The organism is Streptomyces sp. SP18BB07 (assembly GCF_036322545.1).
Taxonomy (GTDB): Bacteria; Actinomycetota; Actinomycetes; order Streptomycetales; family Streptomycetaceae; genus Streptomyces; species Streptomyces deccanensis.
In genome coordinates, this window is the sequence record NZ_JAQYWT010000262.1 from 1 (window position 1) to 56,678 (window position 56,678).

52 protein-coding genes, 1 tRNA gene and 1 pseudogene (1 of these 54 running past the window's edge) are annotated in these 56,678 nt (G+C 71.4%); 32 read left to right on the forward strand and 22 right to left on the reverse strand.

Translation table 11 applies throughout. From position 1 onward, the window contains the following. Positions 1-215: 215 nt before the first annotated feature. On the reverse strand, positions 216-1,562 hold the full coding sequence (locus PUR53_RS10930) for a M6 family metalloprotease domain-containing protein (RefSeq protein ID WP_329900513.1): 1,347 nt from the start codon (positions 1,560-1,562) through the stop codon (positions 216-218). Between the two features lie 305 nt (positions 1,563-1,867). Between PUR53_RS10930 and PUR53_RS10935 the strand changes: the two genes are divergently transcribed. After that, complete coding sequence (locus PUR53_RS10935; protein ID WP_329908163.1) at positions 1,868-2,527, forward strand: TetR/AcrR family transcriptional regulator; 660 nt, start codon at positions 1,868-1,870, stop codon at positions 2,525-2,527. Between the two features lie 166 nt (positions 2,528-2,693). Next, positions 2,694-4,235: an MFS transporter gene (locus PUR53_RS10940; protein ID WP_329900515.1), complete on the forward strand. Its 1,542-nt coding sequence runs from the start codon at positions 2,694-2,696 to the stop codon at positions 4,233-4,235. Between the two features lie 178 nt (positions 4,236-4,413). Here the strand turns inward: PUR53_RS10940 and PUR53_RS10945 are convergent, their stop codons facing one another. Continuing rightward, positions 4,414-4,920, reverse strand: a complete 507-nt coding sequence (locus PUR53_RS10945; protein ID WP_329900516.1) for a MarR family winged helix-turn-helix transcriptional regulator — start codon at positions 4,918-4,920, stop codon at positions 4,414-4,416. Positions 4,921-5,129: 209 nt separating this feature from the next. On the opposite strand from PUR53_RS10945, the gene PUR53_RS10950 reads away from it, so the two are divergent. Together PUR53_RS10950 and PUR53_RS10955 are read left to right on the forward strand one after the other, a co-directional pair. Continuing rightward, positions 5,130-5,915 (forward strand): dioxygenase family protein, encoded by a 786-nt coding sequence (locus tag PUR53_RS10950; RefSeq protein WP_329900517.1) that lies wholly within the window; start codon positions 5,130-5,132, stop codon positions 5,913-5,915. 112 nt (positions 5,916-6,027) lie between these two features. Further along, entirely contained in the window at positions 6,028-6,378 is a 351-nt protein-coding gene (locus PUR53_RS10955; protein ID WP_329900518.1) for a DUF1330 domain-containing protein, read from the forward strand. A 31-nt stretch (positions 6,379-6,409) separates the two neighbouring features. Here the strand turns inward: PUR53_RS10955 and PUR53_RS10960 are convergent, their stop codons facing one another. Next, positions 6,410-6,928, reverse strand: coding sequence for a GNAT family N-acetyltransferase (locus PUR53_RS10960; protein ID WP_329908164.1), 519 nt, complete (start codon positions 6,926-6,928; stop codon positions 6,410-6,412). A gap of 193 nt (positions 6,929-7,121) precedes the next feature. Here PUR53_RS10960 and PUR53_RS10965 point away from each other — a divergent pair, with 193 nt between their 5' ends. Further along, positions 7,122-8,120 (forward strand): sigma-70 family RNA polymerase sigma factor, encoded by a 999-nt coding sequence (locus tag PUR53_RS10965; RefSeq protein WP_329900520.1) that lies wholly within the window; start codon positions 7,122-7,124, stop codon positions 8,118-8,120. A gap of 678 nt (positions 8,121-8,798) precedes the next feature. On the opposite strand, the gene PUR53_RS10970 is transcribed toward PUR53_RS10965, so the two are convergent. Further along, a complete protein-coding gene (locus tag PUR53_RS10970) occupies positions 8,799-9,773 on the reverse strand; it encodes a helix-turn-helix transcriptional regulator (RefSeq protein WP_329900521.1) in 975 nt (324 codons plus the stop codon). Positions 9,774-9,835: 62 nt separating this feature from the next. Between PUR53_RS10970 and PUR53_RS10975 the strand changes: the two genes are divergently transcribed. The 5 genes from PUR53_RS10975 (at position 9,836) to PUR53_RS10995 (ending at position 16,107) form a co-directional block, all read left to right on the forward strand. Further along, a complete protein-coding gene (locus PUR53_RS10975) occupies positions 9,836-11,440 on the forward strand; it encodes an MFS transporter (RefSeq protein ID WP_329908165.1) in 1,605 nt (534 codons plus the stop codon). Between the two features lie 187 nt (positions 11,441-11,627). After that, positions 11,628-12,440 carry a DeoR/GlpR family DNA-binding transcription regulator gene (locus PUR53_RS10980; RefSeq protein WP_329900523.1) on the forward strand — a complete coding sequence of 271 codons (813 nt, stop codon included), beginning with the start codon at positions 11,628-11,630 and terminating at the stop codon, positions 12,438-12,440. Then, a complete protein-coding gene (gene pfkB / locus PUR53_RS10985) occupies positions 12,437-13,384 on the forward strand; it encodes a 1-phosphofructokinase (RefSeq protein ID WP_329900524.1) in 948 nt (315 codons plus the stop codon). The genes PUR53_RS10980 and pfkB overlap by 4 nt, the downstream gene beginning before the upstream one ends. A gap of 175 nt (positions 13,385-13,559) precedes the next feature. Next, complete coding sequence (locus PUR53_RS10990) at positions 13,560-15,650, forward strand: PTS fructose transporter subunit IIABC (protein WP_329908166.1); 2,091 nt, start codon at positions 13,560-13,562, stop codon at positions 15,648-15,650. A 178-nt stretch (positions 15,651-15,828) separates the two neighbouring features. After that, positions 15,829-16,107 carry a hypothetical protein gene (locus PUR53_RS10995; RefSeq protein ID WP_329900526.1) on the forward strand — a complete coding sequence of 93 codons (279 nt, stop codon included), beginning with the start codon at positions 15,829-15,831 and terminating at the stop codon, positions 16,105-16,107. 32 nt (positions 16,108-16,139) lie between these two features. Here PUR53_RS10995 and PUR53_RS11000 read toward each other — a convergent pair whose 3' ends face one another. Both PUR53_RS11000 and PUR53_RS11005 read right to left on the reverse strand, forming a co-directional pair. Next, the gene (locus PUR53_RS11000; RefSeq protein ID WP_045556191.1) at positions 16,140-16,898 is read right to left on the reverse strand and encodes a DUF6227 family protein; all 759 of its coding nucleotides are present in this window, start codon (positions 16,896-16,898) and stop codon (positions 16,140-16,142) included. Positions 16,899-17,055: 157 nt separating this feature from the next. Continuing rightward, positions 17,056-18,273: a L,D-transpeptidase gene (locus tag PUR53_RS11005; RefSeq protein WP_329900582.1), complete on the reverse strand. Its 1,218-nt coding sequence runs from the start codon at positions 18,271-18,273 to the stop codon at positions 17,056-17,058. 288 nt (positions 18,274-18,561) lie between these two features. Between PUR53_RS11005 and PUR53_RS48130 the strand changes: the two are divergent. Beyond that, positions 18,562-18,706 (forward strand): annotated as a pseudogene (locus PUR53_RS48130) (IS110 family transposase); the annotation flags it as partial. A gap of 33 nt (positions 18,707-18,739) precedes the next feature. Here PUR53_RS48130 and PUR53_RS11010 read toward each other — a convergent pair. Continuing rightward, positions 18,740-19,771 carry a P1 family peptidase gene (locus PUR53_RS11010; protein WP_329908202.1) on the reverse strand — a complete coding sequence of 344 codons (1,032 nt, stop codon included), beginning with the start codon at positions 19,769-19,771 and terminating at the stop codon, positions 18,740-18,742. Beyond that, entirely contained in the window at positions 19,761-21,038 is a 1,278-nt protein-coding gene (locus tag PUR53_RS11015) for a low temperature requirement protein A (protein WP_329908168.1), read from the reverse strand. The genes PUR53_RS11010 and PUR53_RS11015 overlap by 11 nt, the downstream gene beginning before the upstream one ends. 163 nt (positions 21,039-21,201) lie before the next feature. Here PUR53_RS11015 and PUR53_RS11020 point away from each other — a divergent pair, with 163 nt between their 5' ends. After that, the gene (locus tag PUR53_RS11020; RefSeq protein WP_329900529.1) at positions 21,202-21,396 is read left to right on the forward strand and encodes a hypothetical protein; all 195 of its coding nucleotides are present in this window, start codon (positions 21,202-21,204) and stop codon (positions 21,394-21,396) included. Between the two features lie 58 nt (positions 21,397-21,454). Here PUR53_RS11020 and mscL read toward each other — a convergent pair whose 3' ends face one another. From mscL to PUR53_RS11050, 6 genes are all read right to left on the reverse strand, one after another. Beyond that, positions 21,455-21,931, reverse strand: a complete 477-nt coding sequence (mscL, locus tag PUR53_RS11025) for a large conductance mechanosensitive channel protein MscL (RefSeq protein WP_329908170.1) — start codon at positions 21,929-21,931, stop codon at positions 21,455-21,457. 129 nt (positions 21,932-22,060) lie between these two features. Continuing rightward, positions 22,061-22,633 carry a hypothetical protein gene (locus PUR53_RS11030; protein ID WP_329908172.1) on the reverse strand — a complete coding sequence of 191 codons (573 nt, stop codon included), beginning with the start codon at positions 22,631-22,633 and terminating at the stop codon, positions 22,061-22,063. 166 nt (positions 22,634-22,799) lie between these two features. Further along, positions 22,800-23,642 (reverse strand): S-methyl-5'-thioadenosine phosphorylase, encoded by an 843-nt coding sequence (locus tag PUR53_RS11035; protein ID WP_329900532.1) that lies wholly within the window; start codon positions 23,640-23,642, stop codon positions 22,800-22,802. Between the two features lie 233 nt (positions 23,643-23,875). After that, entirely contained in the window at positions 23,876-24,208 is a 333-nt protein-coding gene (locus PUR53_RS11040) for an FmdB family zinc ribbon protein (RefSeq protein WP_329908174.1), read from the reverse strand. 69 nt (positions 24,209-24,277) lie between these two features. Further along, complete coding sequence (locus tag PUR53_RS11045; protein ID WP_329900534.1) at positions 24,278-25,567, reverse strand: MFS transporter; 1,290 nt, start codon at positions 25,565-25,567, stop codon at positions 24,278-24,280. Between the two features lie 290 nt (positions 25,568-25,857). Continuing rightward, positions 25,858-27,435 (reverse strand): potassium/proton antiporter, encoded by a 1,578-nt coding sequence (locus PUR53_RS11050; protein WP_329900535.1) that lies wholly within the window; start codon positions 27,433-27,435, stop codon positions 25,858-25,860. A 262-nt stretch (positions 27,436-27,697) separates the two neighbouring features. Between PUR53_RS11050 and PUR53_RS11055 the strand changes: the two genes are divergently transcribed. After that, on the forward strand, positions 27,698-30,469 hold the full coding sequence (locus tag PUR53_RS11055; RefSeq protein WP_329908175.1) for a penicillin acylase family protein: 2,772 nt from the start codon (positions 27,698-27,700) through the stop codon (positions 30,467-30,469). A 61-nt stretch (positions 30,470-30,530) separates the two neighbouring features. Here PUR53_RS11055 and PUR53_RS11060 read toward each other — a convergent pair whose 3' ends face one another. Next, entirely contained in the window at positions 30,531-31,106 is a 576-nt protein-coding gene (locus PUR53_RS11060; RefSeq protein WP_329908177.1) for a 5-formyltetrahydrofolate cyclo-ligase, read from the reverse strand. Between the two features lie 133 nt (positions 31,107-31,239). Between PUR53_RS11060 and galU the strand changes: the two genes are divergently transcribed. The 7 genes from galU to PUR53_RS11095 all read left to right on the forward strand — a co-directional run bounded on the left by galU (position 31,240) and on the right by PUR53_RS11095 (position 36,979). Next, positions 31,240-32,142: a UTP--glucose-1-phosphate uridylyltransferase GalU gene (galU, locus tag PUR53_RS11065; RefSeq protein WP_329900538.1), complete on the forward strand. Its 903-nt coding sequence runs from the start codon at positions 31,240-31,242 to the stop codon at positions 32,140-32,142. A 5-nt stretch (positions 32,143-32,147) separates the two neighbouring features. Then, complete coding sequence (glp, locus tag PUR53_RS11070) at positions 32,148-33,470, forward strand: molybdotransferase-like divisome protein Glp (RefSeq protein ID WP_329900539.1); 1,323 nt, start codon at positions 32,148-32,150, stop codon at positions 33,468-33,470. An 84-nt stretch (positions 33,471-33,554) separates the two neighbouring features. After that, positions 33,555-34,037 carry a cyclic pyranopterin monophosphate synthase MoaC gene (moaC, locus tag PUR53_RS11075; RefSeq protein WP_329900540.1) on the forward strand — a complete coding sequence of 161 codons (483 nt, stop codon included), beginning with the start codon at positions 33,555-33,557 and terminating at the stop codon, positions 34,035-34,037. Then, the gene (locus PUR53_RS11080) at positions 34,034-34,564 is read left to right on the forward strand and encodes a MogA/MoaB family molybdenum cofactor biosynthesis protein (RefSeq protein ID WP_329908179.1); all 531 of its coding nucleotides are present in this window, start codon (positions 34,034-34,036) and stop codon (positions 34,562-34,564) included. The genes moaC and PUR53_RS11080 overlap by 4 nt, the downstream gene beginning before the upstream one ends. A 20-nt stretch (positions 34,565-34,584) precedes the next feature. Continuing rightward, entirely contained in the window at positions 34,585-35,220 is a 636-nt protein-coding gene (locus tag PUR53_RS11085; RefSeq protein ID WP_239755140.1) for a GNAT family N-acetyltransferase, read from the forward strand. 224 nt (positions 35,221-35,444) lie between these two features. After that, positions 35,445-36,779, forward strand: coding sequence for a divisome protein SepX/GlpR (gene sepX / locus PUR53_RS11090; protein ID WP_329900542.1), 1,335 nt, complete (start codon positions 35,445-35,447; stop codon positions 36,777-36,779). A 126-nt stretch (positions 36,780-36,905) separates the two neighbouring features. Continuing rightward, positions 36,906-36,979, forward strand: a tRNA-Ala gene (locus PUR53_RS11095). 53 nt (positions 36,980-37,032) lie between these two features. Here the strand turns inward: PUR53_RS11095 and PUR53_RS11100 are convergent. Then, positions 37,033-37,422, reverse strand: coding sequence for a hypothetical protein (locus PUR53_RS11100; RefSeq protein ID WP_329900543.1), 390 nt, complete (start codon positions 37,420-37,422; stop codon positions 37,033-37,035). Positions 37,423-37,478: 56 nt separating this feature from the next. Then, positions 37,479-37,961, reverse strand: a complete 483-nt coding sequence (locus PUR53_RS11105) for a GNAT family N-acetyltransferase (protein ID WP_329900583.1) — start codon at positions 37,959-37,961, stop codon at positions 37,479-37,481. 123 nt (positions 37,962-38,084) lie between these two features. Here PUR53_RS11105 and PUR53_RS11110 point away from each other — a divergent pair, with 123 nt between their 5' ends. After that, positions 38,085-38,879 carry an exodeoxyribonuclease III gene (locus tag PUR53_RS11110; protein WP_329908180.1) on the forward strand — a complete coding sequence of 265 codons (795 nt, stop codon included), beginning with the start codon at positions 38,085-38,087 and terminating at the stop codon, positions 38,877-38,879. Between the two features lie 100 nt (positions 38,880-38,979). Here PUR53_RS11110 and PUR53_RS11115 read toward each other — a convergent pair whose 3' ends face one another. Further along, the gene (locus PUR53_RS11115; protein WP_443078273.1) at positions 38,980-39,693 is read right to left on the reverse strand and encodes a MerR family transcriptional regulator; all 714 of its coding nucleotides are present in this window, start codon (positions 39,691-39,693) and stop codon (positions 38,980-38,982) included. Positions 39,694-39,850: 157 nt separating this feature from the next. Between PUR53_RS11115 and PUR53_RS11120 the strand changes: the two genes are divergently transcribed. The 4 genes from PUR53_RS11120 (at position 39,851) to PUR53_RS11135 (ending at position 43,653) form a co-directional block, all read left to right on the forward strand. Further along, positions 39,851-41,422: a flavin-containing monooxygenase gene (locus tag PUR53_RS11120; protein WP_329900545.1), complete on the forward strand. Its 1,572-nt coding sequence runs from the start codon at positions 39,851-39,853 to the stop codon at positions 41,420-41,422. After that, positions 41,419-42,354, forward strand: a complete 936-nt coding sequence (locus tag PUR53_RS11125) for an alpha/beta fold hydrolase (RefSeq protein ID WP_329900546.1) — start codon at positions 41,419-41,421, stop codon at positions 42,352-42,354. The genes PUR53_RS11120 and PUR53_RS11125 overlap by 4 nt, the downstream gene beginning before the upstream one ends. Beyond that, entirely contained in the window at positions 42,351-43,247 is an 897-nt protein-coding gene (locus tag PUR53_RS11130) for an SDR family oxidoreductase (protein WP_329900547.1), read from the forward strand. The genes PUR53_RS11125 and PUR53_RS11130 overlap by 4 nt, the downstream gene beginning before the upstream one ends. Before the next feature lie 121 nt (positions 43,248-43,368). Beyond that, positions 43,369-43,653, forward strand: a complete 285-nt coding sequence (locus PUR53_RS11135; protein WP_329900548.1) for a hypothetical protein — start codon at positions 43,369-43,371, stop codon at positions 43,651-43,653. 116 nt (positions 43,654-43,769) lie between these two features. Here the strand turns inward: PUR53_RS11135 and PUR53_RS11140 are convergent, their stop codons facing one another. Next, complete coding sequence (locus PUR53_RS11140; RefSeq protein WP_329908181.1) at positions 43,770-47,132, reverse strand: S41 family peptidase; 3,363 nt, start codon at positions 47,130-47,132, stop codon at positions 43,770-43,772. A 636-nt stretch (positions 47,133-47,768) separates the two neighbouring features. Here PUR53_RS11140 and PUR53_RS11145 point away from each other — a divergent pair. From PUR53_RS11145 to PUR53_RS11155, 3 genes are all read left to right on the forward strand, one after another. After that, positions 47,769-48,374 (forward strand): TetR/AcrR family transcriptional regulator, encoded by a 606-nt coding sequence (locus PUR53_RS11145; RefSeq protein ID WP_329900550.1) that lies wholly within the window; start codon positions 47,769-47,771, stop codon positions 48,372-48,374. Positions 48,375-48,542: 168 nt separating this feature from the next. Then, the gene (locus PUR53_RS11150; RefSeq protein WP_329908182.1) at positions 48,543-50,852 is read left to right on the forward strand and encodes an MMPL family transporter; all 2,310 of its coding nucleotides are present in this window, start codon (positions 48,543-48,545) and stop codon (positions 50,850-50,852) included. Positions 50,853-50,981: 129 nt separating this feature from the next. Beyond that, positions 50,982-51,509: a DinB family protein gene (locus PUR53_RS11155; protein ID WP_329900585.1), complete on the forward strand. Its 528-nt coding sequence runs from the start codon at positions 50,982-50,984 to the stop codon at positions 51,507-51,509. A 28-nt stretch (positions 51,510-51,537) separates the two neighbouring features. Here the strand turns inward: PUR53_RS11155 and PUR53_RS11160 are convergent, their stop codons facing one another. Continuing rightward, positions 51,538-52,002, reverse strand: a complete 465-nt coding sequence (locus PUR53_RS11160) for a hypothetical protein (RefSeq protein ID WP_329900552.1) — start codon at positions 52,000-52,002, stop codon at positions 51,538-51,540. Between the two features lie 71 nt (positions 52,003-52,073). Between PUR53_RS11160 and PUR53_RS11165 the strand changes: the two genes are divergently transcribed. The 3 genes from PUR53_RS11165 to PUR53_RS11175 all read left to right on the forward strand — a co-directional run bounded on the left by PUR53_RS11165 (position 52,074) and on the right by PUR53_RS11175 (position 54,016). Further along, a complete protein-coding gene (locus tag PUR53_RS11165) occupies positions 52,074-52,601 on the forward strand; it encodes a hypothetical protein (protein ID WP_329900553.1) in 528 nt (175 codons plus the stop codon). A 58-nt stretch (positions 52,602-52,659) separates the two neighbouring features. Further along, positions 52,660-52,977, forward strand: coding sequence for a hypothetical protein (locus tag PUR53_RS11170; protein ID WP_329900554.1), 318 nt, complete (start codon positions 52,660-52,662; stop codon positions 52,975-52,977). Between the two features lie 148 nt (positions 52,978-53,125). Continuing rightward, the gene (locus PUR53_RS11175; RefSeq protein ID WP_329908184.1) at positions 53,126-54,016 is read left to right on the forward strand and encodes an intradiol ring-cleavage dioxygenase; all 891 of its coding nucleotides are present in this window, start codon (positions 53,126-53,128) and stop codon (positions 54,014-54,016) included. Here the strand turns inward: PUR53_RS11175 and PUR53_RS11180 are convergent. Further along, the gene (locus PUR53_RS11180; protein ID WP_329908203.1) at positions 54,000-54,788 is read right to left on the reverse strand and encodes a histidine phosphatase family protein; all 789 of its coding nucleotides are present in this window, start codon (positions 54,786-54,788) and stop codon (positions 54,000-54,002) included. The genes PUR53_RS11175 and PUR53_RS11180 overlap by 17 nt on opposite strands. A 175-nt stretch (positions 54,789-54,963) precedes the next feature. Continuing rightward, a complete protein-coding gene (locus PUR53_RS11185) occupies positions 54,964-55,308 on the reverse strand; it encodes an SsgA family sporulation/cell division regulator (RefSeq protein ID WP_329900556.1) in 345 nt (114 codons plus the stop codon). A 305-nt stretch (positions 55,309-55,613) separates the two neighbouring features. On the opposite strand from PUR53_RS11185, the gene PUR53_RS11190 reads away from it, so the two are divergent. Continuing rightward, positions 55,614-56,678: the 5' portion of an energy-coupling factor ABC transporter permease gene (locus PUR53_RS11190; RefSeq protein ID WP_329908185.1), read on the forward strand. Its footprint extends 18 nt past the window's final position; the window shows 1,065 of its 1,083 coding nt (coding positions 1-1,065); the start codon lies at positions 55,614-55,616; its stop codon lies beyond the right edge, outside the window.

The window sequence follows — 56,678 nt, forward strand, 5'->3', positions numbered from 1 at the left end:
CGGGTGGGTGGGGCTTCTCGCGCAGTTCCCCGCGCCCCTGAAAAGCGGGGGCTGCGCCCCGTGCTTTTCAGGCCCGCAGGGCCGTGGTCTTTCAGGCCCGCTGGGCCGTGGTCTTTCAGGCCCGCAGGGCCTGGGCTTTTAGGGGCGCGGGGAACTGCGCGAGCAACCCCCACTCACCCGCACCCGCCCACGCACCGCACCGCCCCCAACCCCCCTCACCGCCGACTCACCACCACCCGATGGTTCCCCCCGACATCCACCCCCGCCACAGCGATCTCCACCCCCACCCGCGCGTCCTTGAACGTCTCGCCGACGGCGAGCGGCGCGTCGGACAGCTCCGCGTGGACGTTGGGGCTGCGCGTACACCCCCCGCTGTCCCGCCGCGCATCGTGGACCTTGATCGGCCCGTTCCCGGTGTCGACGGCCGCGTCGACCCGGTAGACGAGCACCCCCGGCCGGCACACCACCGCGTCGTTACCCGCCCGCGTCCGCAACTCCGCGACGTACGCCGTACGGGAACTGAGCGGCACGACGATCAGCTTCGCCCCGCCCTCGGAGGCGAGCGGCGTCAGCAGATACTCCGCCGAACCGACGTGCGCCACACACGCCACCTGCGTCTCGTCGAGCCACCCGAGCTTCCACTTGTGCCAGCCCAGCAGATCGTTGCCGACGCCCCAGTCCTCGCTCATGATGTCCCAGTGCCCCACCGCGCCCCCGCCCTCGTGGGTGTAGAGGTCGGGAAGGCCGAAGACATGGCCGTTCTCGTGGGGGAGGACCCGGTACCCGGTCTCCCCGTACGAGCCCGAGCCGTCGTCCTGGCGGCTGTAGACGAAGGACGCGTTGGAGACCGGCACACCGTCCGCGACCGGCGCCTCCCGGTTGCCCGCGAACGTCACCGACAGGACGGTGTCGAGGGCGGAGGGCCCCGCGTTCGGCGTGACGAGGACGTTGACGAGGTCGTACGACCGGAAGTCCACGAGCGGATCGGCGGCCCGCACCATGTCCTGGACCAGCCGGCGGTAGCCGGGGTCGAAGGGGGCGCCGCGCTCTATGTCGTAGGAGCGGAAGGACCTCGGCATCCGCAGCCACTCGGTGAGCGGGGCCTCGGGGCGGTAGTCGATACGGCCGTACGAGCTCGTCCTGAACCATTTCTGGGTCTGCGGCGCGAACTCCGCGAAGCGGTCCATCGCGCTGCCCTCACCGGGGGCGTCGGAGAAGTCGATCATCAGGTTGAGGGCGCGGACCGTGCCGGTGGAGCGGGAGTAGCCGGGCGGGGTCGGGATGCCCTCGGACATCTGGGTGCCGAGCGGGCCGCGGATCATGCAGGGGCCGAGCGCCGAACCGCCGGCCACGGCGGTGGCCCCCGCGGCCGTCGCCTTGTCCTTCGCCATCAGGCGCCCCGCGCCGGCGGAGGTGCTGACCGCGAGCGTGAGGGCGGTGACGGACGCGAGCGCGACGAGCCGGCGCGGACGCATCCGGCGTGGACGGGGCCGGCCCGGACGTATCCGCCGCGGGCGTATCCGGCGCGGAGGTATCCCGCTTCTGCGGAACGGCTGCTGCATGCCCGCGCCCTTCGCTCCACGGCAGCCGTCCGGTGACAAGGCTGCGCCCTCTCGATCACCCTGGGTCGACCGGTGCGCGGGCGCGCGCTGGAAGGGCCGAACGTGGGGTGCGCCTCGGCGGCCGTCACCCTCACCCCTCACCCTCAGCCGCTATGTGACCCAGGTCACGCGAAAAGTCTTCGGTGCGGGGAAATAACCGGGGATCGTTTCCCCGTTTAACCCTTCGTCCGAGCGAAACGGGGACTCCATCCCCGGATCGTCACCGGGCGCCCCCCACACCACTGGATCAGGCAGAGGAGTACGCCGTGGAGAGCAGCACCGCCACCGCCGTGCGTCGCAAGGTGCCTCGCCCTCGGGCGGACGCCCTGCGCAACCGGGAGCGGATCGTCACCGCCGCCCGGGAGATGTTCGTGGAGTTCGGCCCCGAGGTGCCGCTCGACGAGATCGCCCGCCGGGCCGGTGTCGGCAACGCCACGCTGTACCGCAACTTCCCGGACCGTGAGGCACTGGTCCGTGAGGTCGTCTGCTCGGTCATGGACCGCACGGCCCTCGCGGCCGAGACCGCGCTCACCGAGACCGGTGACGCGTTCGAGGCGCTCTCGCGCTTCGTGCACACCTCGGCCGACGAACGGGTCAGCGCGCTCTGCCCGATGATCCAGAGCTCGTTCGACAAGCACCACCCCGACCTCGAGGCGGCGCGCGAGCGCCTGGAGGAGCAGGTCGAAGGGATCATGCGGCGCGCCCGGGACGCCGGGCAGCTCCGCGCCGACGTGGGTGTCGGCGACCTGATGATCGCCGTCAGCCAGCTCAGCAGGCCGCCGGCCGGCACCCAGTGCGCGGGCGTCGACAGCTTCGTCCACCGCCACCTGCAACTGTTCCTGGACGGGCTGCGCGCCCCGGCCCCCTCCGAACTGCCCGGCGCACCCGTGACCGTGGAGGACCTGCGGAGGCCCTGCCCGTCCTGACCACCAGGCAAGACCTGAACTGACCCATCGATCTTCCGGCTGTCGACGACGACAGACCGCTACTTCTCGACGTCCTTCCCGACGTCCTTCCCGACGTCCTTCCCGACACCCTTTTCATCGCCCGATACCGATCTTTCCGTCACGAAGTCCCGAAGTGGGTACCCCCATGTCCAAAACAGTCGGCACAGCCAAGACAACCGAGACCGACGACGCGCACGCCAACCGCTGGAAAGCGCTCGTCTTCATCGCCCTCGCCCAGCTGATGGTCGTGCTCGACGCGACCATCGTGAACATCGCCCTCCCCTCCGCCCAGCAGGACCTGGGGATATCCGACGGCAACCGTCAGTGGGTCATCACCGCGTACGCCCTGGCCTTCGGCGGTCTGCTCCTCTTCGGCGGCCGGATCTCCGACATCTGGGGCCGCAAGCGCACCTTCGTCACCGGTCTGATCGGCTTCGCCGGCGCCTCCGCACTGGGCGGCGCGGCCACCGGTGAGGCGATGATGCTGGGCGCCCGCGCACTCCAGGGCGTCTTCGGCGCGCTGCTCGCGCCGGCCGCGCTCTCCCTCCTCGCGGTGATGTTCACCGACGCCAAGGAGCGCGCCAAGGCGTTCGGCATCTACGGTGCGATCGCCGGTGGCGGCGGCGCCGTGGGCCTGATCCTCGGCGGCTTCCTCACCGAGTACCTGGACTGGCGCTGGACGTTCTTCGTCAACATCCCGTTCGCGGTGATCGCCGCGGTCGGCGCGTACCTGGTCATCCGTGAACCGGAGGGCGGCCGCAACCGCTCCCCGCTCGACATCCCCGGCGTGGTCCTGTCCACCCTGGGTCTGGTCTCCCTGGTCTACGGCTTCACGCGGGCCGAGTCCGACGGGTGGGGCGACTCGATGACGATCACCCTGTTCGTCGCCTCGGCGGTGCTGCTCGCGGCCTTCGTGTTCGTCGAGTCCAAGGTGAAGGCCCCGCTGCTGCCCCTGCGCGTGCTCCTGGAGCGCAACCGCGGCGGTGTCTACCTCTCCCTCGGCCTCGCGATCATCGCGATGTTCGGCCTCTTCCTCTTCCTGACCTACTACCTGCAGATCGTGAAGGGGTACTCCCCGGTCAAGACGGGCTTCGCCTTCCTGCCCATGATCGCGGGCATGATCATCGGCTCGACCCAGATCGGCACCCGCCTGATGACCCGGGTCGCGCCGCGCCTGCTGATGGCCCCGGGCTTCCTGGTCGCCGGCCTCGGCATGCTCCTGCTGACCCAGATGGAGGTCGGCTCCTCGTACACCACCCTGCTCCTGCCGGCCCAGCTGCTGCTCGGCCTCGGTATGGGTACGGCGTTCATGCCGGCGATGTCCCTGGCGACCTACGGGGTCGAACCGCGTGACGCGGGCGTGGCCTCCGCCATGGTCAACACCTCCCAGCAGGTCGGCGGCGCCATCGGCACGGCCCTGCTGAACACGATCGCCGCCTCGGCCACCACGTCCTACATCGCGGACCACATCGGCTCGGCCACCTCGAAGCCGGCCGCCCAGCTGGTCCAGCTGGAAGGCATGGTCAACGGCTACACCAACGCCATCTGGTTCGCCGTGGCCATCCTCGTGGCCTCCGCCGCCATCGCCTTCACCCTCATCACGACGGGCAAGCCCGACATGACGGCGGCCTCGGCCGAGGGCGAGGACGCGACGAACGAGGTCAAGGTCCCGGTGATCGCCCACTGACCACGGCACCGGAACGCGACGGGCACCCATGACGGAGCGGGGTGGAGCAGGGGCCGGAGCCCCCGCTCCACCCCGCGCCCCGTCAGGGGCGCGGGGAACGGTGCGACCAGCCCCCGCTCACCGGCACGCCACTCACGCGCACGCCCTCACCCGCCCATGTCCACGCCCGGGAAGCCCCCTACCGCAGCCAAGGCAAGTCCGCACCCGCCTCCGTCGGCTGAAGTCCCTGCGCGACGATCTCCATGATCTCGCCGAGGGCTTTCTGCTGTTCCGGCGACAGCCGGTCGAACAGCGCCTGCCGCACCGCCGCCACATGCCCGGGCGCGCTCTTCGAGAGCATCTCGAACCCGCCGTCCGTGAGGACCGCGAGCTGCCCCCGCTTGTCCACGGGGCAGTTCTCGCGCCGTACCCACCCGTTCTTCTCCAGCCGGGCCACGGCGTGCGACAGGCGCGATCGCGTGATCTTCGTCTGCATCGCCAGCTCCGTCATCCGCAGCCGCCGCTGCGGCGCGTCGGACAGCACCACGAGCAGGTGGTAGTAGAGGTGCGGCATGCCCGCGTCGCGCTGCAACTGACGGTCGAGATGGTCTTCGAGCAGTGTCTTGGCGTGCACGTAGGCGAGCCAGGTGCGCTGCTCCTCGTCGGTGAGCCAGCGGGGTTCTTCGTCGGCGGATGCGGTCTTCATGCCCCCACTGTACGAGGCTCCTCCTTGAAATTTGAACTATAGAGATGTAAGGTGAAACAACAAATATTGAGACTTCAACTACTGGGGAGTTGGGAGAGGTCTCAAGCGCCCGCAGCGCCGGGCGCGACCAAGGAGACAAGAAGCGACCGCCGGGCCCACCGAGGCGTGTGTGTCGTGTGCGTCGCGCATGTGTTGAGGGAGTCACCCCTATGTCCGCCGCCACCGCCGAGCGCATGCCCGCCCTGTACCTGAGCCACGGGGCCCCGCCGCTCGCCGACGACCCGATCTGGCCCGGCGAACTCGCCGCCTGGGCCGCGACCCTGCCCCGTCCCAAGGCGGTCCTCATGGTCTCCGCCCACTGGGAGGAGGCCCCCCTCGCCCTCGGCGCGGTCGACACCGTCCCCCTGGTCTACGACTTCTGGGGCTTCCCCGAGCACTACTACAAGGTCCAGTACGGCGCCCCGGGCGCCCCCGAGCTGGCGGCCTCGGTCCGCAAGCTGCTCCAGGCCCCCGGCACCCCCGTCCAGGACATCCCGGACCGGGGCCTCGACCACGGCGCGTACGTCCCCCTCGTCGAGATGTACCCCGACGCCGACATACCGGTCCTGCAGATCTCCATGCCGACCCTGGACCCGTTGAAGCTGATGGACGTCGGCCGCAAGCTCGCCCCCCTCCGCGACGAGGGCGTGCTGATCATCGGCTCCGGCTTCTTCACCCACAACCTCGCCGCCCTGAGGCAGCCCGGTGTGCCCACCTGGTCCACCGAGTTCGACGACTGGGGCCACCGCGCCCTGGAGTCCCGCGACTGGGACGCCCTCCTCGACTTCCTCCACAAGTCCCCGGCCGGACAGCTGGCCCACCCCCGCACCGAGCACTTCGCCCCCCTCTTCGTCACGATGGGCGCCGCCGAGGCCGCCGGTGAACTCGACGCCCAGAAGTCGGTGATCGACGGCTTCTGGCTGGGCCTGGCGAAGCGCTCGGTGCAGTTCGGCTGACCCCACAGGCGTAAGCACGGGCCGGGTCGCTTACCTGACAGGTCATCGACCCGGGCCCGTACCCCTGCCAGGCTCGAAGGCGTCGATCGTCGGAACCGACCGGAGGACGCCCGTGCCCGCCTACGCCATCGCCCATCTGAAGGACGCCGCCCCGCACCCGGAGATCGCCGAGTACATCGAACGCATCCCCGCCACCTTCGAGCCGTACGGCGGCCGCTTCCTCGTGCACGTCACCCCGCACGAGGTGAAGGAGGGGAACTGGCCCGGAGCCGTCGTGGTGATCGGCTTCCCCGGTATCGCGGAGGCGCGCGCCTGGTGGGACTCACCCGCCTACCAGGAGATCGCCCCGCTGCGCGCACGCCACATCGAGGGCGACATCATCCTGGTCGACGGGGTACCCGAGGGCTATGACCCACGCACCACCGCGAAGACCATGAGGGAGGCCCTGGCCGCCGAGCAGTGACGCCCGAGCGAGCCCGGGGATCCCGGCGGCCTCACAGTCCCCTCTCGTACCAGGCCACGTCCCAGTACCGCCCGAACTTCCGCCCGACCTCGCGATAGGTGCCGACATGCTGGAACCCGAAGCGTTCGTGCAGCCGGGTCGACGGCAGGTTCGGCTGGGTGATGCCGGCGTAGGCGCGGTGGACGTCCTCGTCGGCGAGCGCCTCGAACAGCGCCTTGTACAGCAGCGTGCCCACGCCCCGGCCGCCCGCGTCCGGGGCGAGGTACACCGACACCTCCACCGAGGTGTCGTACGCCGCTTTCGGGCGAAACGCGCTGCTCGTGGCGTATCCCAGAATCCGCTGTGAACCCGTCTCGACGGCAACCATCAGGCGATGCCGTCCGTCTTCAAGGTGGGAGAGCAGCCAAGGGCGGCGCTCTTCCGGAGTGAAGACAGCGGTATCGAATGTGATGGACGTCTCACGGACGTAGTGGTTGTAGAGGTCGGTGAGGGCTGCGAGGTCGGTCTCGACTCCTGGTCTGACCTGCACCTCTATGGGCTCCGCTGACATCACGCCTCCTCCTGCGGCGGCACAGGGTACTGCAAGATCAGAAAAATAGTGGGACGGGTTGGGAATTCTGTCCTGATTCCAGTCGTTGTTTCCTTCGGAAGCAGGGCACTCGGGAGAGTGTCCGAGCGGCCGCATCACGACCCACGTAGGACCAGATACGACCCTGCCAGCCCACCATCGCAAGGGAGCACGCATGGCAACCCGTGCCGTCGCCGCTCGTCGTTCGTCCGCCTCCGGCCGAACCGACGCGGCTCGCAGCGTTCGCGCCTCTGGCGGCGAGATCGCCGACCGCGACCTGGTCGGCATGTACCTCGACGAGATCGCGCGCACACCGCTGCTCGACGCCGCCAAGGAAGTCGAGCTGTCCCAGATCATCGAGGCGGGTGTGTTCGCGCAGCAGATCCTCGACGGCGAGGAGGAGGCCAGGGCGGACGCCACCCGCGAGGAGCTCGAAGCCCTCGTCGCCGACAGCGAGCGGGCCAAGGACATCTTCATCCGATCGAACCTGCGCCTCGTCGTGGCCGTCGCCCGGCGTTACCCGCGCAGTGGCCTGCCCCTGCTCGACCTGATCCAGGAGGGGAACGCCGGCCTGGTCCGAGCGGTGGAGAAGTTCGACTACCGCAAGGGCTTCAAGTTCTCGACGTACGCCACCTGGTGGATCCGTCAGGCCATCACCCGTTCGATAGCGGACCAGTCGCGCACCATCCGCCTCCCCGTCCACCTCGTCGAGGAGCTGGGCCGGATCCGCCGTGTGCAGCGCGAGTTCAACCGCGAGCACGGGCGCGACCCGGAGCCCGCCGAGATCGCCGCCGAGCTCGGCTCCAACGCGGACCGCGTCAGCGACGTCCTCGACTGGGCCCGCGACCCGGTCTCGCTGAACATGTCGGTGGACGACGACGGCGACACCCAGTTCGGCGACCTGCTGGAGGACACCTCCGCGGTCTCGCCCGAGCAGTCCGTGATGACGCTGCTGCGCAGCGAGGAGCTGGACGGTCTCATCGGGCGCCTCGACCAGCGCACCGCATCCATCATCAAGATGCGGTACGGCATCGAGGACGGCCGCGAGCGCACGCTCACCGAGGTCGGCAAGGAGCACGGTCTCACCCGCGAGCGGATCCGCCAGATCGAGAAGCACGCCCTGCTCGAACTGAAGAAGCTCGCCCGCGACACCGGCTTCGACGCCGCCGCCTGATCCTGGCGGCCGGAGCACCGCCCGGGCCCGACCACCGACCGGGGCCCCGTAACGGCCCGCCCCCCTGGGGCCGCACGGGGCCCGGCCCGGTCCAGTTCACCGTCGTCGCGGCGGTTCACTCCACCGCCGTACGCGGCCCACGCCTTGGCCGTACGTCGCGCCTCACGGGCTGGACGCCGGCCATCCCTCGCCGTCCGCCGGCCATCCCTGGCCCTCCGCCGGTCAAACCTTGACCGTGCGTCAGCCACCCCCTCGGTCGGACTTTGTCGCCGATTGGCCGTAGGACGCCGCTACTTGGCCGTACTACGCCGCTTCAACTCCCCGTTCCCGGGGCACAAGACTTCCGGGCCCACGACTTCACCGGCCCGGAGCCTCAGGCCCGGGACCCGGAGTTCGACCGCCACGACCGCAGTCTTCCGAAGCCGAGTCCCGACGCTCTCCCCCCAGCGCCGGGACTCTCCCAGAGCCGGGCTTCGGCGCCTCACCCCCCCCTGGCGCCGAAGCCCGGCTCGATGTCCGCCCCCGGCCGCCACCCCGGCTGCCGCCACGAACGCCGACGGGCCACCCCGGACCTGAACCCCGGGGTGACCCGAACGGCAGATTGTGCCACAGAGTCCCCCTTGGCCGGGGGCGCGGCGATGGCCGTCCCCGCACGTCAGAGGCGTCGTCACCGGTGGCTCACCCGTCGGCGGCCCCCGCCGCCCGCGTCAGTCGCGCCCCCAACTCCCTTATGTAGCCCACCAGTTCCGGCGGCTGATGCACCGTGAAATCGCAGTCGACCACCGCGAGCCGGACCGCCAGCCACTCCACGGAGTCACCGACGGAGGCCCGCAACCGGCAGCTGTGCTCGTCGACGGGCTCGGGCGTACCGACCCAGCGGGGCAGCCGGGCCGCGATGAACTCGGCCGGCGCGGCGAAGGTGACGTCGAACTCGTACGTCTCCTGCCGCCGGTACATCGACTGCTTCAGATACTCCTCCGCACTCCCCGTCGGCAGCTCGCGCGGCGCGAACCGGGCGCCCGTGGCGAAGGGTTCCTCGACCCGGTCCACCCGGAAGGTCCGCCAGTCGGCGCGGTCGAGGTCGTACGCGACGAGATACCAGCGGCGCCCGGTCGAGACGAGCCGGTACGGCTCGCAGTGGCGGCGCGAGTCCGTGCCGTCGCCGGAGCGATAGGCGAACCGCAACCGCTCGGTCCCCGCCACCGCCGAAGCCATCACGGTCAGCGTCTCGGGTGTGACCGTCGCCCCGTCACCGCTGGTCAGGGGAGTGGTGGCGGCCTGCAGGGTGGAGACCCGGTGACGCAGCCGCGACGGCAGCACCTGCTCCAGCTTGGCCAGCGCCCGTACGGACGCCTCGTCCACCCCCTCCACCGCGTGCCCGGCCCCGGCCCGCAGCCCCACGGCGATCGCCACGGCCTCCTCGTCGTCCAGTACGAGCGGGGGCATGGCCTTCCCCGCGACCAGGCGATAGCCGCCGTCGGCCCCCATCGTCGCCTGCACCGGGTAGCCGAGCTCCCGCAGTCGGTCGATGTCCCGCCGCACGGTCCGCCGCGAGACGCCGAGCCGTTCGGAGAGTTCACCCCCGGGCCACTCGCGGGGTGTCTGGAGGAGGGAGAGGAGCTGGAGGAGCCGCGCCGGAGTGTCCGTAGTCATGTTTCCGAGCATGCCGGAGAACTAGGACGCGATCCGACCTACTCGCCCCCTACTTTCCATGCATGACCTCGACAACGAGCGCCCTGAAGGGGCGCGGGGAACTGCGCGACCAGCCCGAAACAACCGTCAGTGACCCGACCCCAGCCACCGCAGCCACCGAAACGGCGCTCCCGGCACCCCCCGGCCCCGACGGAGCCGATCGCCGACGCTGGACAGCCCTCGCCATCGTCATGACGGCCGCCTTCATGGACCTCGTCGACGTCACCATCGTCAACATCGCGATCCCCTCCATCCAGCGGGGCGAAGGGGCCACGTTCAGCCAGATCCAGTGGATCACCGCCGGTTACGCCCTCGCCTTCGCCGCCGGCCTCGTCACCGGCGGCCGGCTCGGCGACATCCACGGCCGGCGCCGGATCTTCCTCCTCGGCATCGGCGGCTTCACCCTCGCCTCCGCGCTGTGCGGTCTCGCCGCGAACCCGGAGATGCTGGTGGCGGCCAGGATCGCGCAGGGCGCGACCGCCGCGCTGATGGTGCCGCAGGTGCTGTCGATCGTGCACGCCACCTTCCCGGCCCACGAACGCGGCAAGGTCTTCGGGCTGTTCGGCGCGATCGTGGGCCTCGGCGCGGTCTCCGGCCCCCTGCTGGGCGCCCTGCTCATCGAGTGGAACCCGCTCGGCCTCGAATGGCGCGCGATCTTCCTGATCAACCTCCCGGTCGGCGTCGCGGGACTGATCCTGGGCCGCCGATTCATCACCGAGTCCAAGGCCCCGCACGCCCTGAGGCTGGACCTCGTCGGCGTAGCGCTCGTCACCGGCGGACTGCTGATGCTGCTGTACCCCCTCACCCGGGGCCATGAGACGGGCTGGCCGCTGTGGGGTCACGTCTCGATGGCGGGCTCGCTCGTCGTGTTCGCGGCGCTGGTGGCGTACGAGCGGCGCAAGGCGGCGCGCGACGGATCCCCGCTGATCGAACTGTCCCTGTTCCGGGTCAAGAGCTTCGCCGCCGGTATCGCCGTCCAGACCGTCTTCGGCATCGCCCTCGGCGTCTTCTTCCTCGTCTGGACCCTCTACCTCCAGACCGGCCTCGGCTGGAGCGTCCTGAAGGCCGGCCTCACCGGCATCCCGTTCTCCCTCGCCGTCTCGGTCGCCGCCGGGGTGTCGGTCCAGAAGCTCGTCCCGCGCTTCGGCCGCAAGGTCCTCCAGGCCGGCGCGCTGCTGATGGCGGCCGGTGTGCTCCTCTACCTGGCGGAGTCCGAACGGTACGGCCTCGCCATCACCCCCTGGCAGATGGCGCTCCCGCTGGTAGTGATGGGCGCGGGCATGGGGCTCATCGTCGCCCCGCTGACCGACGCGATCCTCTCCGGGGTGCCGCGTGAGCACGCCGGTTCCGCGTCCGGGCTGATCAGCACGGTCCAGCAGATGGGCAACGCCCTCGGGCTCGGTCTGGTCGCCGTGGTCTTCTTCGGCGTCATGGACGACCGGCTCGCCCCGGCCGACATCGGTCCCGCCTTCGTCGACGCCTTCGAGTACGCGCTCGGCTGGGTGGCCGCGGTCCTGCTCGCGATCTTCCTGCTGATGTTCGCCCTGCCGGCACGCCCCACGGCGGGCACGGACACCGCGGGCACGGACACCGCGGGCACGGAGACGGCAGCCGTGGCCGCCGACTGACGTCGCCGCCGACCGGTGAGAGTGGGCCCCGCGCCTTCCGTGGTGCGGGGCCCAGTCGTGTCCCGTCCCACGCCCGATCATGTCCGAGTCGGCCCGAGTGTTGCCCGAACCTGTTTACTTTTCGGACATCCGGGCGTAGCCTCCGAGCGAAACCACAGAATCGGGCATCGGTCGGAGGCGAACGGACATGTACGCACCGGAGCGGCAGCAGGAGATCCTCCGGCTCGCCCGTGACGGCGGCCGGGTGGACGTGGTGTCGCTGGCGGAGGAGTTCCAGGTCACGGCCGAGACGATCCGCCGCGACCTGAAGGCCCTCGATCGCGCCGGTCTCGTCCAGCGGGTGCACGGCGGCGCGATCCCCGCCGGCCGTCTGGACTTCGAGCCCGACCTCGCCGAACGCGAGAGCACCGCGGCCGACCAGAAGGACCGCATCGCCCAGGCGGCCCTCGCCGAACTCCCGAACGACGGCACGGTCGTCCTCGACGCCGGTACGACGATCGCGCGCCTCGCCGCCGCCATCCCGCTGGAGGCCACGCTCACCGCGGTCACGCACAGCCTGCCGATCGCCGCCCGCCTCGCCGACCACCCCGGCATCCAGCTCCACCTCGTCGGCGGCCGGGTCCGCCACCGCACCCGCGCCGCCGTCGACGCCTGGGCGCTGCGGGCCTACGGCGAGATCCGCGCCGACGTCCTCTTCATCGCCGCCAACGGCTTCTCCACCGACCACGGCCTGACCACCCCCGACCTCGCCGAGGCCGCCGTGAAGCGAGCGGCCGTGACCGCTGCCCGGCGCGTGGTGCTGCTCGCCGACTCCTCCAAGCACGGCCAGGAACACTTCGCCCGCTTCGGCGACCTGAGCGACGTTGACCTGCTGATCACCGACACCGGCCTGAGCCCCGAGGACGCGCTCGCCATCGAACGCAAGGGCACCGAAGTGCTACGCGTCCCCGGCACCGAGCCCCACGCCGGAACCAACGGCCGGAACGGCCACCGCTCATGATCCTCACCGTCACCCCCAACCCCTCCCTCGACCGCACCTACGAGGTCCCCTCCCTCGACCGCGGCGAGGTCATCCGGGCCACCGGCGAACGCATGGACCCCGGCGGCAAAGGCGTCAACGTCTCCCGGGCGGTCGCCGCCGCAGGGCGCCGGACCGTGGCCGTGCTGCCGCTCGGCGGCGCGCCGGGCGCCCTGGTCGCGGACCTGCTCGACGCCCAGGGCATCGAGGTCGCACGTGTGGCGGTGGCCGGGGCGACCCGCTCCAACATCGCCCTCGCCGAGGCCGACGGAGTCCTGACGAAGATCAACGCACCCGGCCCCGAACTCTCGGCCGCCGAGCGGGAACTCCTCCTCGAGACCGTCCGCGCCCAGTCCGCCGACGCCTCCTGGATCGCCTGCTGCGGCAGCCTCCCGCGCGGCCTCGCCCCCGCCTGGTACGCCGAACTCGTCGCCCGCGCCCACGCCGCCGGCGCCCGCATCGCCCTGGACACATCCGGCCCGGCGCTCCTCGCCGCGCTCCGCGAACGCCCCGACGTCGTCAAGCCCAACGCCGAGGAACTCGCCGAAGCCGTGGGCCGCCCCCTGACCACCGTCGGCGACGCCGTCAAGGCCGCCGAGGAACTCCGCGAGATGGGCGCCGCCGCGGTCCTGGCCAGCCTCGGCGCCGACGGGCAACTCCTCGTCAACGCCTCCGGCGCCTGGTTCGGCACCGCCCGCGTCGACACCGTCCGCAGCAACGTCGGCGCCGGCGACTCCTCCCTCGCCGGCTTCCTTATCGCCGGCGGCCACGGCCCCGAAGCCCTCGCCTCAGCCGTCGCCCACGGCGCGGCCGCCGTCCAACTCCCGGGCAGCGTCATGCCCACCCCCGCGGACCTGGACCCGGCAGCGGTGACGGTGACGCCGGAAGTCCCGACGGACCGGGCACTGAGGGAGCCGGTGTCATGAGGACCGGCAGCGAGCGACCGCGAACGAACCTTCGTTTTGCGTTATCCGTCGTCTCACCTCTTCCCCTTGCCGTTCCCCTTCCTCAGTCGGCCCCCGTGGCCCACGCCCCCCACACATCCGTCCCCACCCCCGCCCACCACAGCCCCCGGGCGATACGCGTGCGAAGGAGCCCGCGATGAGCGAGATGATCACCGCGGACCTGGTCGACCTCGACCTGTCCGCCGATACGAAGGAAGCGGCGGCGCGTGCCCTCGCCGAGCGCATGGTGGCGAAGGGCCGGGTCACCGACCTGGACGGCTTCCTGGCCGACGTGGCCGCACGTGAGGCGCAGATGCCCACCGGCCTCGACGGCGGCATCGGCATCCCGCACTGCCGCAGCGAGCATGTCACCGAGCCGACCCTCGCCTTCGGCCGCAGCGCGGCCGGCGTCGACTTCGGCGCACACGACGGCCCCGCCGACCTGATCTTCCTGATCGCCGCCCCGGCGGGCGCGGACGACGCGCACCTGACGATCCTCTCCTCCCTCGCCCGCCAGCTGATGAACACCGAGTTCACGGACGCGCTGCGCGCCGTGGACGACGCGGCCCGCGCCGCCGCCCTCATCCGGGGCGACGACGCGACCGAGGGCACCCAAGACTCCGCGGCGGCGTCGGGCGGAACGGCCTCCCCCGACGCCGCCGCGGTCAGCACGACCCCGACCTCGACCCCGGCGACCTCGCCCACGCCCGCCCCGACCTCGGCGGCGCCCGAAGCGGCGGCCCCCGCAGAGGCCCGCCCCTTCCGTATCGTCGCCGTCACCTCCTGCCCCACCGGCATCGCGCACACCTACATGGCCGCCGAATCGCTGGAGAACGCGGGCCGGGACGCCGGTGACGTCGAGATCGTCGTCGAGACCCAGGGTTCGGCCGGCTTCACCCGCCTCGACCCGGCCGTCATCGCCGCCGCCGACGGCGTGATCTTCGCCCACGACGTCCCCGTACGGGAGAAGGACCGGTTCGCCGGGAAGCCCACCGTCGACGTCGGGGTGAAGGCGGGCATCAACCGCCCCGCCGCACTGATCTCCGAGGTCCGCGGCAAGGCGGAACGCGGCGAGACCACGGCCGCCGCCCGCCCCGGCACCCCCGTCGACCGCGCGGGCGACTCCGGCGACGGCTACGGCACCAAGCTGCGCAAGTGGCTGATGTCCGGCGTGAGCTACATGGTCCCGTTCGTCGCCGCGGGCGGCCTGCTCATCGCCCTCGGCTTCGCGATCGGCGGCTGGGAGATCAACAGCGCCAAGCCGGTCACCGAGCACTTCGACTGGCTGCAGGTCGACAGCTGGGCGGCCCTGCTGTCCCAGATCGGCGCCGTCGCCTTCGGCTTCCTGATCCCCGTCCTCGCCGGTTACATCGCGTACGGCATGGCGGACCGGCCCGGCCTCGTCCCCGGCTTCGTCGGCGGCATGATCGCCGCCAACATCAACGCCGGTTTCCTCGGCGGTCTGGTCGCCGGTCTGATCGCCGGCGGAGTCGTCATGGGCATCCAGCGGATCAAGATCCCGCCGGTGCTGCGCGGCATCATGCCGGTCGTCGTGATCCCGCTGATCTCGTCGATGATCGTCGGCTTCCTGATGCTGGTGGTGATCGGCAAGCCCATCGCCGAGGCCCAGAAGGGCATGACGGACTGGCTGAGCGGCCTCTCCGGCAGCAACGCGATCCTCCTCGGCGTCCTCCTCGGCCTGATGATGTGCTTCGACCTCGGCGGCCCCGTCAACAAGGTCGCCTACGCCTTCGCCACCGCCGGTATCGCCGTGCAGGACCCCAGCGACTCCGCGATGAAGATCATGGCGGCGGTCATGGCGGCCGGTATGGTCCCGCCGCTGGGCATGGCCCTCGCCACCACGATCCGCAAGAAGCTGTTCACCACCGCCGAGCGCGAGAACGGCAAGGCGGCCTGGGTGCTCGGCGCCTCGTTCATCTCCGAGGGCGCGATCCCGTTCGCCGCCGCCGACCCGCTGCGCGTGATCCCCGCCTCCATGGCGGGCGGCGCGGTCACCGGCGCGCTGGCCATGGCCTTCGGCTCGACCCTGCGCGCCCCGCACGGCGGCATCTGGGTCACCCCGCTGATCGGCAAGCCGTTCCTCTACCTGCTCGCCATCGCGATCGGTACGGCGGTCACGGCCGGCCTGGTCATCGTCCTGAAGGGCATGCGCAAGACCCAGCCGGGCGCGGCCCCGCAGTCCGCCCCCGCCGCCACGGCGGAGACGAAGGAGCCGGTCGCGGCCTGAACCCGGGACCGTACGACGGCCGTGGCCCCCTCCCGCGTGAGGGGGCCACGGCCGTCCGCGTTTCCGCCCCGTGCGCCCCTTTGGGCGCCTTTACAACCCGTGTGACGTGTAAGCCGTACCTGCGAGATACGTCACGGTCCGGGCTCAAAGTCCCATCCCGTGGTGTCTACTGGACGGCATGCCTGAGCACGTGTCGATACTCCAGCTGTTGGGCGGGGCCGCCCTCGCCCTCGCGGCGGTCATCTGGGTCGCCGTGCTCGTACGGGTGCTGCGCCGCGACCAAGAGGCCCATCGCGGCCGCTTCGCCGAGCTGGCCCCCCGACGCGGCCGGCGGCTGCGCGGCCTGCCCCATCAGCGCCGCAAGGGCCCCCATGTGGAACACGTGGAGCTGACCCCGGCGGAGCAGGACGCCTTCGCGTTCCTGGCCCGCCAGTTCAGCGACGACCGCCTGGCCTGAGCGCACCGCTCCCAGGAGGCCCGCCCGGTCGGCTAACCGAGGGTCCCCGCGCGTCGTTCCATCGCGTCCCGTGCCGCGTCCTCCGACACGTACACCTCGCACATGTGTCGACCGTCCGGGGTGGCCGTGTGCTCGACCTCCCAGAGGGAGATCTCCTGCCCGTCGGTGAGCAGGAAAGCGTGCTCGTAGAGCGAGAAGCTGAGGCCCGGCCGACCCCGGCGCGCGGGACGGTGCGGGCGGCCGAAGGCCTGGGTGATCTCGTGCGCGAACGCCGTCCGCAGCAGCAGCGTGGCCAACTCGTCCCCCGGAGGGTCCGGGTTCTCCGCACGCCGCAGCAGCCGACGGGCGTGATCCGCCGAGTCGTCCGGCACGTACTCGTGGCGCGGCTCGGGGAACGCCGCCAGCTCCACCGTGACGGGCAGCTCGAAGTCGGGGGCGTCCGGCGGCAGCGGCAGCCGCGCGGTGGCGGCCCGCAGCTCCTCGTCGTCCGTGTAGACCTCGTGCTGGGTGTCGCTGCCGGGGACCGTGTTGTGCACCAGCTCCCACAGGGTGACCGCCGAGCCGTCGGCCAGCAGCCAGGTGTGCCGGTACGTCGCCCGGTGCAGCCCCGAACTGTAGTGCGCGGAGTGCAGCGAGCTGTCGTGCGCGAGGGCGCAGTCGAGCTGCCGTATCGTCTCGTCGGGCAGCTCGAAGGAGTTCAGGGCGCGGCCGAGGAGTCGCGCGAGGTGCTCCTCAGGAGACTCGGGCGACTCGGGTGGCTCGTACGCTGCCGTCTCGTACGGAACGCTCAAGGTTTCTCCCGGCGTTGCTGCATGTCACCTTGTGGGTGCATACCGTAGCCCCTCGGTCGGACATCATGTCCGGGAACCGAGAAAACGTACGCTCCTAAAACGCCGGAGCCGCGCGGTCGGTTCCCGCGCGGCTCGACGAACTACCGGAACGGCGTGGTCAGATGGCGTCGCCCGCCGTCCACTCGCTCCACGACATGTTCCAGCCGTTGAGGCCGTTGTCCGGCGCGACCGTCTTGTCGGGGGAGTTCTTCACGGTCACCACGTCACCGATCAGCGAGTTGTCGAAGAACCACTTGCCGTTCGTGTCGCTGTTCGCGCCCTGGGCGTCCGCGAGACCGACGCAGCCGTGGCTGGTGCCCTGCCGGCCGAAGGGCGGGTTGCCCCTGCTGTACCAGTAGTTGCCGTGGACGAAGGTGCCCGACGTCGTCAGCCGCATCGCGTTCGGCACGTCCGCGATGTCGTACTCACCGCCGAAGCCCACCGTCGACCCGTTCATCCGCGTCTGCCGGAACTTCTCCGAGATCACCATCTGACCGTTGTACGTCGGGGTCGAGGCGCTGCCTGCCGAGATCGGCACGGTCTTGATCGTCTTTCCGTCCCGCACGACCGTCATGGTCTGCGTGTTCACGTCGACCGTGGACACCTGCGACCGGCCGACGGTGAAGGTGACGGTCTTGTCCTGCACCCCGTAGAGGCCGTTCGCGCCCTCCACGCCGTCCAGGTCGATCTTCATCGTGACCTTGGACCCGGCCTTCCAGTACTCCTCGGGCCGGAAGTCGAGCCGCTGCTCCCCGAACCAGTGCCCCACCACCTCCTGCCCACTGCTCGACGTCACCGTGATGTGCGACTGCACGGCCTTGCGGTCCGTGATCGCCTTGTCGAAGGTGAACGACACCGGCATCCCCACCCCGACCGTGGTGCCGTTGTCCGGTGTGTAGGTGCCGATGAAGCTGTTGGCCGTCGACACGGTCGTGAAGATGGAGTTGGCGGCCGACGTCTTGCCCTCGGCGTTCTTCGCCGTCGCCGAGATCCGGTACTTCGTGCCCCGCTCCAACTGCTCCTTCGGCTTCCAGGACCGCCCGTCCGCGGCTATCTCGCCAGCCACGGCCTTGCCGCCCTCCGCGACGGTCATCTCCACCTCGGTCAGCTTGCCGCCGCTGACCTTCACCCCGGTCGAGTTGATGGACGCACCCGTCGAACCGTCCTTCGCCGAGATCGCGATCCGCGCCGCCGTGTCCTCGGCCGAAGTCCCCTTGCCACCGCTCTTGTTGTCGGCCTGGGCGTCCCCGCCGCAGCCGGTGAGGGTCAGCGCACCGACCACCAGCACGGCACAGGTCCCCAGTGCCCGCCGTACAGCAATCTTCGGCCTTGTCACGATCTGCTCCAGCTTCTTCGCTTCTAGGCGATCCACGTCATCCGCTCCGGTACGTGGACATAGAGCGAACGGCGGCCGAGCGGGTTCCTCCACCCCTCGCCTCAGCACAATCACGTGACAGAACCGGGACAATCGCTCCCTGAGCCTCGCCCGCAGCCAACGGACGACGCAGGGCACCGCATGTGAGCGATACCGGCGACATCGACGCCTACCTCGGCCTGGACATCGCGAGGGCAAGGGCGAACACCACGACCGCGCTCACGCGGGCGGCGTGATCGTCGGAGCACAGCCGGACGCCGACTGCTCATCACCCTGATCCGCCCGAAGGCACCCCGCACGGCCGGACGACTGATCGACGACATCTTTCGCCGCGCTGGACGAGCAGACCGCCGTCGTCCCCGGCACGGACGCCGCCGCACTGGCCGGCCCTCACCCCCTGACCCAAGTCATAAAGCACCCCCGCCCCTCAACCCCTCCCGTACAACTCCCCGTACGAAGGCCACGCTCCGCCCGGGCCGGCCACCGGCTCGGCCGCTCGTACCGCCCGTACGATCGCGCGGGTCACCAAGTCCGCTCCCGCCGCGAGGAGTTCGTTCAGGGCGAGGGGGCCGGACTCGGGTGGTAGCGGTCGTGCGCCCGTCGCCAGGGTGAACACGGTGTCCCCGTCGTTGAGCAGATGCACGGGGCGTACGGCGCGGGCGATGCCGTCGTGGGCCGTGCCGGCCAGCTTCTGGGCCTGGGCGCGGGTCAGATCGGCGTCGGTGGCGACCACCGCCAGCGTGGTGTTCATCGGGGGAGGGACGCTCTGCGCGGCGACCTCGGCGATCCGCCGACGCGCTCTCTCGTGCACCTCCGGCGCCGGATACGTCACCCGACCCTGGAACAACTCGCCGTACAGCACCCCCGTCTCCGGGTCCGTCACCGATCCCGCCGCGTTGGCCACCACCAGCGCGGACACCGTGATCCCCGAGTCCAGCACGGTGCTCGCGGTACCGACGCCGCCCTTGAGCAGCCCGACCGTCGCCCCCGTCCCGGCACCCACGCACCCCTCCGCCACCGGGGAGCCGAGCCCGCTCGCGGCCGCCGCCTCCACCGCGGCCCGGCCGACGGCGGCATCCGGTCTGGCCCTGAAGTCGCCGCCCCGGCCCAGGTCGAAGACACAGGCCGCCGGAACGACCGGCACCACGTGCGCCGGGTCCAGGCCGACCCGCACCCCCCGCCCGCGCTCCTCCAGCCAGGCCATCACACCCGACGCGGAGTCCAACCCGTAGGCACTGCCCCCGGTCAGCACGACCGCCTCGACCTTCTGCACCAGGTTGCGTGGATCGAGCGCGTCCGTCTCCTTGGTGCCGGGCCCGCCGCCGCGCACGTCCACGGCCGCGACCGCACCGCCCTCCGGAGCCAGCACGACCGTCGTACCGGTCAGCCAGCCCCCGCCGATCCGCGTGGCATGCCCGACCCGCAGCCCGGGCACATCGGTCAACGCGTCAACTGCCATGGGCACCCCGGGAGTTGTCCGACTGCGTCTGTTGCCCCGCTGCTTGGGCGTGCGGGGTGCCGGGGCCACGAGCCGTGAGCGTCACGCCGATCGCGACCGTCACGGCGGCCACGGCACCCGCCGCCGGCACCGCCCAGTGCCCGAGGAACGTGCACGACACCACGGCCAGCGCGGCGAGCGGCAGTACGGTCTGCTGTGCCGTGCCCACCTTGTAGTGCCGGGCGTGCAGCGCCCACACCGAGATCAGGTACAGCGCCGTCGGCAGCGTCACCGCCGAGGACGCGGCCAGAGTGGAGATGTGCGCCTTGTGCACGGTCTCCTCCACCGCGACCTCCAGGCCGGCGCCGATCGCGGCGGCCGACGCGAAGATCAGGTAGTGGCCGTACCCCCACAGGAAGCTCTCCCTGCTGGAGCGCAGATGACCGTGGATCGGAACGCTGAAGTAGATCCACCACGCCGAGAAGACGATCAGCAGTCCGCCCACCGCGATGGGCAGCAGTTCCCCCAACGCGTCGTGCTCGTCCGCCGCCGACTTCACCGCGACCGTGGCCGCGAGGATCGTCTCACCGAGCACGATGATGGTGAACAGGCCGTACCGCTCGGCGATGTGGTGCGGATGCCAGGACGTCTGGAAGCCCTTCTCCGCGTACAGCGGGACGGACAGCTCGGCGATCGCCATCACCAGGAACAGCCACGGTCTGGCAGGCTCCGGCAGGACCAGCAGCCCCAGCCAGCCGATCTGGCACAGCGCCACACCCTTCGCGTACCGCAGGGCCGTGACCCGTTCCGCGTCCGTTGCGGTCCGCGCGGCCCGTAGCCACTGCGCGGTCATCGCCAGCCGCATGATCACATAGCCGAGCACGACCAGCAGCCAGTCGTGGTCCTCGAAGGCCCGGCCGACCCCGGCGGCGAGCACCAGCACACCCGCTATCTGGACAAGGGTCACCAGCCGGTAGGGCACGTCGTCGTTGTCGTACGCCGAGGCGAACCAGGTGAAGTTCATCCAGGCCCACCAGATCGCGAAGAAGACCATCGCGTAGTTCAGGATGCCCTCGGCGGCGTGCGCCTCCGCGACCGAGTGGACCAGCTGGACGCCCGCCTGGGCGACGGCCACGACGAAGCACAGGTCGAAGAAGAGCTCCAGCGGCGAGGCGACCCGGTGCTCCTCCCCGCGGCCCCGGGCGACCAGCCTGCGCACCGGCGCCCTTCCGGCACCGGCGGAGGGGACGGGAGCCGAGGGAGGCTGGGGCGTGGAACTGGGCGTCATGGGGCCAAGCACACCAGAAAACCCGGTGGAATTCTCGCTCAGGTGTTCACCAGTGCGGGGGCGGACCGAGGGTGTGCGCGGACGGGCCCGGGGCGGGTGCGAAGAGGCCGGGGGAGGGGCCGGCGTCGGAGGCCGTCCGGGTGCGGGGCCGTACTCTAAAGGCATGAGTACCGCTCCCGCCCCCGGTTCCGAACCGCGTGACCCCAAGGCCGCGCTGGTCTTCGACGACCCGCTCAGCCGGCCCTCGTCCGACGACACGGACCACGGATGGGGCGAGCGGTCCGGCGACGGCGACGGCGGCGACAGCGCGGCCGACCTGAGGCGCTTCCTCGACGAGAAGCCGCCCCACCACATCTGACACCGCCGGCCGAAGGCCGTGGGACGTCGGCCTCGCCCGCCGCGGTTCCCGTGCTTCGCTACGTGCGGTCGTGGCCCGAGCCGCGCTGGGCCACCAGGGCGTCGCGGATCTCCTTCAGGACCTCCAGCTCGCTCACCTCGATGACCTCGTGCGTGCCCTCCTTCGCCTTGCGGCGGGCCTCCACGCGGGCCAGGTACTTGGCCATGGGGAGCACCATCAGGAAGTAGACGACGGCCGCGGTGATGAGGAACGTGAGCGTCGCGTTCAGCACCGTGCCCCAGAGGATCGCGACGCCGTCGGTGACCGTCCCGTCCGCCGCCACTGTGCAGGGGTCCTTCAGGCACCACCGGTACTGGTCGAGGTTCTTCGTGCCGAACGCCCCCACCAGCGGGCTGATGACCCCCTTCACCACCGAGTTGACGATGTTGGTGAAGGCCGCGCCGATGACCACGGCGACGGCCAGGTCGACGACGTTCCCCCGCGTCAGGAAGGCCTTGAAGCCCTCCCAGACGCTCGTCTCCTTGTTCTCGCTCACCACGAGACCTCTCTGCGCTGGTTGTGGAACAAACGACTCCGCAACCTACGTCAGGCCCGGGCCCGGGTGTCCAACTGGGTCCCTCCCTCGTGGGACTTGACCGGTCGGGCCAGGCGGTGGAACGCGCGGTCACCACAGTGTCACCGCCAGCCGGGACGTGGCGCCCGCCCCGGCCAGCCGGGCCGCCGTGCGGCGGGGCACGGTCAGGACGACCAGGGCTCCGCTCTCGGCCGTGTCGGCGGTGGGCACCTCGGAGACACGGGCACCCCGGGCGACGACCCTCGCGGCACCGCCCGTCGCGGACTCCTCGGCCGCGATCACGTCGACCCGGTCGCCCGGGCGCAGCAGCCGTACCGTCGCGCCGTCGGCGATGCGCACCGGGGCGGTCACCGTCCCCACGGTGGTGGGGCGTTCGGGGACCGGGTCGGCCACGGGGTGGCCCCTGACCCGTTCCGCCTCCCTCGGTCCCGCCCCCGTCACCAGCAGGGCGGCGGCGGTCACCGCCAGACCCGCGGCCATGGCCCGCCGCCGGCAGCGGGCGAGACGGCGGAGCCGATGCGCTCCGCCGCGCACCCGTAGCGGGGCGAAGTGCGGGACCTCACAGGTGGGAGGGGCGTCGGAACCGGGTGGGCCGGCGGCCCAGGAGGGGCGACGGGCGGAGGAGGAGGACGAGGACGCGGACGTGGGCGAGGGAAGGGACATGGGGTCACCACCTGCTGTGTGAGATCGGCTTGCGGTCCCACGATGAGGCTTCGCGGCGACACCCGCTGAGGCCTGTGGACCACCCACCGGTTGTGGAAAACCTCGCCACCCGAACGAGGAGTTCCGCCCCTGCCGGCCGCGGCCCCCGACCCCGGCCCTCACCCCGTCACGGCAGCGTGAACCCGGGATCCATCCCGCCCAGCGCCTTCGTGCACAGGCAGTCGCGGTCGTCGTTCGACGGCAGGGCGGCGACCGCCTCGAAGAGGACGCCCCGGAGACGGTCGATGTTGGCGGCGAAGACCTGGAGGACTTCCTCGTGCGAGACCCCCTCGCCGGTCTCGGCGCCGGCGTCGAGGTCGGTCACGAGGGTCAGGGATGTGTAGCAGAGCTCCAGTTCGCGGGCGAGGGCGGCCTCGGGGTGGCCGGTCATGCCGACCACGGACCAGCCCTGGGCCTGGTGCCACAGGGACTCGGCGCGGGTGGAGAAGCGGGGGCCCTCGACCACGACGAGGGTGCCGCCGTCCACCGGCTCCCAGTCACGCCGGCGCGCCGCTCCGAGGGCGGCCTCGCGGCCGACGGGGCAGTAGGGGTCGGCGAGCGAGACGTGGACGACGTTCGGGACGGCGCCGCCGGGCAGGGGGAGGCCGTCGAAGTAGGTCTGGGCGCGGGACTTCGTACGGTCCACGAGCTGGTCCGGGACGAGCAGCGTCCCCGGTCCGTACTCGGGCCGCAGACCGCCCACCGCGCACGGGCCGAGCACCTGGCGCGCCCCGACGGAGCGCAGTGCCCACAGGTTGGCGCGGTAGTTGATGCGGTGCGGCGGCAGATGGTGGGCGCGGCCGTGGCGCGGGAGGAAGGCGACACGGCGCCCGGCGATCTCGCCGAGGAAGAGGGAGTCGCTGGGCGGCCCGTAGGGGGTGTCGACCTGTATCTCGGTCACGTCGTCGAGGAAGGAGTAGAACCCCGATCCGCCGATGACGCCGATCTCCGCGTGCTCCGTGTTCGCCATGCCCGCACCCTAACCGGGCCCCGAGACACCGAGGACCCCGCCGGTCGTCGTACGACGACCGGCGGGGTCCTGGACGAGAAACACGCACGCGACGGCAGTACCCACGGCGAAAAGCCGGTGCCACTCGCCGAGGCCGCCCAGCGGCGTAAGCGCTACGCAGCGACCGTGGCACGCGGCGACTGTGCCACACGCGGCATCCGTGCCACGCGGCGACCGGCCACGCAGCGCTCCCGCTACGCCGCCGACGTGCTGCTGGCGGAGGAAGAGCCCGAGGACGCCGACTTCGACCCGGAGGACGACGAGGACGACTTCGTGTCCGACGAGGACGACGAGGACTTCGCATCCGAGGAGGAGGACTTCGACGTGGCCGGGCTGCTGCTCGACGAAGAGCCACGGCTGTCGTTCCGGTAGAAACCGGAGCCCTTGAAGACGATGCCGACCGCGGAGAACACCTTCTTGAGGCGGCCATTGCAGCTGGGGCACTCGGTCAGGGCGTCGTCGGTGAACTTCTGCACCGCTTCGAGGCCCTCACCGCATTCGGTGCACTGGTACTGGTACGTCGGCACTGGTCTTCCTCCTGGCACTCTCACTCGATGAGTGCTAACGACGGTCCATAGTGACCTATTCCCCGGGGATCAGTCCACTGTCACCGGCACTCGGTGACCGACGACACGCGCGACGGTACGGCTGCGGGGGCTGCCCACCAGGCGCGTACGCAGCGCGAACAGGGTCGCCAGGGCCAGTGCCGTACCGGCCGCCGGCACCAGGAAACCGGCGCCTGTCCACAGCCGGTCCTCCAGCTGCCCGGCGGCCGTGACGGCGGCCGCCTGGCCCAGCGCGACCGCGCCGGTCAGCCAGGTGAAGGCCTCCGTACGGGCGCCGGACGGGACCAGGGAGTCGACCAGCGTGTAGCCGGTGATCAGGGCGGGGGCGATGCACATGCCGACCAGGAGGCCGAGCGCGGCGAGGACGAGCACGGAGTCGGCGGTCCACAGGGCGGAGGCGACCAGCGCGAGAGCCGTGTAGCCGATCACCAGGCGCCGCTGCGGGGCCGCCTTCCAGGCGATCGCGCCGCAGACGATGCCGGAGAGCATGTTGCCGGCGGCGAACACGCCGTACAGGACGCCGTTCAGGCCGGGCTCGCCGATCGACTCGGAGAAGGCGGCGAGGGAGACCTGCATGCCGCCGAAGACGGAGCCGATGCCCAGGAAGGTGACGATCAGGACGCGCACCCCGGGGACGGACAGGGCGGAAACCCGCTCCACGCGCGCGTGGGCGACGGGGAGGACCCGCGGCTGGGTGGCGCGTTGCGCGGCGAACAGCAGGCCGCCGATCAGGGTGAGCGCGGCCTCGGTGAGGAGGCCGGCGGCCGGGTGCACGGCGGTGCACAGCGCGGTCGCGAGCAGCGGGCCGAGGACGAAGGTCAGCTCGTCGGTGACGGATTCGAAGGCGGCGGCGGTGCTCATCAGGGGCGAGTCCTGGAGCTTGACGCCCCAGCGGGCCCGCACCATGGGGCCGATCTGCGGGACGGAGGCGCCCGTGGGCACGGCGGCGACGAAGAGCGCCCACAGGGGGGCGTCCATCAGGGCCAGCGCGGTGAGGGAGAGGCCGGCCGCGCCGTGGACGAGGACGCCGGGGATCAGGACGGCCCGCTGGCCGTGCCGGTCGGCGAGCCGGCCGCTCCACGGGGCGAACACGGCCATGGAGACGCCGGTCGCGGCGGCCACGGCGCCGGCCGCGCCGTACGAGCCGGTCGTGTGCTGGACGAGCAGCACGATGGAGAGCGTCAGCATCGCGAACGGCTGGCGGGCCGCGAAGCCGGGCAGGAGGAACGTCCACGCGCCACGGGTGCGCAGCAGCTGCCCGTAGCCCGGACGGGACGCCTTGGAGGTGTTCGAGGTGTTCGAGGAGACCGTGGATGCCACGGCCGTGCCTTTCCGCCGCCTGGTAGCGCGCCCGTGCGGGGGGCGCCGAGAGCTGTCCTCTTGCGCTACTGCGGTAGATGCCGTGCCCACGAGAGGGGGCGTGACGGCCGCCATACGGTCGCGCCAGCTCTGCGTCAGACAGAGTTGGTCCGATCAAGTGCGCCTTCATCGTACAGGGGGAATGGCCAGGTCACCTGTGAAAGTGAGCACCATGACCGGCCGTACCCTGCTTCCGGAGGGTGTGAACGGTCCGAAACCTGCCCTTAACGCGGGGCCCGCCCCCTCCGACCTCAGCGCCGCGAACCCCCGTCGCCGCCCCCGTTGCCCGTCCCCAGCCAGTCGGCCAGCTTGCCGCCCTGGCCGACGGCCCTGAGTCGGCGCTCCGCCTGGTCCCGGACGGGGTCGGTGGCGACGACGAGGAGTTCGTCGCCGCGTCGCAGGACCGTGGTGGGCAGGGGCACGAAGGACTTGCCGTCGCGGACGACGAGGGTGACGGCGGCGCCGGCGGGCAGCCGCAGTTCGTTGACCTCGACGCCGTGCATACGGGACTTCTCGGGGATGGCGACGGACAGCAGGTGGCCGCGCAGCCGCTCCAGGGGCGCCGATTCGATGCCGAGGTCGGCCGCCTCGTCGCCGGAGCCGCCCAGCCGCAGCTTGCGGGCCAGCCAGGGCAGCGTCGGTCCCTGGACGAGGGTGTAGACGACGACGAGCACGAAGACGATGTTGAAGATCGTGCGGCTGCCCTCGACGCCGCTCACCATGGGGATCGTCGCCAGGATGATGGGCACCGCGCCGCGCAGCCCGGCCCAGGAGAGCAGGGCCTGCTCGCGCCACGGCACGCGGAACGGCACCAGCGCGACGACGACGCTCAAGGGGCGCGCCACCATGGTCAGCACCAGGCCGATGACGAGCGCGGGCCAGATGTCGTCGCCCATCTCGTGCGGTGTGACCAGCAGGCCGAGCAGGACGAACATGCCGATCTGGGCGATCCAGCCGACGCCCTCGGCGAAGCCCCGGGTGGCCGGCCAGTGGGGCAGCTTGGCGTTGCCGAGAACCATGGAGGCCAGGTAGACGGCGAGGAAGCCGCTGCCGTGGGCCAGGGCGCCGGCGGCGTACGCGGCGACGGCGATGGCCATGACGGCGATCGGGTAGAGGCCGGAGGCCGGCAGGGCCACATGGCGCAGACCCCAGGAGCCCAGCCAGCCGACGGCGAGGCCGATGGCGGCGCCGATCGCCAGTTCCAGCGTTATCTTGCCGATCAGGACGTACCAGTGTTCGACCGGTCCGGCCATGGAGAGCGAGGCGACGAGGATGACCACCGGGGCGTCGTTGAAGCCGGACTCGGCCTCCAGGGTGCCCGTCACGCGCGCGGGGAGCGGGATCTTGCGCAGCACGGAGAAGACGGCCGCCGCGTCCGTGGAGGACACGACCGCGCCGATGATGAGCGACTGCCGCCAGTCCAGCCCGATCAGATAGTGCGCGCCCGCGGCGGTGACGCCGACGCTCACCGCGACTCCGACCAGTGCCAGTGAGCTGGCGGCCGGCAGGGCCGGCTCGATCTCCTTCCACTTCGTGCCGAGGCCGCCCTCCGCCAGGATCACGACGAGGGCCGCGTAGCCGATGACCTGGGTCAGTTCGGCGTTGTCGAAGTGGATGTCGCCGATGCCGTCCTGGCCCATGGCGATGCCGATGCCCAGGTACACGAGCAGGCTGGGGAGCCCGCTGCGCGACGAGATCCGGACCGCGGCGACCGCGACGAGAAGGACGAGCGAGCAGACGAGCAGGAGCTGGTTGAGATCGTGGACAGTCAGCGGGCCGTACCTTTCTTGCCGAACCGCACGTGGTTCCGAGTGTGGGGTGCCGAGCACCGGATGCGGGCACGCGCGCGGGTGGGCATGCGAAGCCGATCACGGAAACCGTGCGATCGCGGTTACATCAGTGCAAGTACTTCGTTACCTTACCTAACTCTTGACGATTTCTTGACGCTTGCGAGGGCAAGATCGAACAGTCGTCCGCGCCAGTTCCCGACTCCGCGTCAAGTCGTGTCGGGCCCTGCGCCTATGGTTGCTCCAGCGTTCAGTACAAAGCACAGCCCGACCTGCCGCTCGTGTTAGGACAGCAAGGACAGCGATGCCCACCGACACCACCCCCTCCGGCCAGCAGTCCGGCAAGTCCGGCAGGAAGAAGGGGCGCAAAGTCCGTCTTCTCCTGATCGTCCTGGTCCTGGCCATCATCGGTGGCGTCGGCTACGGGGCGTTCTGGTCCGTCTCCACCGTGCGCGCCTCCTTCCCGCAGACCAAGGGGTCGATAACCCTGGACGGTCTGACGGGACCGGTCGACGTCAAGCGCGACGGGTACGGGATCCCACAGATCTACGCCTCCTCCGACGAGGACCTGTTCATGGCGCAGGGCTACGTCCAGGCGCAGGACCGGTTCTACGAGATGGACGTGCGCCGCCACATGACGGCCGGCCGCCTCTCGGAGATGTTCGGCGAGGGCCAGGTCGACAACGACGAGTTCCTGCGCACCCTCGGCTGGCACCGGATCGCCGAGGAGGAGTACAAGAAGACGCTCTCGGCCGGGACGAAGAAGTACCTCGACGCGTACGCCAAGGGGGTCAACGCCTACCTGGCCGGCAAGGACGGCGACGAGATCTCCGTCGAGTACGCGGCCCTCGGCTTCGCGAACGACTACAAGCCCGAGGAGTGGACCCCGGTCGACTCGATCGCCTGGCTGAAGGCGATGGCGTGGGACCTGCGCGGCAACATGCAGGACGAGATCGACCGCGCCCTGATGACCAGCCGCCTCGGCCCCAAGCAGATCGCCGACCTGTACCCGCAGTACCCGTACAGCCGCAACGGGACGATCGTGCGGGAAGGCCAGTACGACGAGCTGACCAAGACCTGGTCGGACGGGTCGGGTTCCGCGCAGGGCACCGACGGGTCCACGCAGGGCACCGGGGGCACGGGGACGGGCACGGGGACCGCCGGGACGTCCACCGACTCCGGAGCCCTCCAGACCCAGCTGGACGGCCTCTACAACGTCCTGGAGGACCTGCCCGAGGCCGTCGGTGTGAACGGCAACGGCATCGGCTCCAACTCATGGGTCGTCTCCGGCGACCACACCATCACCGGCAAGCCGCTGCTCGCGAACGACCCGCACCTGTCGGCGTCGCTGCCGTCGGTCTGGTACCAGATGGGCCTGCACTGCAAGTCCGTCTCCGCGAAGTGCCAGTACGACGTCTCCGGCTACACCTTCTCGGGCATGCCCGGCGTGATAATCGGCCACAACGCCGACATCGCCTGGGGCATGACCAACTCCGGCGTCGACGTCACCGACCTCTACCTGGAGAAGCTCACCGGCGACGGCTACCAGTACGGCTCGAAGGTCCTGCCGTTCGACACCCGCGAGGAGACCATCGAGGTCGCCGGCGGCACGTCCAAGACGATCGTCGTCCGCACCACCAACAACGGCCCCCTGCTCTCCGACCGCAACGACGAACTCGTCCAGGTCGGCAAGAAGGCCACGGTCGACCAGGACGCCCCCGACCGCGGCGACGGCTACGGCATCGCTCTGCGCTGGACGGCGCTCGACCCCGGCACCTCCATGGACGCCGTCTTCGCCATGAACAGGGCCAAGGGCTGGGACGACTTCCGCGAGGCCGCCGCCCTGTTCGACGTCCCCTCGCAGAACCTGATCTACGCCGACACCGAGGGCCACATCGGCTACCAGCTGCCCGGCAGGATCCCCACCCGCGGCAAGGGCGACGGCTCGCTGCCCGCACCGGGCTGGGACCCCGCGTACCGCTGGGACGGCTACATCGACCAGGACGAACTGCCCTACGAGTACGACCCGGAGCGCGGCTACATCGTCACCGCGAACCAGGCCGTCGTCGACAAGAAGTACCCGTACACGCTCACCACGGACTTCGGCTACGGCACGCGCGCGCAGCGGATCACCAGCCTGATCGAGTCCAAGATCAAGGGTGGCGGCAAGATCTCCACCGACGACATGCGGCAGATGCAGATGGACAACAGCAGCGAGATCGCCAAGCTGCTGGTGCCGCTGCTGCTCAAGATCGACGTCGGCGACAAGAACGTGCGCGAGGCCCAGAAGCTCCTGGAGGGCTGGGACTACACCCAGGACGCCGACTCGGCGGCCGCCGCGTACTTCAACTCGGTGTGGCGCAACATCCTCAAGCTCGCCTTCGGCGACAAGCTGCCCAAGGAACTGCGTGTCGAGGGGCAGTGCCTGTCGGTCGAGCCGGTCGACACCACCGGGCCCGCCGACGAGGACCGGCGGGTGCGCGAGTGCGGTAAGCGCGACGCGGACCAGGCGCAGCCGGACGGCGGCGACCGCTGGTTCGAGGTGGTCCGCCGGCTCGTCGACGACCAGGACAACGCCTGGTGGTCCACGCCGAAGACGCGCAACCTGAAGGCCGCCGACACCCGGGACGAACTGTTCCAGCGGGCCATGCGGGACGCCCGCTGGGAGCTGACCGCCAAGCTCGGCAAGGACATCGACAGCTGGAGCTGGGGCCGGTTGCACCGCCTGTTCCTGAAGAACCAGACCCTCGGCACCGAGGGCCCCGGTTTCCTCCAGTACATGCTCAACCGCGGCCCCTGGAAGCTCGGTGGCGGCGAGGCCACGGTCAACGCCACCGGCTGGAACGCGGCAGGCGGCTACGAGGTCGTCTGGGTGCCCTCGATGCGGATGGTGGTGAACCTCGGGGACCTCGACAAGTCCAAGTGGATCAACCTCACCGGCGCCTCCGGGCACGCGTACAACGCGCACTACACCGACCAGACCGACAAGTGGGTCAAGGGCGAGCTGCTGACGTGGTCGTTCTCGGACAAGGCGGTCGAGGACGACACGAGCGACACGCTGCTGCTCAAACCGTGACACCCGGCTGAACACGGAAAGCGGCCTCCACGCACGCGTGGAGGCCGCTTTCGTGTCCGGATCACCGGAACCGGCGTGCCCCCGACGGCGTCACCACCGCGTGCACCGGGCGGTCGTGCGGCTCCTCCGGGACGCGGTCCAGCACTTCCGTGTCGTAGAGGAGCACCAGCAGCGCCGGGTCGGCGCCCGCGCGGTCCAGGCGGGCCAGGACACGGTCGTAGGAGCCGCCGCCCCGGCCGAGACGCATCCCGCGCGCGTCGACCGCCAGGCCCGGCAGCAGGACGACGTCGGCGGTGGTCACGGCGTCCGGGCCGAGGCGCTCGCCGGCGGGTTCGAGGAGTTCCATGCGGCCGCCGTGCCGCACGCGCGCGAGGGAGGCCTCTCCCGCGTAGACGCCCCAGTCGAGGTCGTTGTCGGGCAGCAGCACCGGGAGCAGGACGCGCGCGCCCCGCGCGCGGAGTGCGTCGAGGAGCGCGAGGGTGCCCGGTTCGCTCCCCACGGACACGTACGCCGCGACCGTGCGCGCGCGCGCCAGTTCGGGCAGATCGAGGGCCCGGTCCGCAAGGGCGACCGTCGTTTTCCGGACGTCATCCGGCGTCAACCCGTTCCTCACCAGGAGGAGCTCTCGTCGCAACATTCGCTTGGAAAGCTCCGGTTCAGGTCCCATCCGGCTCACAGGTGGCTCCAGTATTATTCGTAATCGGCTCATATGAGAACGAATTCATCGGAGCCACAGATTCCCCACAAAGGCACCGGATATGGTTCCGCCCATGAGTGAGGCGAACCCCAGGATCAGCAAGGCTGTCATCCCCGCGGCGGGTCTGGGAACCCGGTTCCTGCCGGCCACCAAGGCGACTCCCAAGGAGATGCTGCCGGTGGTGGACAAGCCGGCGATCCAGTACGTGGTGGAGGAGGCCGCGTCGGCGGGACTCGACGACGTCCTGATGATCACCGGCCGCAACAAGCGCCCCCTCGAGGACCACTTCGACCGCAACTACGAGCTGGAGTCGGCCCTTCAGAAGAAGGGCGACGCCCACCGGCTCGCCAAGGTCCAGGCGTCCAGCGACCTCGCGACCATGCACTACGTCCGCCAGGGCGACCCCAAGGGCCTCGGTCACGCCGTCCTGTGCGCCGCCCCGCACGTGGGCGACGAGCCCTTCGCGGTCCTCCTCGGCGACGACCTGATCGACCCCCGCGACCCGCTCCTGCAGCGCATGGTCGAGGTGCAGGAGTGCCACGGCGGCAGCGTCATCGCCCTCATGGAGGTCGCGCCGGAGCAGATCCACCTCTACGGCTGCGCGGCCGTGGAGGCCACCGAGGACGGCGACGTCGTCAAGGTCACGGGCATGGTCGAGAAGCCGGACCCGGCCGACGCCCCGTCGAACTACGCGATCATCGGCCGCTATGTCCTCGCCCCGCAGATCTTCGACGTGCTGCGGCAGACCGAGCCGGGCCGCGGCGGCGAGATCCAGCTCACCGACGCCCTCCAGCAGCTCGCCGCGGACGAGAAGGTCGGCGGCCCCGTGCACGGCGTCGTCTTCAAGGGCCGCCGCTATGACACCGGGGACCGTGGCGACTACCTGCGTGCCATTGTCAGACTCGCGTGCGAACGTGAAGACCTGGGCCCGGACTTCCGGACCTGGCTTCGCAGTTACGTAGCCGAGGAGATGTAGCCGAATTGAGCACCGCCGCGACCCGCACCACCGGCCGGGACCACCTCTGGTCGGTGACCGAGCACCTGGAGGACATCCTCGCCACCGTGCGCCCCCTGGAACCCATCGAGCTGCAACTCCTCGACGCCCAGGGCTGCGTCCTGGTCGAGGACGTCACGGTGCCGGTGTCACTGCCGCCGTTCGACAACAGCTCCATGGACGGGTACGCCGTGCGGGTCGCGGACGTCGCGGGCGCGAGCGAGGAGTTCCCCGCCGTGCTCACGGTGATCGGCGACGTCGCGGCGGGCCAGACGGAACAGCCCCGGGTGGGCCCCGGCGAGGCCGCCCGCATCATGACCGGCGCCCCCCTGCCGCCCGGCGCGGAGGCGGTCGTCCCGGTCGAGTGGACCGACGGCGGCCTCGGCGAGGGGCCCGTCTCCGGGATGCGCGCCCGCAGCGCGAACCCCGAGGGCGCCACCGGCCAAGTCGCCGTGCACCGCGCCGCCGAGGCACGCGCGCACGTGCGCGCGGAGGGCAGCGACGTCAAGGCCGGCGAACGCGCCCTGGCGGCCGGCACGATCCTCGGCCCGCCCCAGCTCGGCCTGCTCGCCGCCATCGGCCGCGCCTCCGTACGCGTACGCCCGCGCCCGCGCGTGGTGGTGCTCTCCACCGGCAGCGAACTGATCCCGCCGGGCGACACCCTGGCCTCCGGCCAGATCTACGACTCCAACAGCTTCGCCCTGACCGCCGCCGCCCGGGACGCGGGCGCCATCGCCTACCGTGTCGGCGCCGTCGCCGACGACGCCGAGACCCTCCGCTCCACCATCGACGACCAGCTGGTCCGCGCCGACCTGGTGGTCACCACCGGCGGCGTCAGCGTCGGCGCCTACGACGTCGTCAAGGAGGCGCTGGAGTCCGTCGGCGACGAGGACGAGGAGGGCGCCGGCATCGACTTCCGCAAGCTCGCCATGCAGCCCGGCAAGCCCCAGGGCTTCGGCACCATCGGCCCCGACCACATCCCGCTCCTCGCCCTCCCCGGCAACCCGGTGTCGTCGTACGTCTCCTTCGAACTCTTCGTCCGGCCCGCCATCCGCACCCTGATGGGCCTCGACGACGTCCACCGGCCGACCACCACGGCGACCCTGCGGGCCCCCAAGGCGCTGACCTCGCCCGCGGGCCGTCGGCAGTACCTGCGCGGGACGTACACCGACGGCGCAGTCACCCCCGTGGGCGGCGCCGGATCGCACCTCGTCGCCGCCCTCGCGCACGCCGACGCGCTCATCGTGATCCCCGAGGACACCGAGTCCGTCGAGCCGGGTACGGAGGTCGAGGTCGTCCTGCTCGGCTGAACCGTCGAGGGTGGCGTACCGTGTCGCGCACAACAGGCCGCGCGCCGCACCGCGACGGGCCCCGACCGGGAGCGCCACACCACCATGAGTACGCCGCAGGACCGACTGACCCACATCGACGAGGCAGGCGCAGCCCGCATGGTCGACGTCTCCGGGAAGGACGTGACCGCGCGCACCGCCCGCGCCAGCGGCCGGGTCCTGGTCTCGCCGGCCGTGGTCGAACTGCTGCGCGGCGAGGGGGTGCCCAAGGGCGACGCCCTAGCCACCGCGCGCATCGCCGGGATCATGGGCGCCAAACGCACCCCCGACCTGATCCCGCTCTGCCATCCGCTGGCGGTCTCGGGCGTCAAGGTCGACCTGGCGGTCGCGGACGACGCCGTCGAGATCCTCGCGACCGTCAAGACCACCGACCGCACGGGCGTCGAGATGGAGGCCCTCACGGCGGTCTCCGTCGCCGCCCTCACCGTGATCGACATGGTCAAGGCGGTCGACAAGGGCGCGGTCATCACGGACGTCCGCGTCGAGGAGAAGACGGGCGGCAAGTCGGGCGACTGGAGCCGGGCATGACGACTCCCACCGACGAAGCCCGCCCGGCCCAGTACCGCGCGCTGGTCGTGACCGCCTCCAACCGGGCCGCCGCCGGCGTCTACGAGGACCGGGGCGGCCCGTTGATCGCCGAGGGGCTCACAAGGTTCGGTTTCACCGTCGAGGGCCCGCAGGTCGTGCCCGACGGCGACCCCGTGGAGGCCGCGCTGCGGGCGGGCGTGGACGCCGGCTACGACGTGATCGTCACGACCGGCGGCACTGGCATCTCACCCACCGACCGCACCCCCGAGGCCACCCGCGCCGTCCTCGACCACGAGGTCCCCGGCATCCCCGAGGCGATCAGGGCGTACGGCCGGGACAAGGTGCCCACCGCCGCGCTCTCCCGGGGCCTCGCCGGAGTCGCGGGTCGCACGCTGATCGTCAACCTGCCGGGCTCCACCGGCGGCGTACGAGACGGCCTGGCCGTACTGGAACCGGTGCTCGTCCACGCCGTCGACCAGATCCGCGGCGGGGACCACTCCAGACCCAGTCCCGGGGGTGCGAGCTGAACAGCCCATCCTGGCCCGTGGTGCTGGTGGACGGCGAGGTCGTCCTCCGGCCCATAAGGATGCGCGACCAGCGGGCCTGGCGCGAGGTCAACCGGCGCAACCGGGACTGGCTGCGGCCCTGGGAGGCGACCATTCCGCCGCCCACGCCCAGCGGGCCCATCGCGCACCGGCCGACGTACCGTCAGATGGTCCGCCATCTGCGGGCGGAGGCGAACGCGGGCCGGATGCTGCCGTTCGTGATCGAGTACCAGGGGCGGCTGGTCGGGCAGTTGACGGTCGCCGGCATCACCTGGGGCTCCATGTGCTCCGGCCACGTCGGCTACTGGGTCGACGAGTCGGTGGCCGGGCGGGGCGTGATGCCGACTGCGGTCGCGCTCGTCGTCGACCACTGCTTCCGGACCGTCGGACTGCACCGCATCGAGGTCTGTATTCGCCCCGAGAATCGGCCCAGCCGACGGGTCGTGGAGAAACTCGGATTCCGCGAGGAAGGCCTTCGTCCACGATATCTTCACATCGACGGCGCCTGGCGCGACCATCTCGTCTTCGCGCTCACCGCCGAAGAGGTGCCCGAGGGTCTGCTCGGCCGCTGGCAGCGGGAACGGGCACGGAACGCGCGCAACGCGGGTTCCGACGCCGGCAAGCCCGGCCAGCCGTAATAAATGAAATGCATGTTCGAAAAAAATTGCACGGATGTGCGACCAACGGCCGGGCGAACGACCGGGTTGAACGAGTCGGTGCGTTCTCGGCACGTTAATTTCGCGCTCTCGGTGGCCCGCTGATCGGATCGGTCACAAAAAAAGCTCGAAATATCAGCCAGATCGTGCGACACACCGGCTCAATTGGCGGATGGCCTCACGCAAACCCCTCTACCGTGTGAGGCGTGAGCAGCAGCGGCCTCATCTACGCAGTCATCGTCGGGGCCTGGGCCGCCTACTTGGTGCCGATGTGGCTCCGTAGGCAGGACGAGCTGAACGAAGCCCGTCCGACGGAACGCTTCAGCACCGCCATCCGGCTGCTTTCCGGCCGGGCGGGGATGGAGCGCCGATACGCCAGGGACCTGCGGGCGCGCTCCACCGACGAGGGGGAGCCCAGCGCCGAACCGGACGACGTCACCGACTCGGTGGACGTCCGGGCCTTCGCCATGCCCCCGCACCGGGAGCACACGAAGGCGCAACTGCCCGTGGAGCGGGGTGAGTCACCGCAGCAGGGCCAGCAGTCGCAACACCCGGGGAAACCGGCGACACAGGCACCGGCGCAGGCGAAGCCGGTGCCCCAGCAGGGCGGCGCGCCCGCGGCCAACGAGGGCGCGGTCAAGCAGGGAGCGGCCCAAGTGCCCGCTCCCGCGCGGGCGAAGCGGCCGGGCCGGCAGACGGCGGGCGCACGCCGGGGCGACTCGGCGGAGGCCAAGGCGCGGGCCCAGCGCTCGAAGGTGCTCGCGCGCCGCCGGCGTACGACCGTGATGCTCTTCCTCGCCTTCTCGCTCGGCGCGATCGTCGCGGCGGTCGGCGGACTCGCCTTCCTGTGGGCGCCGGCCGTACCGGCGGTGCTGCTGAGCACGTACATCGCGCATCTGCGCCGCCAGGAGCTGAAGCGGTTCGCGTACACGATGGACCGGCGGCAGGCCGAGGTGGCGGCGCAGCGACTGCGGGAGCGGCAGCCCCAGCGGCGGCGCCCCGCGCCGGACCCGGTGGACACCGACGAGCCGGAGGACGGACCCGAGAGCGAGGAGACCCGGGCCGAGCTGACCGCGCTCGCGGCCGACCGCCGCGCCCTCGTCGAGCAGACCGACCACGCCGAGTGGGTCGACCAGCAACGTGAGCGCCAGCGGCGGCCCGGCCAGGGCGACAGCTGGGACCCTGTCCCGGTGCCGCTCCCCACGTACGTCACCGCGCCGGTCGCGCCCCGGGCCACGTCAGGGGTCGACCTCGGTGCCCCGGACGCGTGGAGCTCCGCGCGCTCCAGCGCGGCCGACCCGCACGGCTCGTCGGGCGCCCCCGCGAACTCCCCGAGCGCCTCGGGGCGCGCGCCGGAGGGGGAGCGCGGCGGTGAGGAGGGCGCGGACGACACCGGCCCCGGGGAGGCGGCCGACGCACCCGACGGCGGACGTTCCGACGCCCGCCGGGCCGCGTCCGCGCGCCGCTCCCGGGAGCGGGGGCGTACGCCGCTCTTCGACCAGTACGAGGACGGCGACCGGCCGCGCGCGGCCAACGAGTGACCCTCGCGGCCTCGGATCTGCCACTCCACTGACCAGCCACGAGGCCGGCCGCAGGCCGCCCGGCGGCCTCGTGGATACGGATTTCCGAGCAGCGCGATCGGGGTGCTAGAGTTTCACTCGTTGCAAGGGCCTGTGGCGCAGTCTGGTAGCGCACCTCGTTCGCATCGAGGGGGTCTGGGGTTCAAATCCCCACAGGTCCACGCACAGCTCAGAGCCCCCAGTGGTGAAAACCACTGGGGGCTCTGACGTGTTGTCAGGACGGGACGTCGGCGTTCGGTGCCGGTTCCGTGATGGCGTCGAAGTACGGCCAGCCGTTCACTTCGAGCGTATGGGCGCCTGGGTGGCGGGCCAGGTTCGGGGCGGCGGCGTCCAGGAGGCGGCGGACCGTGCCGGGTTCGTGCAGGTTGAGGTAGGTGTGGTCCGAGAGGCGGACCAGGGCGCCGGAGTCGAAGTAGCAGTTCGAGACGACGCGGCCCTCTGACGGGCTGAAGAGCAGGACCAGGCGGCGTCCCCGAGGGCCCTCGGGGTAGAGCGACAGCTTCAGGTGGCAGTGGTCGTAGGCGACGTTGGAGCGTTGACGGACGGTCCAGTGCCAGGTGGTGTCGCCCACGACGAGACGGCGAAGGCGTGTGTTCTTCTTCACGGGCACACCGTAGAAGCCCGACACCCCGGTGGGCACCGGGATTTACTCGCCCGGCGTCAGGGGTGGAGCGGCTTCGCGAAGCACAGGCTCAGTTCGTGGAAGCGGTAGTAGCCGAACTTGGCGCAGGGCTCGTAGCCGCTGGAGGTGTAGAGGGCCACGGCCTCGGGCTGCTTGGAGCCGGTCTCCAGGACCATGCGGGTACGGCCGCAGGCGCGCGCGTCGGACTCCAGTTCGCCCAGTATGCGGCGGGCCAGACCCAGGCCCCGGGCCCCGGGTGTCACATACATCCGCTTGATCTCGGCGTCCCCGTCCTGGTTCCCCTCGTCGTTGGCGTCCTGGGTGCGCCAGCCGCCCGTGGCGAGGGGGGTGCCGTGTTCGTCGTAGGCGATCAGGTAGAGCCCGGCCGGCGGGACGAAGTGCGCCGGGTCCATGGGGGTCGCGTCGCCCTCGTCGCCGTAGCGGACGCCGTACTCGGCCTGGACCTCGTCGTTCAGCTTGACGGCGTCGGGGTGGTCGAAGGCGACCCGGCGGATAATCATGTCAGGCATCGTACATCTATGCATGTGCATGCTCCAGGTTCGCTCCGCGGGGTCCGTCCGGTGTGATCTTCGTCGGAAACTGGACCCTGTCCAAGGTACGGGTATCGTGCCGGGGTGCTGACTGTGACCTCTGTGAATGTGAACGGGCTGCGGGCCGCCGCGAAGAAGGGCTTCGTGGAGTGGCTCGCCGGGACCTCGGCGGACGTGGTGTGCCTCCAGGAGGTGCGGGCCGAACCGGAACAGCTCCCCGATGGGGTGCGGCAGCCCGAGGGATGGCACGTCGTGCACGCCCCGGCCGCCGCCAAGGGGCGCGCGGGGGTGTCGCTCTACAGCCGGCGTGAGCCCGACCGGGTCCGGATCGGCTTCGGGTCGGCCGAGTTCGACGGCAGCGGGCGGTACGTGGAGGCCGATCTGCCCGGTGTCACCGTGGCCAGCCTCTACCTTCCCTCCGGCGAGGTGGGGACCGAGCGGCAGGACGAGAAGGTCCGGTTCATGGATGAGTTCCTCGCCTATCTCAAGGAGCTGCGCGAGCGTGCCGCCGCCGACGGGCGCGAGGTGGTCGTCTGTGGCGACTGGAACATCGCCCACCAGCCGGCCGACCTCAAGAACTGGCGCGGGAACCAGAAGAACTCCGGGTTCCTGCCGGAGGAGCGGGCCTGGCTCGGGCGGGTGTTCGACGAGGCGGACGGGGCGTACGTCGATGTGCTGCGCGCCCTGCACCCCGACGTCGAGGGTCCCTACACCTGGTGGTCGTACCGGGGGCGGGCCTTCGACAACGACACCGGTTGGCGAATCGACCACCAGGTGGCCACGGCCGGGCTCGCCGGCAAGGCGGTCAAGGGGTTCGTGGAGCGGGCCGCGACCCATGCGGAGCGATGGTCGGACCATGCGCCGGTGACGGTGGTCTACGACCTCTGACCCGCGCGGAGTCGAGACCGACCGCGGGTCCGGGCCGAGGGTGCCGGAGGGTGCTGGTCGGCCAGGTGACCGGCGGGGCCGCCGGCCCGCTCCAGCAGGCTCAGTGGTCCTGGTCGTCCGGGGTCGGCTGTCGTAGGCGGCGGTCCAGGGCCAGGGAGAGTTCCGCCTCCGCCACGCTCTTCGCCAGGGGGCGCAGGCGGCGGAGGTCCTCGGGGGTGCGGCCCGGCTGGGCGAGGACGAGGTCGGTGAAGAGGGTGGCGAGGGCCTCGGCGTGTTCGCGGACGCGGCGGCCGGCGCAGAGGACGTCGGCGAGGGGGACGCCCTCGCGGACCAGCGCGGCCGAGACGTCGAGGAGGCGGCGGCTGATGTGGACGATCTCGCCCCCGTCGGTGCCGAGGTAGCCGAGGTCGAGGGCGGCGGCGAGGTTCTCCGGGGTGGCCTGGTCGCCGAAGTGGTCGGCGAGCTCCTCGGGGGTGAGGCGGACCGGCACCTCCTCGGTGGGTGCCCCGAGGCCGAGCAGGTCGCCCACGTCGCGCCCCTCGTCGAAGGCCTCGGCCAGCTCCGCTATGCCGCTCAGGGTGTGGCCGCGTTCCAGCAGGGCCGCGATCGTGCGCAGCCGGGCCAGGTGCGTGTCGTCGTACCAGGCGATGCGGCCCTCGCGGCGGGGCGGGGGGATCAGTCTGCGCTCCCGGTAGAAGCGCAGGGTGCGTACGGTGATGCCGGCCGCCTCGGCCAGCTCCTCCATGCGGTACTCGTGTCGCGCGCCGAGCCGCTCGGCGTCCCGCCCACTGTCTCGCTCGCCGTCTTCTGCCACCCGCGCAGCCTATGTCGTACCGCTGGTAACTCCAGAGCGCGCGACCCCTACCCATCGGTACGGTCCTGCCCTACGCTCCCACTGCGCCAGTGATTACTGGCGCGGACGTGTAGGTGCGAACGCGGTGTGCGCACGCGATGAGGCGTGGAGGTACCGGATGGGCGAGCACAAGGGCGGGAACGGGCCGCATGTGCGGGTGGCGGTGGTCGGGTCCGGGTTCGGCGGGCTGGGGGCGGCCGTACGGCTGCGGCGCGAGGGGATCACCGACTTCGTCGTCCTGGAACGGGCCGGATCGGTCGGCGGCACCTGGCGGGACAACGACTATCCCGGGTGTGCCTGTGACGTGCCGTCCCATCTCTACTCGTTCTCGTTCGCGACCGACTACGCCTGGCCGCGCGCCTTCTCCGGGCAGGAGCACATCCGGGCCTATCTGGAGCACGTGACGGACGTCTTCGGGCTGCGGCCGCACCTCCGCTTCGACTCCGAGGTGCTGCGGATGGCCTGGGACACGGAGCGGCTGTGCTGGGACATCGAGACCAGCGGCGGGCCGCTCTCCGCCGACTTCGTCGTCTCCGCCACGGGACCGCTCTCCGACCCCAAGGTGCCGACCGAGGCCGAGCTGCCGGGGCTCGGCTCCTTCCCCGGGAAGGTGTTCCACTCCGCCCGCTGGGACCACGGCTACGACCTGCGCGGCAAGCGGGTCGCGATGATCGGCACGGGCGCCTCGGCGATCCAGATCGTGCCGGCGATCCAGCCCGAGGTCGGCCGGCTGACCCTCTTCCAGCGGACGCCGCCCTGGGTGCTGCCGCGCGTCGACCGGGGCATCAGCGGCGCCGAGCGGTGGCTGCACGAGCGGCTGCCGTTCGCCGCCCAGGCCCGGCGCGGACTGCTGTGGGGTGTACGGGAGTTGCAGGTGCAGGCCTTCACCAAGCGGCCCAACCAGCTGGGCCTGGTGGAGCGGTTGGCGAAGCGGCACATGGCACGGAGCGTCAAGGACCCGGAGCTGAGGGCCCGGCTCACCCCCGACTACCGCATCGGCTGCAAGCGCATCCTGCTGTCCAACACCTACTATCCGGCGATCACACGGCCCAATGTCGACGTGGTCGCCTCCGGGCTGGCCAAGGTCGACGGCTCCACGCTCGTCGCCGCCGACGGGACCGCCGCCGAGGTCGACGCGATCGTCTTCGGCACCGGGTTCCACGTCACCGACATGCCCATCGCCGACCGGGTGGTGGGCGCCGACGGGCGCACGCTCGCCGAGGCCTGGGCGGGGAGCGGGATGCGGTCGCTGCGCGGGGCGTCGGCCGCCGGGTTCCCCAACTGGATGACGATCATCGGGCCCAACACGGGGCTCGGGAACTCCAGCATGATTCTGATGATCGAGTCGCAGCTCAACTACATGGCGGACTTCGTACGGCAGTTGGGCGTGCTGGGCGGTCGGGTGGCGCTCGACGCACGGCCCGGGGCCGTCGACGCCTGGACCGCGCGGGTGCACAAGCGCATGGAGCGCACGGTGTGGAACACCGGCGGCTGCACCAGCTGGTACCTCGACGCGAGCGGCCGCAACACGACCGTCTGGCCGGGCACGACCACCGAGTTCCGCAGCGCGACCCGGCGGGTCGACCTGAGCGAGTACGAGGTGGTGCGGGGTGCCCCGCCGGGTACGAGGAACAGCGGCGGGGCGACGCACACGGAGCAGGACACGGAGAAGGTGGAGGCCGGGGCGTGACCCGACTGACGCATGTGAAGCACGGGCCGTACGCGCCGCCGGTAGCCGTACGGGAGTTGGCGGCCGTGTCCGCCGACGGGGCGCGGCTGCACGTCGAGGTGCACGGCCCGCAGGACGCGCCGACGGTGGTGCTCGTGCACGGCTGGACCTGTTCGACGGCCTACTGGGCGGCGCAGGTCCGCGACCTCGCCGTCGACCACCGTGTCGTCGTCTACGACCAGCGTGGGCACGGCCGCAGTCCCGCGTCCGCCGTGTGCAGCGCGGAAGGACTCGCCGACGATCTGGAGGCGGTGCTCGAGGCGACGCTCGCGCCGGGCGAGAAGGCAGTGCTGGCCGGGCACTCCATGGGCGGGATGACCGTGATGGCCGCCGCCGGGCGGCCGGGCTTCCGCGAGCACGCGGCGGCGGTCCTGCTGTGCAGCACGGGCAGTTCGCAGCTGGTCGCCGAGTCGCTGGTCGTGCCGCTGCGGCCGGGGCGCCTGCGCACCTGGCTCACCCGGAAGGTCCTCGGCTCCCGGGCGCCGCTCGGGCCGGTCACGCCGGTCGCCCGGCGGATCCTCAAGTACGCCACGATGGGCCCCGGTTCGTCGCCGGTGATGGTGGAGGCGTGCGCGCGGATCGTGCACGCGTGCCCGGCCCGGGTGCGCCACGCCTGGTCGCACGTCCTCGACTCGCTCGATCTCGACCACGGCGTACGCGAGTTGACGGTGCCGACGGCCGTCGTCGTGGGCACCGCGGACCGGATGACCCCGCCCGTGCACGCGCGGGCGCTGGCCGCCGCGCTGCCCGACTGCGTGGGCGTGAGCGAGCTGACCGGGGTGGGACACATGTCGCCGGTGGAGGCGCCGGAAGCGGTCACCGCACGCATACGCGAGCTGGTGGCGACGTACGTACCCGCTGGGCGGGACGAGTTGGAGGAGGCGGGCGCATGAGCAACGGCAGCACCCTGGAGGGGCGGGTCGCGGTCGTCACCGGGGCCGCGCGGGGCGTCGGGGAACTCCTCGCGCGCAAGCTCTCGGTGCGGGGGGTGAAGGTCGCGCTCGTCGGCCTCGAACCGGACGAGCTGAAGCGGGTGTCGGAGCGGCTGTACGGGGAGAGCGAGTACTGGCACGCCGATGTGACCGACCACGAGGTGATGACGCGGGTCGCGGCCGAGGTGAAGGAGCGGTTCGGGCGGGTCGACATCGTCGTCGCCAACGCGGGTGTCGCCAACAGTGGGCCGTTCGTGGACTCCGACCCCGACTCCTGGCGGCGGGTGATCGAGGTCAACCTTGTCGGATCGGCCGTCACCGGGAGGGCGTTCCTGCCGGCGCTGATCGAGAGCCGGGGGTATCTGCTGCAGATCGCCTCGCTCGCGGCGATCACCCCGGCGCCGATGATGACGGCGTACTGCGCGTCCAAGTCGGGCGTCGAGGCGTACGCGCACTGTCTGCGGGCCGAGGTCGGGCACCAGGGGGTGGGCGTCGGGGTCGGGTATCTGTCCTGGACCGACACGGACATGGTGCGCGGGGCCGACAAGGACGAGGCGCTGCGGGAGTTGCGGGAGCGGCTGCCGTGGCCCGCCGGGAAGACGTATCCGCTGGGGCCGGCCGTGGACCGGCTCGTCGCGGGGATCGAGCGGCGGTCCAGTCATGTGTACGGGCAGTGGTGGCTGCGGGGGATGCAGGGCGTGCGCGGGTATCTCCCGGGGCTCATCGGGACGTTCGCGCCGCGCGAGGTGCGGCGGATGGAGCCGAGGCTGCGCGGGGTGGCCAAGGGGCTGGTGGGGGCCGGTGGGGCGGCGGACGAGCGGACGCGGGGGGTGGGGGCGGCGGAGTCGCACTAGGGCCTGCCGTTTCGCCCTAGCTGTGCGTCACCGAGCGTCACTGATCGAAATGCGTGGGATGTCCGTGCGTGTTTGTCTGGTCGAGGCCCGATCCCCTCACCCGAAACGGGAGTGAATCCACATGGGCATGAAGGACCAGTTCCAGGACAAGGCTGAGCAGCTGAAGCGGAAGGCCGGGCAGTCGCCGGAGGAGCGGCAGCGGGCTCAGCGGCCTGGTGAGCGCGAGCCCCAGCGCCAGCCGCAGCCCGGGCAGCCGCAGCGTGAGCACGGGCAGCCCCAGCGCGAGCAGGGCCGGCCGCAGCGTGAGCACGGGCAGCCGGAGCGCGGTGCGCGACGCCGTGACGAGGAGTCCGAGAGGCTGATGCGGGACGAGGAAGACCGCGTCCGCCAGGACTTCGACGTGTAACTCCCGCACCCGGCCCCGTCCGTGTGCGACGCGGGGCACCCTCCATCACCGGAGGGTGCCCCGCGTTCCTGCGTTCCGCCGGGCCGCCGACGCTCCTGTGGGCAGGCCGCCGTCCCTTACGAGGTTGTTCTCGGGGGCAGTTGGGGGCGGGATCTGTTCGGGACGTTGGTGTAGTCCGGGGGAGTTGCCGGGGGGCGGGCCTTCAGGAGGTTCAGGGACAGGGTCACCGCTGCTTCCAGTTGGGTGTTGCGGCCCTCTGCCCAGTCCAGTGGGGTGCGGAGGGTTTCCAGGTCCGGGGTGACGCCCCGGTTCTCGACGGTCCAGCCGTACGCGTCGAACCAGGCCGCGTTCATGGGCACCGTGATGACCGTGCCGTCGCCGAGCTGGTGGCGGCCGGTCATGCCGACGACGCCGCCCCAGGTGCGCAGCCCCACGACGGGGCCGAGCTGCAGCAGCTTGAACGCGGCGGTGATCATGTCGCCGTCGGAGGAGGTCGCCTCGTCGGCCAGGGCGACGACGGGACCGCGCGGGGCGCTCGACGCGTACGACACCGGCTGCGCGTTCCTCGTCAGGTCCCACCCCAGGATCGTGCGGGTCAGCTTCTCCACCACCAGTTCGCTGATGTGGCCGCCCGCGTTGCCGCGCACGTCGACGATCAGGGCCGGCCGGGAGACCTCCAGGCGCAGGTCGCGGTTGAACTGGGCCCAGCCGGAACCGCCCATGTCCGGGATGTGCAGATAGCCGCAGTGGCCGCCGCTCAACTCCCGTACGACCTCCCGGCGTTTGGCGACCCAGTCCTGGTAGCGCAGGGGTCGTTCGTCGATGAGGGGGACCACGGCGACCCGGCGGGGGCGCTCCTCCCCCTCGGTGTCGTCGGGGTCGTCGGTGTCGTCGGTGTCGTTGGGGCCGTCGGAAGAGTGGTGGGCGAAGGTCAGCTCGACCGTCGTGCCGCCCGCGCCTGCCAGCAGGGGGTACGGGCCCGTCGTCGGGTCCACCGGGCGGCCGTCGACGTGGGTGAGGGCCGCGCCCTCCCGGATGCCGGTGCCGGCCAGGGGTGAGCGCGCCTTGGAGTCGGAGGAGTCGCCGGGCAGGATGCGGCGGATCGTCCAGTCGTCGCCCCGGCGGACGAAGTTGGCGCCCAGGAAGCCCTGGCGGCGCTGGTAGTGGGGCGGGCCCTCGTTGCGGCGGGCGGGGGAGACGTAGGCGTGGGAGGTGCCGAGTTCACCCAGTACCTCCCTCAGGAGGTCGGCGAACTCGTCGGGGGAGGCGACCCGTTCGACCAGCGGGCGGTACTGGGCGAGGACCCCGTCCCAGTCGATGCCGCTCATCCGAGGGTCCCAGAAGTACGCGCGGATCAGCCGGCCGGCCTCCTCGTACGACTGGCGCCACTCGGCGCCCGGGTCGACCTCGTGCGGGATGCGCCGCAGGTCGATCCAGACGGTCGTGTCGCCGTCGCCGGACTCGGTGGCGGGGACGGCCCGCAGGTCGCCCTCGTCCACGACGACGAGCCGTGAGCCGTCGCCGCTGACCGCGAACCAGTCCAGGTGGTCGACGAGTTCGGACTTCCTCGCCTTGCTGATGTTGAAGTATTCGAGGGTCGGGCGCCCGGTCATGTCGTCCGGGTTGGCGAAGGTCTCGCCCAGGGCGCCCGAGATCGGCCAGCGCAGCCAGACCAGGCCGCCGCCCGCGACCGGGTACAGCGCCGAGTACTTCGAGGCGGTGACCGGGAACGGAGTGACACGGTTCTCCAGGCCCTCCGTCTCCACGGTCACCGTGCCGTCGGAGCCCTCGTCCTCGGTCGGGTCCATGCCCCCGGCGACCGGGCGGCCGTCGGGGTTCAGGGCGAAGGGGGAGGGCGTGGCGGAGGAGAGCGGGACCAGGTAGGGGCGGCAGCCGAGCGGGAAGGACAGGTCGCCGGTGTGCACGTCGTACACCGGGTCGAAGCCCCGCCAGGACAGGAAGGCGAGATAGCGGCCGTCGCTGGTGAACACCGGGTTCTCGTCCTCGAAGCGGCCGTTGGTGACGTCGACGACGGTCCGGTCCTTCATACGGGCCATCTTGATCTGGCGCAGGCTGCGGCCGATGCCGGGGTGGGACCAGGTCAGCCAGGCGCCGTCCGGGGAGAAGGCGAGGTCGCGGACGGGGCCGTTGAGTGAGGTGATGAGTTCGGTGACCTCGCCGTCCGACTCCTCGGTTCCCGCGGCGGCGGCCGCCTTGTCGGGCACGGTCAGCAGGAGGACGCGGCCGTCGTGCGAGGCGACGGCGAGACGTTCGCCGCGCGGATCGGACACCAGTTCCAGGACGCGGCCCAGCTCGCCGGAGGCGAGGCGGCGGGGCTCGCGCGCGCCGGTGGCCCGGGGGAGGTGGGCGATCTCGATCGCGTCCTCGCCGTCCGCGTCCGTCACGTACGCCACCTGACCGCTGGAGCCCAGCATCTCCGGCAGCCGGACGCGGACGCCCGGGGTGTCGGCGATGGTCCGGGCGGGGCCGTCGCGATGGGTCAGCCAGTAGAGGCTGCCGCGCACGACGACCGCGCTCGCCCGGCCCGTGTCGTCCACGGAGATGCCGTCGACGTGCTGGGCGGCCGGCACCTGGTACGGCCGCCGCCCGGTGCGCGCGCCGCCGAGCCGTACGTCGAGGCGGCGCGGGACGGCGTCGGCGGCGAGGTCGTCGACGAGCCACACGTCGCCCGCGCACTGGTACACCACGCGGGTGCCGTCGCTGGCCGCGTGCCGGGCGTAGAACGCGTCGTGGTCGGTGTGCCGGCGCAGGTCGGAGCCGTCGTAGGCGCAGGAGTAGAGGTTGCCTACGCCCTCGTGGTCGGAGAGGAAGGCGATCCGGCCGCCGACGAACATGGGGGAGTGCAGATGGCCGTCGAGGTCGGCCAGCAGCCGCTCGCCGTGCAGCCAGAGGCGGCCCGTGGCCCCGCCCCGGTAGCGCTTCCAGGAGGCCGGTTCGTGCGGGGGCGTGCCGGTGAGCAGCAGGGTGCGGCGCTCGCCGTCGATCTCGGCGGACTGGATGTCGGAGACCGGGCCCCAGGGCAGTTTGCGGCCGGGGTCGCCGTCCGGGCTGACCTTATAGGCCCAGGTGAAGTGCGAGAACGGCTCGCCGTGGGAGGCGACGGCCAGGATGTCCGAGCGGCCCTCCCGGTCCGGGGGCGTCCAGCCGCGGACCTCGGTGTCGGGGCTGCCCCAGTAGGTGAGCCGGCGGGCGGGGGCGCCACCGTCCACCGGGGTCAGATGGATCTCCGGGAGGAGGCTCCGCCAGCTCGTGTACGCGATGTGCCGGCCGTCGGGCGAGAAGCGCGGGGTGGCGACCTTCGTACGGTCGACGGTGAGCCGCCAGGCGCGGTCCGAGCCGTCGAGCGGGGCCAGCCACAGGTCGTCCTCGGCGACGAAGCAGAGGCGCTCGCCGCTGAGGTGGGGGTGGCGGAGGTAGCCGGAGTCCCGGCCCGTTCCTTGCTCGTAGCTGTCGCTCACCCACCCATGTTTCTCCGGCCGGAGGGCACCGGCAACTTCTACGCTCCGCGCCTGGGGCCGGGGCCGCCGGGGTGAGCGGCGGGTTAGCGACCGGGCGATCGACGGGTGATCGGCCGGGTGACCGGTGGGTGATCGGCCGGGTGACCTACGTGGATGACCGGCCCCGTGACCGATGGGTGATCGACCGGGTGGCCGATCGGACGGCCGGCCCCGTGACCCGGTGGGTGATCGACCGGATGGCCGGCCCCGTGAGCCAGCGGGTGAGAGACCGCGTGGCCGACTGCGTGGCCACCGCGTGAGCGAACGCGTGCGTACTGCGTGGCCACCGCGTGAGCGAACGTGTGCGTACTGCGTGGCCGACTCCGTGGCCACCGCGTGCCCTGCGCGTAAGCGACCGCATGCTCAGCGCGTGACCGACCGCATGCTCAGCGCGTGACCGACCGCGCGCCGACCGTCTGCCCACCGCGTGACCCAGCACACGAACGAAACGGTTTCGTTTTCTTCGGCTCTCACGCTATCGTTAAGCGTACGAAACCGTTTCGTTCGGGAGCCGGTGTTCGGTCGGTTCATCCGTGCCGTGCCGCACGGCCGGTAGCCTTGGCGTCTCGAACGCGCAATCGCAGCAAGGGGAGTGGGATGACTGAGACCGCGACGGCGCGCCGCAGTCGGATCACGCCCGAGCGCGAGGCCGAGCTCTACGCGGCCGTCCTCGACCTGCTCCGGGAGGTCGGCTACGACGCCCTCACCATGGACGCCGTGGCCGCCCGCACCCGGTCCAGCAAGGCCACCCTCTACCGCCAGTGGGGCGGCAAGGCCGAGCTGGTCGCGAAGGCGATGCGGCACAACAAGCCGGGTGCCGACATCGGCTCGGTCGACACCGGGTCCCTGCGGGGAGACCTGCACGCCCTGGTGATGACCACCGATGACTGCGCCATGGAACAGAACAACGCGCTGGTGCGGGGTCTGGCCATGGCGGTGCACGGGAACCCGGACCTGCTGCAGGCCTTCCGTGAAGTGATCATCGAGCCGGAGATGCTGGAGATCCGCCGAATGGTGCAGCGCGCCGTCGACCGGGGTGAGGTCCGTCCGGACAACCCCGCCATCGACTACGTGGTGCACATGTTCGTCGGCGCCTTCGTCGCGCGGGGCCTGATCGAGGACCGGCCGCCCACGCAGAGCTTCCTCCGGTCCTACCTCGACGCCGTCGTCCTCCCCGCCCTCGGCGTGTCAACCACCCGCTAGATCCCCGTAGTTCGGCACGAACCCCGTCCGACCCCACCGCTCATGTCGTCGGGCTGATCACCCCTGCCCCACCCTGCCCTGCCCCGCCCTGCCTCCTCCCTCCCCACGGCACGGGTTGATCCGTCCTGCCCTCCTGCACCTCCACGACCTGAACGGGAGTACGCCCCCGTGGCCACATTCCTCTACAAACTCGGTCGACTCGCCTTCCGGCGACGACACTTCGCAGCCCTGATCTGGGTGGCCCTGCTGACGCTCGCGGGCGTCGGCGCCGCCTCCGCGCCCGCCGCGGGCTCGTCCTCCTTCTCCATCCCCGGTACCGAGGCCCAGAAGGCCTTCGACCTGCTAGAACAGCGCTACCCCGGGATGAGCGCCGACGGTGCCACCGCCCGGGTCGTCTTCAAGGCGCCCGAGGGCGAGAAGATGGCCGACGCCGCCAACAAGGCGATCGTCGAGAAGACCGTCGCGGAGCTGGGCGACGGCTCCGAGGTGGTCTCCGTCAGCGACCCGTTCACCACCAGGGCGGTCAGCCGGGACGGGACGATCGCCTACGCCTCGGTGACGTACAAGGTCCCGGCCATGGAGCTGAAGGACTCCTCCAGGGAGGCTCTGGAGACCACCGCGCACAAGGCGCAGGACGCCGGGCTGACCGTCGAGATGGGCGGCGACGCCCTCCAGGCCGAGCCCGAGACGGCCGTCGCCGGTGAGATCATCGGCCTGGCCATCGCCGCCGTCGTCCTCGTCATCACCCTGGGCTCGCTCGTCGCGGCCGGGCTGCCGCTGTTGACGGCGATCATCGGCGTCGGTATCGGTGTCTCCACCATCACCGCCCTCGCGAGCGCGCTCGACCTCGGCGACACCACCTCGACGCTCGCCCTGATGATCGGGCTCGCGGTCGGGATCGACTACGCGCTGTTCATCGTCTCCCGCTACCGGTCCGAACTGGCCGAGGGGCGTGAGCGCGAGGACGCGGTCGGCCGGGCCGTCGGCACCGCCGGGTCGGCGGTGGTCTTCGCGGGCCTCACCGTCGTGATCGCGCTGGCCGGCCTCGCGGTCGTCAACGTCCCGATGCTGACCAAGATGGGTCTCGCGGCGGCGGGCACGGTCGTCATCGCGGTCCTCATCGCCCTCACCATGATCCCGGCGCTGCTCGGCTACGCGGGCCGCAAGGTCCGGCCGGCCGACGAGAAGGGCGGGCTGCTGGGGCGCCGCAAGGGGAAGGGCTCCGCCAACGCCTCCGCCGAGGGCGCCGCGAACACCTCCGCCGATGGCCCCGCGAACGGCTCCGCCAAGGGTGCCATCGGGAGCAAGCCCAGCCTGGGCACCCGCTGGGCGAGCTTCGTCGTCCGTCGTCCGGTCGCCGTGCTGCTGCTCGGCGTGGTCGGCCTGGGCACGATCGCGCTGCCGGCCACCCAGCTCGAACTCGGCCTGCCCGACGACGGTTCGCAGCCGACGTCCACCACGCAGCGCCGGGCGTACGACCTGCTCTCCGAGGGCTTCGGGCCCGGTTTCAACGGCCCCCTGATGGTCGTCGTCGACGCCGAGGACAGCGCGTCGCCGAAGGAGGCCGCCAGCGCGGTGACCGACGAGATCAAGGGGCTCAAGGACGTCGTCACGGTGACCCCGGCGACGTTCAACAAGGCCGGTGACACCGCGATGATCACGGTGATACCGGAGTCCAAGCCGTCCTCGACACAGACCGAGGACCTGGTGCACGCCATCCGTGACGCGGGCGCCGGCGTGGCGGCCGACACGGACGCGAAGGTGCTGGTCACCGGCGCCACCGCGATGAACATCGACTTCTCGCAGAAGCTCACCGACGCGCTGATCCCGTATCTGGCACTGGTGGTGGGGCTCGCCTTCCTCCTGCTGATCGTGATCTTCCGGTCGATCCTCGTGCCGCTGAAGGCGGCCCTCGGCTTCCTGCTCAGCGTGCTGGCCGCGCTCGGCGCCGTGGTCGCGGTCTTCCAGTGGGGCTGGCTGGCGGGGCTCATCGGGGTCGAGGAGACCGGCCCGATCATGTCGATGATGCCGATCTTCATGGTGGGCGTCGTCTTCGGTCTGGCGATGGACTACGAGGTGTTCCTCGTGACCCGGATGCGCGAGGCGTACGTCCACGGCGAGAACCCGCACCAGGCTGTGGTGACCGGCTTCAAGTACAGCGCCCGGGTGGTCGCGGCCGCCGCGGCGATCATGATGGCCGTCTTCGCCGGCTTCATCGGCTCCGGCGAGTCGATGATCAAGATGATCGGCTTCGGGCTCGCCATCGCCGTCTTCTTCGACGCGTTCGTGGTCCGCATGGCCATCGTCCCGGCCGTCCTCGCCCTCCTGGGCGAGAAGGCCTGGTGGCTGCCGAAGTGGCTCGACCGCGCGCTGCCCAACGTCGACGTCGAGGGTGAGGGCCTGCGGGCGCACGACGACGCGGCGAGGAAGCCGGCCGAGGACGACGAGGACGAGGACAGGTCGCTGGTCCGCGTCTGACGCGCGGGGAGGACCGCCGGTGAGGGCCCGTGGGGACGGGCGCCCTCACCGGCTCTCGCGTGCCGGGGTAAGCATGACGGGGTGACCGAAGAGACGGAACAGACCGAACAGACGGAACAGACCGAACAGATCAGCAGCACACCCCAGGGAACCCGTGACGACCGTGTGGGGCCGCCGCACCGCGGTACCGAGCGTGAGACGCTCCGGGCCTTTCTCGACTATCACCGCGCGACGCTCGCCATGAAGTGCGCGGGGCTGACGGACGAGGAGCTGCGGCGGCGCTCGATGCCGCCGTCCACGCTGACCCTGCTGGGCCTCGTACGGCACCTGGCGGAGGTGGAACGCGCCTGGTTCCGCCGGGTGTTCGAGGATCACGACGCGCCGATGGTGTGGTCGAAGGAGATCGACTTCCAGGCGGCGTACGACGCGAGCGCCTCGACGCGGGCGGAGGCGTTCGGGGCGTGGGAGGCGGAGGTGGAGACCTCGCGGCGTATCGAACGGGAGGCGGAGTCCCTGGACCTCGTCGGCCACCAGCCGCGCTGGGGCGAGGACGTCTCGCTCCGCATGGTCATGATCCACGTCCTGCTGGAGTACGGCCGCCACAACGGCCACGCGGACTTCTTGCGGGAGGGGGTGGACGGGACGGTGGGGGCGTGAGGGGCAGGGGCGCGGGGGCCGTCGACGCCTAGAGGTGCTGCTTGGCGCTGTTGATGAGGTGGGCGATCCCGTCCCGGGTCCGCACCCTGCGCTCGACGAACTCCGGCTTGCTGTCGGTCTTGAGGACGGCGGTGACCTCGGCGAGTACGGTCTCGGCGGCCCGGCTCAGCTCCTCGTCGGCCGTGAGCATCTGTACGCGGAACAGGGCCTCCTGCGCGGCGGACCGCAGGTCGTACGCGCGGACGCGGACCGTGTCGGGGTCCTCGGGCGGGGGCTGTTCGTGCTCGCAGAACCACAGGTGGACCAGGGCGCGGCGGTAGTTGATCAGCGCGCCGGCGTACACGGAGTAGGCGTCGAGACGTTCCTGACGGAGCTTCTCGCGACGGGTGAACTCGTGGGTCCGGTCCGTGGCGCGCTGTTGATAGGCGAGCGTCAGCCCCGACCCGAGCAGGGTCCCGAGCACGGCTATGGCACTGGCGATGATGGTCTCCACCCGCCAAGCTGATCACGCGACGCCAGCCCACGACAGTGACTGCCGGCGGAGCACGAAGGGGTGGGGCGGGGGTGGCGGGATGGTCGGAGAGGCTGCGGCGGGCGTTCCTGAGGTTCGACCGGCGCCACGGTGGGGCGGAGCCGCCCCCGAGGGCGCAGGTGTTCCTGGCCCGGCATCCGGTGGCGGCCGGAGTGGTCTTCGGCGTGCTGCTGGGCGGCCTGGCCGGGTGGGCGCTCGCCGCGTTCCACGATCCGGCGCGGCTGCTGAGGGCGGTGGCGGTCGGTCTGTGCGGAGGCCTGTTCATCTGGCTCTTCTGCCGCGTCGAACGCCGCCGCCAGGCTCACTACGTCCGTGCCGGAGGCTTCCGCTGGGACGCTCCCCGGCCGCTCGTCCGGGACGAGTACAGCCTGCCGGTCTGGCTGGAGGGCCTGCTCTGGCTCAGCCACTGGACCGTCTGCCTCGTGCTGATGTGGCTCGTCGGCCGGCTGCGGAACCCGCCCCTCACCTGGGTCCAGTGCGCGGTCTGCGCCGGGTTCCTCGTGGTCGGCGGCTGGGCCGTGCACCTCGTCAAGGAGCGTCGCCGACGACGAGGAGGTTGAGGGAGCGGCTTGCGACCAGGGAGGCAGGGGTGGAAGTCGAGCCAGTGGTGGGGAGAGCGTGAGCGTTTTCGTAGTCCGGTCACGGGGCCGTGCGGACCGGCGAGTCGCCGTCGGGATCGGCGCCTGGAACGTGGTGCTGTGCTGTGTGTTGCTTCTGGTGGCCATCGGCGCGCTGTTCGTGGAGCCCACCACCCGGGCCGAGGAGTCCGAGGCCGGGCAGCTCGCGGGCCGGATCTACGGGGGCTGGCTCCTGGGCGGGCTGGTCCTGTTCCCGGTGTTGCGGATGACGCGGACGTGGCTCGTCCACCTGGCCACGATGATCGTGACGCCCGTCGTGCTGTTCGCGCTCGTGATGCTGTCGGCGGTGGCGCTGTGACGCGCGGCCGCACGGGTGACGCGCTCCGACGCCCGCGTGACGCGCTCCGACGCCCGCGTCATGGGGAAGGCCTGGGAATCACACAGGAAGTGCTCATAGCATCACGCGCATTCCATGACGGGAACATTCGGAAAGCGCGGTTCCGTAGATGAGCACAGCACCCAAGAGCGGCGGCGGTCAGACGCACGGCCACGGGCACGGGCACCACCACAACGACGAGTTCGACAGAGGGCTCTCGTACGACCTGCCCGTGTTCGCCCGCCGTCGCATGATCAGAATGCTGGCCGGCGCGAGCATGGTCCCGCTGGTCGCGGCCTGTTCCTCGGACGACTCCGGCGGCTCCGCCTCGGACCCGGCCTCCTCCGGCTCGTCCTCGCCGTCGTCCTCGTCGTCCGGCACCTCCGGCGCCGACTGCGAGGTCATCCCCAGCGAGACGGCGGGCCCGTACCCCGGTGACGGCTCCAACGGCCCGAATGTCCTCGAGGACAGCGGGATCGTCCGGCGCGACCTCACCAAGAGCTTCGGCTCGTCCAGCGGAGTCGCCGAAGGCATCCCGCTGACGATCACGCTGACGGTCGTCGACCAGGCCTCCGGCTGTGACGCCCCGAAGAAGGGCGCGGCCGTCTACCTGTGGCACTGCGACCGGGAGGGCAGGTACTCCCTCTACTCCGACGGCGTCACCGAGGAGAACTACCTGCGCGGCGTCCAGGAGACCGACGCCGAGGGCCGGCTCACCTTCACCTCGATCTTCCCCGGCTGCTACCCCGGCCGCTGGCCACACATCCACTTCGAGGTCTACGACAGCCTCGACGACGCCACCGCCACCCGGGACATCGCCGTCACCTCGCAGCTCGCCTTCCCCAAGGACGTCTGCGACACCGTGTACGCGACGGACGGCTACGGCGACAGCGTCCATAACCTGGGCGAACTCTCCCTGGAGACCGACATGATCTTCAGGGACGGCTACGACCAGCAGCTCGCCGCTGTCGAGGGCAGCACCGACAAGGGGTACACGGCCACGCTCACCGTGGCGGTGTAGCCGGGGAGTCGGCCGGTGACGGTGGGGCGAGGTGCGTCGTGTCGCCCCACCGCGCCAGCCGCAGCCGCCGCCCGTCGTTCTCCCACCGCGAGACCGAGGCGTTGGGGACGGGCGGCAGCCGGTCGGGGGCCGTCGCGCCGAGCCCCGCGCACACGAGGCGTACGGCGACGGCGATCGCGTCGTGGGCGATCAGGAGGACACGGCGGCCGGGGGTGACCCGGTCCAGCTCGCCCACGAAGTCCCGTACCCGCAGCACCACATCGGCCAGCGCCTCGCCGCCCGGCGGACGGTAGAACCACTCGCCGGTCCGGGCCCGCCGCGCCGCCTCCTCGGGCGCGCGGGCCCGCAACGCGGCCGGCGGGTGCATCTCGAACATCCCCATCTCCCGGTCCCGCAGCCGCTCGTCGACCAGCAGCGGGGGCGGGACCGCACCGGGATGCCCCGCCATCACCTCCCACGTCTGCCGCGCCCGCACGTACGGCGAACACACCACCAGATCCGGGCCGACGGGATCCGGGCCGACGGGATCCGGGCCGACGGAATCGGGGCCGGCAGGATCAGGGCCGACCCCATCGGGGCCGACCGCATCCGTCCCGTTCGGCTCCGGCGCACCGGTGAGACCCGCCAGCCATCCACCCAGCGCCACGGCCTGCGCGCGGCCCAGGTCGGAGAGGGGGACGTCCGCGCCGCGGCCCGGCAGGGGCGCCGTCGACCCCGTCCGCTCGGCCTCGTCGTACGCCACGTTCGCCGTGCTCTGCCCGTGCCGCACCACCCACAGCGCGGCGAGTGCGTACGGCGGTGCGAGCCCCTCACCGGCGGCCGGCGTGATCCCCGTACCGGTGGCGTCGTCCATCCGCGCTGTCATGTGTCCCCCATGCCTCCGGCGACCCGGGCCTCCGCGTCGGTCGCCGTCATGCATACCCCCGGGGTCGCCCCGGACGCTTCGCTCAGTGCGGCACCGGCGTCGCCGTGTACGTCCGCCGCAGGAAGCGGATCAGTGCCTTGGTGTCGAACTGCATCACCGCCACCCCCGTGGCGGAGTGGAACTCCATGACGGCCTGGACCCGGCCGCAGGGCCAGATGCTCACGGGGCCCGAGGTGGTCGGGGTGCGCAGACCGCGTTCGAGGAGCTCACGGGGGAAGGACCACTCGTCGGGGCCGGGGAGCCGTACGCGTACGGCGGAGGCGTCGGTGTCGGGGTCGTAGCGGAGGAGGACCGGCACGGTGTCCCGGTCCTCGGGGGAGTCCGTGACGACATGGGCCCGGGCGTACTGCTCGACGGTGACGGACATCGAACGGCTCCTCACGCTGAGTGACACAAGCAGAAGCTGTGAATCCGCTGTCCACTGCCTCTCCAATGTCGCATATTTTCGGCCGCGCGCTCCCGGAAGTCCTGGAAGGCCGCTGCAAGGCGGCTGTAAGGGCCACTGAGGGCCACTGGGAGCCACTGAGAGCCACGGCGTCCGGCGACCCCTTGGCTAATAGGTGGGTCAGCGCTCTTGCAAGAAGGTCGCAATAAGGCTCTATCATCGTAAGGTTCCAGCCAGCGCGTCCCCACTCGGTGGCCCGGCCCCCTACCAGGAGAGCGAGCCCTCGTATGCATGTCCCCGACGGATTCATCAACGCCCCCGTCTCGGCGGTCGCAGGAGTCGTCGCCGCCGGTGCGGTCGCCGTGAGTCTGCGTGGTGCCCGGCGCGAGCTGGACGAGCGGACGGCGCCCCTCGCCGGGCTCGTCGCCGCGTTCATCTTCGCCGTGCAGATGCTGAACTTCCCCGTCGCGGCCGGGACGAGCGGACATCTGCTCGGCGGGGCCCTGGCCGCGATACTCGTGGGCCCCTATACCGGGGTCCTCTGTGTGTCCGTGGTGCTCCTCATGCAGGGCATCCTCTTCGCGGACGGCGGTCTCACCGCCCTCGGCGTGAACATCACGATCATGGGGGTGGTCACCTCCGTCGTCGGTTACGCCGTCTTCCGTGCGCTGGTCAGGATCCTGCCCAGGACGAGGCGCTCGATCACCGCCTCCGCCTTCGCCGCCGCGCTGATCTCCGTGCCCGCCTCGGCCGCCGCCTTCACCCTCGTCTACGCGATCGGCGGCACCACGGACGTGCCGATCGGCTCGGTCCTCACCGCCATGGTCGGCGTCCACACGCTCATCGGCATCGGCGAGGCCGCGATCACCGCCGCCACGGTCGGCGCGGTCGTCGCCGTGCGCCCCGACCTCGTGCACGGCGCCCGGGGCCTGACCGCCCCGCTCAAGCTCCGGGTGAACGGCGAGCTGGTGGACGCCCCCGCCGCCGCCCCCGCCACACAGCCGGCCACCGCGCCCGCGTCCGTCGCGGCCCGCTCGACCCGCAAGGTGATCCTCGCCGGCCTCGGCGTCTCGCTCCTCCTCGCCGGAGTCGTCAGCTTCTACGCCTCCGCCGACCCCGACGGTCTGGAGAAGGTCGCCGCCGACAAGGGCTTCGACGCCAAGGTCGAGGACCATGCCGCCGCCGACTCCCCGCTCGCCGACTACGGCGTCGAGGGCCTCACCGACGCCCGTCTCGCCGGTGGCCTCGCGGGCGTGATCGGGGTCGGCGTCACCGTCGTCGCCGGCACGGGGATCTTCTGGGCCGTACGCAAGCGGCGCGCCGGCGAGGACGACGCCGCGTCCCCGACCTCC

What these genes read in the sequence shown, in the direction of transcription:
- PUR53_RS10960 (WP_329908164.1), bottom strand. Translation starts at nt 6,928, where the DNA reads ATGTCAGCGGAGCCCATAGAGGTGCAGGTCAGACCAGGAGTCGAGACC.
- PUR53_RS10990 (WP_329908166.1), top strand. Translation starts at nt 13,560, where the DNA reads ATGAGCGAGATGATCACCGCGGACCTGGTCGACCTCGACCTGTCCGCC.
- PUR53_RS11010 (WP_329908202.1), bottom strand. Translation starts at nt 19,771, where the DNA reads ATGGCAGTTGACGCGTTGACCGATGTGCCCGGGCTGCGGGTCGGGCAT.
- PUR53_RS11175 (WP_329908184.1), top strand. Translation starts at nt 53,126, where the DNA reads ATGAGCACAGCACCCAAGAGCGGCGGCGGTCAGACGCACGGCCACGGG.
- PUR53_RS11145 (WP_329900550.1), top strand. Translation starts at nt 47,769, where the DNA reads ATGACTGAGACCGCGACGGCGCGCCGCAGTCGGATCACGCCCGAGCGC.
- PUR53_RS10980 (WP_329900523.1), top strand. Translation starts at nt 11,628, where the DNA reads ATGTACGCACCGGAGCGGCAGCAGGAGATCCTCCGGCTCGCCCGTGAC.
- PUR53_RS10975 (WP_329908165.1), top strand. Translation starts at nt 9,836, where the DNA reads ATGACCTCGACAACGAGCGCCCTGAAGGGGCGCGGGGAACTGCGCGAC.
- PUR53_RS11055 (WP_329908175.1), top strand. Translation starts at nt 27,698, where the DNA reads ATGCCCACCGACACCACCCCCTCCGGCCAGCAGTCCGGCAAGTCCGGC.
- PUR53_RS10950 (WP_329900517.1), top strand. Translation starts at nt 5,130, where the DNA reads ATGTCCGCCGCCACCGCCGAGCGCATGCCCGCCCTGTACCTGAGCCAC.
- PUR53_RS10965 (WP_329900520.1), top strand. Translation starts at nt 7,122, where the DNA reads ATGGCAACCCGTGCCGTCGCCGCTCGTCGTTCGTCCGCCTCCGGCCGA.
- PUR53_RS11130 (WP_329900547.1), top strand. Translation starts at nt 42,351, where the DNA reads ATGAGCAACGGCAGCACCCTGGAGGGGCGGGTCGCGGTCGTCACCGGG.
- PUR53_RS11030 (WP_329908172.1), bottom strand. Translation starts at nt 22,633, where the DNA reads ATGTCCCTTCCCTCGCCCACGTCCGCGTCCTCGTCCTCCTCCTCCGCC.
- PUR53_RS10970 (WP_329900521.1), bottom strand. Translation starts at nt 9,773, where the DNA reads ATGACTACGGACACTCCGGCGCGGCTCCTCCAGCTCCTCTCCCTCCTC.
- PUR53_RS10945 (WP_329900516.1), bottom strand. Translation starts at nt 4,920, where the DNA reads ATGAAGACCGCATCCGCCGACGAAGAACCCCGCTGGCTCACCGACGAG.
- PUR53_RS11105 (WP_329900583.1), bottom strand. Translation starts at nt 37,961, where the DNA reads ATGATTATCCGCCGGGTCGCCTTCGACCACCCCGACGCCGTCAAGCTG.
- PUR53_RS11035 (WP_329900532.1), bottom strand. Translation starts at nt 23,642, where the DNA reads ATGGCGAACACGGAGCACGCGGAGATCGGCGTCATCGGCGGATCGGGG.
- PUR53_RS11120 (WP_329900545.1), top strand. Translation starts at nt 39,851, where the DNA reads ATGGGCGAGCACAAGGGCGGGAACGGGCCGCATGTGCGGGTGGCGGTG.
- PUR53_RS11185 (WP_329900556.1), bottom strand. Translation starts at nt 55,308, where the DNA reads ATGTCCGTCACCGTCGAGCAGTACGCCCGGGCCCATGTCGTCACGGAC.
- PUR53_RS10995 (WP_329900526.1), top strand. Translation starts at nt 15,829, where the DNA reads ATGCCTGAGCACGTGTCGATACTCCAGCTGTTGGGCGGGGCCGCCCTC.
- PUR53_RS10930 (WP_329900513.1), bottom strand. Translation starts at nt 1,562, where the DNA reads ATGCAGCAGCCGTTCCGCAGAAGCGGGATACCTCCGCGCCGGATACGC.
- PUR53_RS11060 (WP_329908177.1), bottom strand. Translation starts at nt 31,106, where the DNA reads ATGTTGCGACGAGAGCTCCTCCTGGTGAGGAACGGGTTGACGCCGGAT.
- pfkB (WP_329900524.1), top strand. Translation starts at nt 12,437, where the DNA reads ATGATCCTCACCGTCACCCCCAACCCCTCCCTCGACCGCACCTACGAG.
- PUR53_RS11135 (WP_329900548.1), top strand. Translation starts at nt 43,369, where the DNA reads ATGGGCATGAAGGACCAGTTCCAGGACAAGGCTGAGCAGCTGAAGCGG.
- PUR53_RS11020 (WP_329900529.1), top strand. Translation starts at nt 21,202, where the DNA reads ATGAGTACCGCTCCCGCCCCCGGTTCCGAACCGCGTGACCCCAAGGCC.
- PUR53_RS11015 (WP_329908168.1), bottom strand. Translation starts at nt 21,038, where the DNA reads ATGACGCCCAGTTCCACGCCCCAGCCTCCCTCGGCTCCCGTCCCCTCC.
- PUR53_RS11080 (WP_329908179.1), top strand. Translation starts at nt 34,034, where the DNA reads ATGACGACTCCCACCGACGAAGCCCGCCCGGCCCAGTACCGCGCGCTG.
- moaC (WP_329900540.1), top strand. Translation starts at nt 33,555, where the DNA reads ATGAGTACGCCGCAGGACCGACTGACCCACATCGACGAGGCAGGCGCA.
- galU (WP_329900538.1), top strand. Translation starts at nt 31,240, where the DNA reads ATGAGTGAGGCGAACCCCAGGATCAGCAAGGCTGTCATCCCCGCGGCG.
- PUR53_RS10940 (WP_329900515.1), top strand. Translation starts at nt 2,694, where the DNA reads ATGTCCAAAACAGTCGGCACAGCCAAGACAACCGAGACCGACGACGCG.